Raw genomic sequence first — 57,374 nt, 5'->3', positions numbered from 1 at the left:
GCCGCTCGTCACGGCGACTCGCTGCTCGAAAGCATCGACGTATCCCAGGCGGAGCCTGCGCTCGCCTGACCCCAGCCCTCGGGCCGGTCGGGCTGAACCGTCAGCCGCTTGAGAATCTTCAAGGGACGCCTCGGCGTCCCTTCGTCGTTCCCCCCGCGTTCTTCCGGCTTTCCCTTACCGACTGATGTGCCCCTCCCCCTCACCGGTGAAACCGATCTTTGAGGAAAGCGGGAAAAAGCCGGGGCGGGTCCGCGGCGTCCCGCGCGCGGGACGATACCGGACGGGGCCCGGAAGGTAGAGTCCAACGGCGTGCACCTGAAGAGCCTGACCCTACGAGGCTTCAAGTCCTTCGCCTCCGCCACGACGCTCCGCTTCGAGCCGGGTATCACCTGCGTCGTCGGCCCCAACGGGTCGGGCAAGTCCAACGTCGTGGACGCACTCTCCTGGGTCATGGGCGAACAGGGCGCCAAGTCGCTGCGCGGCGGCAAGATGGAGGACGTCATCTTCGCCGGGACCACCGGCCGTCCCCCGCTCGGCCGCGCCGAGGTCTCCCTCACCATCGACAACGCCGATGGCGCGCTGCCCATCGACTACGCCGAAGTCACCATCACGCGGATCATGTTCCGCAACGGCGGCAGCGAGTACCAGCTCAACGGCGACACCTGCCGGCTGCTGGACATCCAGGAACTGCTGTCCGACTCCGGCATCGGCCGCGAGATGCACGTCATCGTCGGCCAGGGCCAGCTCGACGGCGTCCTGCACGCCGACCCGACCGGCCGCCGCGCCTTCATCGAGGAGGCCGCGGGCGTCCTCAAGCACCGCAGGCGCAAGGAGAAGGCGCTGCGGAAGCTGGACGCGATGCAGGCCAACCTCGCCCGCGTCCAGGACCTCACCGACGAGCTGCGGCGGCAGCTCAAGCCCCTCGGCCGCCAGGCCGCCGTCGCCCGCCGCGCCGCCGTCATCCAGGCCGACCTGCGCGATGCCCGCCTGCGGCTGCTCGCCGACGACCTGGTCACCCTGCGCGAGGCGCTGCGCGCCGAGGTCGCCGACGAGGCCGAGCTGAAGAAGCGCAAGGAGGCCACGGAGGCCGAGCTGCGCACCGCCCAGCAGCGCGAGGCCGTCCTCGAGGAACAGGTGCGGCAGCTCGCACCACGGCTGCGCGACGCCCAGCAGACCTGGTACGAGCTGTCCCAGCTCGCCGAGCGGGTGCGCGGCACGATCAGCCTGGCCGACGCCCGGGTCAAGAGCGCGACCACCGCCCCCGCCGAGGAGCGGCGCGGCCGCGACCCGGAGGACATGGAGCGCGAGGCGGCCCGCATCCGGGAACAGGAGGCCGAGCTGGAAGCCGCCCTGGAGGCGGCCGCCCGCGCACTGGACGACACCGTCGCGCACCGCGCGGAACTCGAACGGAGCCTGGCACAGGAGGAGCGCCGGCTGAAGGACGTGGCCCGCGCCATCGCCGACCGCCGCGAAGGGCTCGCCCGGCTGCAGGGCCAGGTCAACGCCGCCCGCGGCCGGGCCGCTTCGGCCCGCGCCGAGATCGAACGGCTGGCCGCCGCCCGCGACGAGGCCCAGGCCAGGGCCACCGCCGCGCAGGAGGAGTACGAACAGCTCAAGGCCGAGGTCGACGGACTCGACGCGGACGACGCGGAATTGGCAGAACGCCACGAGGCCGCCAAGCGGGAGCTGGCCGAGGCGGAGACGGCGCTGAGCGCCGCCCGCGAGGCCGCCACCGCCGCCGAACGCGACCGCGCCGCGACCGCCGCCCGCCACGACGCCCTGGCGCTCGGCCTGCGCCGCAAGGACGGCACCGGCGCGCTGATGGCCGCGGCCGACCGCCTCACCGGCCTCCTCGGCCCGGCCGCCGAACTGCTCACCGTCAGCCCCGGCTTCGAGGTTCCGGTCGCCGCGGCCCTGGGCGCCGCCGCCGACGCGCTCGCCGTCACCGACCCCGCGGCCGCCGCCGAGGCGATCCGCCTCCTGCGCACCGAAGACGCGGGCCGCGCCACCCTCCTCCCGACCCGCACCCTCGACGGCCCGGCACCCGCCGATTCCGGTGAGCGGACGCGGAACGCCGCCGCCGTGCCCGGCTCGCGGTCCCCGGCCGCCGCCACACCGGACGAGCCGGGCGTCGGGGACGAGCAGGCCACAGGGGACGGCGCGGCCGTGGTCCCGGCTACGCGGGCGCCCGCCGCCGACGCGGCCTCCGCCGCTGCCGGTGCGGCCACCGGGGTTCCCACGGCCGCGCACGCGGCGGGGGCGGAAGCGGACGGCGGCGCGGAACCCGGGCCGCACCCCGCCCCGGGGGCGGGCACCAGCGGCTCCGGCGCGGCAGGGGCGGCCGGTGCAGCCGGTGCGCAGCCCGCTCATGCCGTTGTGGTCGCCGCCGAGGGAGCGAGCCCGGGGGAGGCGTCCGTGCGGGTGCCGCTGCCTGCCGGGGGACCGCCGCGGGTGGCGGGGCTGGTGGACGGGCCCGCCGGGCTGGTGGGGGCCGTGCGGCGGCTGCTGGACGGGATGGTCGCGGTCGGGACGCTGGAGGAGGCCGAGGAATTCGTCCGGGCGCATCCCGAGTTGACCGCGGTGACCGCCGACGGCGATCTGCTCGGGGCGCACTTCGCGCAGGGCGGTTCCGCCGGGGCGCCCAGTCTGCTGGAGGTGCAGGCGTCGGTCGACGAGGCGGCGGCGGAGCTGGAGGAGCTGGCCGTACGGTGCGAGGAGCTGGCCGGGGCGCAGCGCGCGGCGAAGGAGCGGCGTGCCGAGTGCGCGGCGCTGGTGGACGAGCTGGCGGCCCGGCGCAGCGCGGCGGACCGGGAGAAGTCGCAGGTCGCGCAGTCCCTCGGCCGGTTGTCCGGGCAGGCGCGGGGCGCGGCGGGGGAGGCGGAGCGGTCGGCCGCGGCCGCCGCTCGGGCCGAGGAGGCGCTGGAGAAGGCGACCGAGGAGGCCGAGGAGCTGGCCGAGCGGCTGGCGGTGGCCGAGGAGCAGCCGGGGGAGGAGGAGCCGGACACCTCCGTACGGGACCGGCTCGCCGCGGACGGCGCCAACGCCCGGCAGACCGAGATGGAGGCGCGGCTCCAGGCCCGTACGCATGAGGAGCGCGTGAAGGGGCTCGCGGGGCGGGCCGACGCGCTCGACCGGGGCGCGCGCGCCGAGCGCGAGGCGCGGGCGCGCGCCGAACAGCGGCGCGCCCGGTTGCGCCACGAGGCGCGGGTGGCGTCGGCGGTGGCGGCCGGAACCCGGCAGTTGCTGGCGCATGTGGAGGTGTCGCTCGTACGGGCCGCCGAGGAGCGGGACGCGGCCGAGCGCGCCAAGGCCGAGCGCGAACGCGAGCTGGAGACCGCGCGCGGCCGGGGCCGTGACCTCAAGGGCGAGCTGGACAAGCTGACCGACTCGGTGCACCGGGGCGAGGTGCTGGGCGCCGAGAAGCGGATGCGGATCGAGCAGCTGGAGTCGAAGGCGCTGGAGGAGCTGGGCGTGGAGCCCGCCGGGCTGATCGCCGAGTACGGCCCCGACCAGCTCGTACCGCCGTCCCCGCCCGCCGAGGGCGAGGAGCTTCCGGAAGATCCGGAGCACCCGCGCAACCGGCCGGTGGCCTACGTCCGGGCGCAGCAGGAGAAGCGGCTGAAGGCCGCCGAGCGGGCGTACCAGCAGCTGGGCAAGGTCAATCCGCTGGCGCTGGAGGAGTTCGCGGCGCTGGAGGAGCGGCATCAGTTCCTGAGCGAGCAGCTGGAGGACCTGAAGAAGACGCGGGCGGATCTCCTCCAGGTGGTCAAGGAGGTCGACGAGCGGGTCGAGCAGGTGTTCACGGAGGCGTACCGGGACACCGCGCGCGAGTTCGAGGGGGTCTTCTCGCGGCTCTTCCCGGGCGGTGAGGGGCGGTTGGTGCTCACCGACCCGGACAACATGCTGACCACGGGCGTGGACGTGGAGGCGCGGCCGCCGGGCAAGAAGGTCAAGCGGCTGTCCCTGCTGTCCGGTGGGGAGCGTTCGCTGACGGCCGTGGCGCTGCTGGTGTCGATCTTCAAGGCGCGGCCGAGCCCGTTCTATGTGATGGACGAGGTCGAGGCGGCGCTGGACGACACCAATCTGCAGCGGCTGATCCGGATCATGGAGGAGCTGCAGGAGTCGTCCCAGCTGATCGTGATCACTCACCAGAAGCGGACGATGGAGGTCGCGGACGCGCTGTACGGCGTCTCGATGCAGGGCGACGGAGTGTCGAAGGTCATCAGTCAACGCCTGCGGTGACCGCTTCAATACTTGAAGTCAATGGCGCAAAGAGTGCAGCGTAACTTCTTGGTCACCACCTATTGACTTCGAAACTTGAAGGAATAGTCTCTGCAACGTCGCTTTTACCTTTAAGTGGTGGCCGATCCCCCACGGCTCCGCCTCCACCGGAAGGGTCTGCCCCCCACGTCCGGCAGCGTTGCCGGACGGGCCACAGGAGTTCACGTTGACCACCACCGCGCAGGCACAGGGGTCCGAAGGCCGTAAGGCCCGGCCGGACCATCTCGGCCATGTCATCTTCATCACCGCGGCCGCCGCGATGGGCGGCTTTCTCTTCGGCTACGACAGTTCGGTGATCAACGGAGCGGTCGAAGCCATCCGCGGCCGGTACGACATCGGGTCCGCGGCCCTCGCCCAGGTCGTCGCCATCGCGCTGATCGGCTCGGCGATCGGCGCGGCCACCGCCGGCCGGATAGCCGACCGGATCGGCCGGATCCGCGTCATGCAGATCGCCGCCCTGCTGTTCACCGTCAGCGCGGTCGGCTCGGCCCTGCCCTTCGCCCTGTGGGACCTGGCCATGTGGCGGGTGCTCGGCGGCATCGGCATCGGCATGGCGTCCGTGATCGGCCCGGCCTACATCGCCGAGGTCGCCCCGCCCGCCTACCGCGGCCGGCTCGCCTCCTTCCAGCAGGCCGCGATCGTCATCGGCATCGCCGTCTCCCAGCTCGTCAACTACGGCATCCTCAACCTCGCCGATGGCGACCAGCGCGGCACGATCGCCGGTCTCGAGGCCTGGCAGTGGATGCTCGGGGTGATGGTCATCCCCGCCGTCCTGTACGGGCTGCTCTCCTTCGCCATCCCCGAGTCCCCCCGCTTCCTGATCTCGGTCGGCCGGATCGACCGGGCCAAGGAGGTCCTGAAGGAGGTCGAGGGCAAGGCTGTCGACCTGGACGTCCGGGTCGACGAGATCGAGCAGGCGATGCGCAGCGAGCACAAGTCGACCTTCAAGGACCTGATGGGCGGCCGGTTCGGGCTGCTGCCGGTGGTCTGGATCGGCGTCGGACTTTCGGTCTTCCAGCAGCTCGTCGGCATCAACGTGGCCTTCTACTACTCCTCGACGCTGTGGCAGTCCGTCGGCGTCGACCCGAGCGGCTCGTTCTTCTACTCCTTCACCACGTCGATCATCAACATCCTCGGCACCGTGATCGCGATGATCTTCGTCGACAAGATCGGCCGTAAGCCGCTCGCCCTCATCGGCTCGATCGGCATGGCGATCTCGCTCGCGCTGGTGGCCTGGGCGTTCTCCGCGAACCTGGTGGACGGCAAGCTTCCGCACACCCAGGGCCTCGTGGCGCTGGTCGCGGCCCACGCCTTCGTGCTCTTCTTCGCGCTCTCCTGGGGCGTGGTCGTCTGGGTCCTGCTCGGTGAGATGTTCCCGAACAAGCTCCGCGCCGCCGCCCTCGGCGTCGCCGCCTCCGCCCAGTGGATCGCCAACTGGGCCATCACCGCCAGCTTCCCGAGCCTGTCGGACTGGAACCTGTCGGGCACCTACGTCATATACACGGCCTTCGCCGTGCTCTCGATCCCGTTCATCCTCAAGTGGGTGCCGGAGACCAAGGGCAAGGCGCTGGAGGAGATGGGCTAACCCCCCCGCCGCCCACTTCTCACCCCAAGAGAACTGCCCCGCCTCACTCCTTGAGGCGGGGCAGCACTCGTTCCGCGAACAGCCGCAAGCACCGCCGGCCCTCCTCGACCGGCATTCCGCCGCACAGCGGATGCAGCACCAGGCTCGCCTGCTCGCCGCCCTGCCGCGCGTACGCCACGCACTCCTCGGGCGTGACGATCCGGTAGACGCCCTCGCGGCGCAGCGCCCCGGCGTCCGCGGCGTGCGAGCGGACCGCCGAGCGCACCGTGCCCGACTGCCACGACGCGTAGGTGCGGGCCTCGTGCAGCAGATGCGTCCCGTACAGCGCCCAGGCCCGGTCCGGGTCCTCGGCGACGTGCAGCAGCGGGGTGACCGCGGGGGGCATCAGGCACCAGCCCTCGGTGCCGTACTCCATCCGCCGCGCGTGGTAGTACCCCTCCAGCTCCGGCAGATGGGCGCTCGGGAAGAACGGCAGGCCCAGCCGGGCAGCGCGGCGGGCCGCGGCCTTCGAGCTGCCGCCGACCAGCAGCAGCGGATGCGGCTGGGTGTACGGGCGCGGCGTGACCCGCACCGTACGGCCCCGGTACGCGAACGGCTCGCCCGTCCACGCCGCGAGCAGCGTCTCCAGCGCCTCGTCCTGCAGCGCGCCGCGCCCCTGCCAGTCCCTGCCGAGCGCCGCGTACTCCTCGGACCGGTAGCCGATCCCGGCCACCGTGACCAGCCGGCCGCCGCTCGCCAGATCGAGCACCGCGATGTCCTCGGCCAGCCGCAGCGGGTCGTACAGCGGTGTGATCAGCGCGGAGACGGTCACCGTGATCCGGCGGGTGGCACCGAGCACCGTGCCCGCGAAGACCAGCGGCGCGGGCAGCCAGCCGTTCGCCGCCCCGTGGTGCTCCTCGGTCTGGATGGTGGAGACGCCCATCTCGTCGGCGTAGGCGGCCATCTCGACGGCGGCGCGGTACCGCTCGGCCAGGGCACGCGGAGTGGCGGCGGGATCGACGAGGTTGAGGCGTACGACCGTGACGGCCATGGCGGGGGTCCCCCTTCGTCGCGGAACGGGCGGGAGCGGGCCACCGGACCGTATCTGACGCACCGTCAAATCGCTACCGCCAGGCACCGGGCGAAACGCGCCGGGCGGAGCCGGGACGGATGACTCATGCGCCTGGGACGCGGGGCGGGCGAAAGTCATCCTGGGCCCGGCGAGCCGGGCCCGACACCGCACCATCACCCGAGGAGGGGCGCATGATGATCAGCACGGGGGAGACGCTCATCACCACATCCGACATCGACGACCTGGTCGGCCGGGTCCGGCTGGGCGCGGGCGACACCCGGGAGCTGGAGGCCGCGAAGGAAGCGCTCTTCGCGGGCGGACTCACCCCCGCCGAGGCACAGCGCGTCCGCCAGCGGCTGATGGTCACCGCGCTGCGCCACGGCGGCGACCTCCTCGCCAAGGTGCTCGGCCGGCTCACCCCGCGCGAGACCGCCATGGTGCGCCGCTACGCCCACCGGCTCGCCAACTACCTGGACACGCTGGACATCTGGGCCGCCCAGCCCGTCATGCTCGCCCTGATGCGCTTCGGAATCCCCTACGACGAGGCCGAGTCGATCGCCGTCGCCGTCCTCTTCCAGGTGTGGTGAACCGGACCTGGTGAACCGGAAAGGATGAACGCGCCACCGGAACGCGGGTGCGGGCGGGTCACCGGTTCGGGTGGGGCATGGCGTCCCCGCTGTTCAGAGCCGTGATGCGGGGTAAGGCTCGGGCGAGTACCAGGAGGTTGAAGATGCGACTTTCCCGAATCCGCGCGACCACGGCGCTCGGCCTGCTCGCGGGGACCGTCATGTGGACCGCCAGCGCCTCCCCCGCCACCGCGTCCGGAGGCGGCTGGCGGGAGGAAGGACACTTCGACACCCAGGGCGCCTGCCGCAAGGCCGGGCAGACCGGGGTGGAGAAGAGCAAGTGGGACGAGTACAAATGCCGCCCCGGCCGCAGCGCCAACTACGTGACGCTGTGGGTCCGGGGCGGCGGCGCGCGGTTCGCCGGGCCGACCGCCGGCTGACATGCGGCACGCCCTTCCGAAAGACCGTGCCGTGCAGGCAGCGGGCGGGGTGTCGGCGCTGTTCGTCGTGGTGCTGGCCGGCTGGCTCGCCGGTCTGCTGCGGGTCAACGACCAGTGGCTCGCCCTGTCCTCCACCCGCCTGCGCGGCGCCGCGGTCCTGACCTCGGTCGCCGTGGGCGTCCCGGTGCTCGGCGTCGGCGTCCTGCTGCTCGCCGAGCGGTCCGCCCGGCGCTACGGCGGAGTGCTGCTGGTGGCGGGCGCCCTGTGGCTGCTGCCCTCGGCCGTCGCCGACCTGCTGGGGCCCGCCGGTCTCGGACCGGCCGGGGCCGCCGTGTCGCTGCTGCTCGCCGTGGCCGGCATGGTCTGCCGCCCGCTGACCGTCCTGCTGCTGCCCTTGTGGCTCTTCCCCCGCGGCGCCAGACGGCGCCGGCCCTGGTGGGCCATGAGCGCGGCCGCCTCCGCCTACTGGCTCGGATACGCCGCGCTGTGGCTCATCAGCGAGCCGCGGGTCGGCGCGGTCACCAACCCCGCCTTCCACACCGCGGGCGGCCAATGGGCCTTCGACCACCTCGACACCTACGCGGAGGCGGAACCCTGGGTGCTGCGCACCGTGGCCGTCGCCGTCACGACCGCCCTGTGCTGCCGCGCCGCCGTCACCACCGGCGCCGAGCGGCGCGACTGGGCCCTGCTGGCCGCCGCCTACCCGGCCTGCGTCTCCCTCCTGCTCTCGGAGTGGGGCGAGGGCATGCCCACCATCGCGGCCCGTACCCTCGGCAGCGCGGTCTGGGCAGCCGCCATCTGCCTGGGCGTCGCCCGCACCGGGATCTGGCGGCTCGACCGCTCCACCAGCCACCGGCTCGCCCGCGCCTTCGTCCTCACCTCGCTCGCGGCCGTCGTCGTCTGCGCCGCCGTCGCCGTGCAGGCCGGACTCCCCTCCGTGCGCAACGGGACCACCGTCACCGCCGTCGGCGGCGCCCTGCTGCTGGGCTGGGCCGTGCGGCCTGCCGCACGCTGGCTCACCCTCCGTGTCGAGCGCGCCTTCTACGGGCCCCGGGCCCGGCCGCACGAGGCCGTCAGCGCCCTGGCCGTACGCCTCCAGCAGGCCCCGCACCCGGGTGAGGTGCCCCAGCAGATCTGCCGCAGCGCCGTCGAGGACCTCGGCGTCTCCGGCGCGGCCGTCAGCGTCGACACCCGGGCCGGGCCCCGCCGGCTGGCCGCCGCCGGGGCACCGCTCACCGGCCGCGTCCAGACCTATCCGCTGCGCCACCACGGCCGCACCGTCGGCCGTCTCGAAGTCTCCCGGGACGGCTCCGGCACACCCGCCGAGCGCGACAGCGGGCTGCTGTCCCTCCTCGCCGACCAGGCCGCCCCCGCGCTCGCCGCGCTGCGGCTGGCCGAGGAGGCCCAGGCCGCCCGCGAGCGGCTGGTGCTCGCCCGCGAACAGGAGCGGCGCCGGCTGCGCCGGGAGATCCACGACGGTCTCGGACCCCAACTCGCCGCCGTGCGGCTGCGCCTGGACATCGCCCAGACCTCCTGCCCGCCCGGCCACCCGGCCCGCGTCCAGCTCTGCGAGGCCGCCGAAACGCTCGCCGAGGCCCTGGTCGAGGTGCGCCGCATCACCGCCGGGCTCGCCCCGGCCGCCCTCGCCGAGCGCGGTCTCGCCGGTGCGGTGCGGGACCTGGCGCGGCGGCTGGGCGTGGACGGGCTGCGGGTGAGCGTGGCCAGCCGGCCCGCCGTCCTGCCCCCGCTGTCGCCGGGCGTGGAGACCGCGGCGTACCGGATCGCGGCCGAGTCGCTCACCAACGCCGTACGACACGCCCGGGCGCGCCAGGTCCGGGTCGAACTGGCCACGGACCCCGACACCTTCGAAACCCTTGAAATCAAGATCACCGATGATGGCAGCGGACTGCCGGAGACCGCGGTGCGCGGCGTCGGGCTGGCCTCGGTCCGGGAGCGGGCCGAGGAGATCGGCGGCTCCTGCTCGGTCACCGGCTCCGCGACCGGCACCGTGGTGCACGCGGTACTGCCGCTCACCGGGCCGGGGGAGCCCGGGGAGCACGACGACCCGGAAGAGCACCTGGAACACACCGGATGCAGGTCCTGTACGACGCTCATCACCCAGGCCAAGCCCAGGGAGAGGACGCCCGCCCCGTGACCGCGCCGGTGCGCGCCGCGCAGTGGCGCGTCCTGCTCGTCGACGACCATCCTCTCTTCCGCGAGGGCCTGGCCGCGGCCCTCAACCTGGACGACGCCTTCACTGTCGTCGGACAGGCGGCCTGCGCGGACGAGGCGATCGCCGAGGCCGGGCGCGCCGCACCCGATCTGGTGGTCATGGATCTCGGACTGCCCGGCCGGTCCGGTCTGGAGGCCACCCGGCGGATCCTGTGCGCCCGCCCCGAGGCGCGGGTGATGGTCATGACGATGTCGGAGGACGACGACAGCCTGCTGGCCGCCGTGCGTGCCGGGGCCCGCGGCTATCTCCTCAAGGGCGCCGGCCGGGACGAGATCCTGCGCGCCCTGCACACCGTGGTGCGCGGCGGCGCCGTCTTCAGCCCGCGCATGGCGGAGCGGCTGGGGGCGCTGCTGGGCGCCTCCGGCGCGGCGTCGGCCAAGGAGGCGTTCCCGACCCTCACCGCGCGCGAACGCGAGGTGCTGGACCTGCTCGCGGGCGGGCTCGGCTATCGCCAGATCGCCCAGCGGCTGGTGGTCACGGACAAGACCGTGCGCAACCATGTGGGCTCGATCTTCGCCAAGCTCCAGGTGCACGACCGGGCCCAGGCGATCGTCCGGGCCCGCGAAGCCGGGCTCGGAGGCGAATGACTCGCTCCGCCGTGTGTCTGATACTGGGTGGGTTATGGAATTCGTCATCCTTGCTGTAGTCATCGCTGTGGTCGCGCTCGCCGCGATCAGCGGGCTTGTGATCAGCAGCCGCAAGAAGAAGCGGCTGCCCCCGGCACCGCCGAGCAGCCCGTCCGTCACCGCGCCGCCCGCCGAACCGCACGTCGGCGAGGAGGCCGAAACCCCGCGCGAGGAACCGCGCAGAACCATCGAAGAGGTGGACCTGCCCGGCGCCCAGGCGCCGGCCGCGCCCGCCGAGCCGGAGGCCCCGCCGGTCGAGGTTCCGGAGCCGACCGCCGGCCGGCTGGTCCGGCTGCGCGCCCGGCTGTCCCGGTCCCAGACGACCCTGGGCAAGGGATTGCTGACGCTGCTGTCCCGCGAGCACCTCGACGACGACACGTGGGAGGAGATCGAGGACACCCTGCTGACCGCCGACGTCGGCGTCGCACCGACCCAGGAGCTGGTCGAGCGGCTGCGCGAGCGGGTCAAGGTGCTCGGCACCCGCACCCCCGACGAGCTGCGGGGGCTGCTGCGCGAGGAGCTGCTGAACCTCGTCGGTACCGAGGCCGACCGCACCGTGCACACCGAGAGCGGGGTGGGGGCGAACGGCGAGGAGAAGCCGGGCGTCGTCATGGTCGTCGGGGTCAACGGCACCGGCAAGACCACCACCACCGGCAAGCTCGCCCGGGTCCTGGTGGCCGACGGCAAGTCGGTCGTGCTGGGCGCGGCGGACACCTTCCGGGCGGCCGCCGCCGATCAGCTGCAGACCTGGGGCGAGCGCGTCGGCGCCCGTACGGTCCGCGGCCCCGAGGGCGGCGACCCGGCGTCGGTCGGTTTCGACGCGGTGAAGGAGGGCATCGCCGAGTCCGCGGACGTCGTCCTCATCGACACCGCCGGGCGGCTGCACACCAAGACCGGTCTGATGGACGAGCTGGGCAAGGTCAAGCGGGTCGTGGAGAAGCACGGCACGGTGGACGAGGTGCTGCTCGTGCTCGACGCCACCACCGGCCAGAACGGTCTGGTGCAGGCGCGGGTCTTCCGCGAGGTGGTGGACATCACCGGCATCGTGCTCACCAAGCTGGACGGCACCGCCAAGGGCGGCATCGTGGTCGCGGTCCAGCGCGAGCTGGGCGTACCGGTCAAGCTGATCGGGCTGGGCGAGGGCGCGGACGATCTGGCGCCGTTCGAGCCGGAGGCGTTCGTCGACGCGCTGATCGGCGACTGACCTCGGGAACCCGCGGTCCCTCATCGCCGGACGGGCTTGAATCCATGGCGGATTCAAGCCCGTCCGGCGTTTCAAGCCCGTCCGGCATGCGGGCAGGGCGTGTCAGAGGGCCCCGGCGCGGTGGCTCGCGTAGGCGAGGGTGCCCAGCACCAGCCGGGCGTGCGGCGGCCTGCCCGCCGTGTCGAGGGTCGGCGGGCGCAGCCAGCGCACCGGCCCCAGGCCCCCGAGGTCGGAGGGCGGCGCGGTGATGTGGTCGCCCTTCCCCAGACAGCGCAGATCGAGGTCGGCGTCGTCCCATCCCATGCGGTAGAGCAGCTCGGGGAGTTCGGCCTCGGTCCCCGGCGCGACGAAGAACTGGGCGCGCCCGTGCGGGGTGACGGCCACCGGGCCGAGCGGCAGGCCCATCCGCTCCAGCCGCACCAGGGCGTGCCGCCCCGCGTACTCGGCCACCTCCAGGACGTCGAACGACCGGCCCACGGGCAGCAGGACGGCCGCGCCCGGGACCTCCTCCCATGCCGCCGCCGCCGCGTCCAGCGTGGCGCCCGCGGGCACGCCGGGCACGAAGCCGAGCGGATGGGCGCCGGGGGCGGGACAGTCGGCCGCACCGCAGGAGCATTCGTTTCTGCTGCCGCCCGTGCCGCGCGTGGCCCGGGCGCCCGGCACCACGTCCCAGCCCCACAGCCCGGTGTACTCCGCCACCGTGGTGGACTCGGACGCACGGCCCCGGCGCCGTGAGCCGGACCGCATCTCCCGGATGCCGCCGATCGTGAAGCCCATGCCCCCTCCAACGGGTCGCGCTCTCGATGGTTACGAGCCGGAGCGCACTCATGACACTCCGTCGCCGATGTGGTGCGGCGGGTGGTGTGTCGCGGTGTAACGGGTGGTGCGGAACGGCGCATGCGCCCCGCTGTGCACCTCTTCGCGTTCTTCCGGTCGCTCCGTGTCAAGTGAATCGTGTGAATCCGCGATGGGGTTCATTCGAAGGGGTGGCGAATGGTGGCGTTTTCCCGGTCCGCCTCGCGAAGGGCGTGATCGTAGGATTACTTTCGGTGCACGATCCCCGTTGCCGAGCACCCGCCCGGTCGCGGTCCGGTACTTGCCACTGGCAAGGGCCGGTTCCCGCGGCGGACGGTTGATGCGCCGCATGGCGGGGACAACTGACCGTGACAGAGGGCATTCTGGTGGCGGTCCGGAGAGATTCGTGGGATGGGGGCGTTCCGGTGGGCGACAGCGGCGGCGGTGCTGACAAGCGACCCAACGCGCAGCTGGGATCGTGGTTCGTGCGCAGCGGCTGGTCGAAGGGGGAGCTGGCGCGCCAAGTGAACCGCAGGGCACGTCAGTTAGGCGCCCATCACATCAGCACGGACACCTCGCGGGTGCGCCGCTGGCTGGACGGGGAGCAGCCGCGCGAGCCGATTCCGCAGATCCTCTCCGAGCTGTTCTCCGAGCGCTTCGGCTGTGTGGTCGGCATCGAGGACCTGGGGCTGCGCCCCGCCCACCGGTCACCGTCCGTATCCGGAGTGGACCTTCCCTGGGCCGGTCCCGAGACCGTCGCGCTGATCGGCGAGTTCTCCCGCAGCGATCTCATGCTCGCCCGGCGCGGCTTCCTCGGCACCTCCCTCGCCCTCTCCGCGGGCCCCGCCCTCATCGAGCCGATGCAGCGCTGGCTGGTCCCCTCGCCGAGCAAGGCGCCCGGCGGCGTGCGCGCCGCGGACAGCGGCCGCTCACGGCGCATCTCCCGGCTCTCCGAGCCGGAGCTGGAGCTGCTGGAGTCCACCATCACGATGTTCCGCGCCTGGGACGCCCAGTGCGGCGGCGGGCTGCGCCGCAAGGCGGTGGTCGGCCAGCTGCACGAGGTCACCGACCTGCTCCAGGAGTCGCACACCGAGGCGGTGTCCAGGCGGCTGTTCAAGGTCGCGGGCGAGCTGGCCGAGCTGGCCGGGTGGATGAGCTACGACGTCGGGCTCCAGCCCACCGCCCAGAAGTACTTCGTCCTCGCGCTGCACGCCGCCAAGGAATCCGGCGACCGGCCGCTCGGGTCGTACATCCTGTCCAGCATGAGCCGCCAGATGATCCACGTCGGGCGGCCCGACGACGCGCTGGAGCTGATCCACCTCGCGCAGTACGGCAGCCGGGAGAGCGCCACCCCACGCACCCAGGCCATGCTGTACGCGATGGAGGGCCGGGCATACGCCAACATGGGCCACCCCAGCAAGTGCCACCGCGCCGTCAAGATGGCCGAGGACACCTTCGCCGACTGCGCCGCGGGCGACGGCGACCCGGACTGGATCGGCTTCTTCTCCGAGGCCGAGCTGAACGCGGAGAACGCCCACTCCTACCGCGACCTCGCCTATGTCGCGGGCCGCAGCCCCACCTACGCGAAGCTCGCCGACCCGGTGATGCGCAACGCCGTGCGCCTCTTCGGCGAGGAGACCGCCGGGGGCGAGGGCGGGCACCAGCGTTCGTATGCGCTCAACCTGATCGGCATGGCCACCGTCCACCTCCTCCAGAAGCAGCCCGAGCAGTGCGTGGAGGTCGCCGAGCAGGCGCTGCCGCTCGCCCAGCGGATCCGCTCGGAGCGGGTGAACAACCGCCTCCGCAAGACCGTGGACACGGCGGTCCGCCACTTCGGGGACGTGCCCGAGGTCGCCGAGCTGAGCGACAAGCTCGTCGCCATGCTGCCCGACTCCCCCGAGGAGCCGGGCGCCCCCAGGGCCGTCTGAGACCGCCCGGCGGGGGTTGCCGCACGGTAACGGAGCGGAAGGACTCCGTACCGTCAATTCATCCGCGCGTAACACGCCCGCGCCCTTCGTCACTGCCGCGAAACATCGAGCGGCATCGACTGAAACGGCGCTGCGCCAATCTCGTGGCGAATACCGGCCCTTTTGTTTATTGCCCGCCCGGGCCGATTCGACAGCGAGGAGACGCCGATGCCAGTGGGCATCACGACGCTTGCCGCGGACAAGGTCACACCCGACGCCGCGCTCAGCGCGGCCAACACCGGGTTCATGCTGCTGTGCGCCGCGCTGGTTCTGATCATGACGCCGGGCCTTGCCTTCTTCTACGGCGGCATGGTCCGCGTCAAAAGCGTGCTGAACATGCTGATGATGAGCTTCATCAGCATCGGCATCGTCAGCGTCCTGTGGACGCTCTACGGCTTCAGCGTCGCCTTCGACAAGGGCAACGACCTGTTCGGCGGCTTCGACTGGCTGGGCATGCACAACATCGGGCTGACCGAGCTGTGGCCCGGCTACACCATCCCGGTCTATGTCTTCGCCCTGTTCCAGATGATGTTCGCGATCATCACCCCGGCGCTGATCAGCGGCGCCCTCGCGGACCGCGTCAAGTTCACCGCCTGGGCGCTGTTCATCGCCCTGTGGGCGACGGTCGTCTACTTCCCGGTCGCGCACTGGGTGTGGGCCGCCGACGGCTGGGCCTTCAAGCTCGGCGTGATCGACTTCGCCGGTGGTACCGCCGTCCACATCAACGCCGGAGCCGCCGCGCTCGGCGTGATCCTCGTCATCGGCAAGCGGGTCGGCTTCAAGAAGGACCCGATGCGGCCGCACAGCCTGCCGCTGGTCATGCTCGGCGCCGGTCTGCTGTGGTTCGGCTGGTTCGGCTTCAACGGCGGCTCCTGGCTCGGAGCCGACGGCGTCACCGCGGCCGCCTTCACCAACACCCAGGTCGCCACCGCCTCCGCGATGCTCGGCTGGCTCGCGTACGAGAAGATCCGGCACGGCTCCTTCACCACCCTGGGTGCCGCCTCCGGCGCCGTCTCCGGACTCGTCGCGATCACCCCCGCCTGCGGCGCGGTCAGCCCGCTCGGCGCGATCGCGATCGGCGTCATCGCCGGTGTCGTCTGCGCCATGGCGGTCGGCCTGAAGTACCGGTTCGGCTTCGACGACTCGCTCGACGTCGTCGGCGTCCACCTGGTCGGCGGCCTCCTCGGCTCCCTGCTCATCGGCCTCTTCGCCACCGGGCGGGTGCAGAGCGACGCCAAGGGCCTGTTCTACGGAGGCGGCCTCGACCAGCTCGGCAAGCAGGCCGCCGGTGCCTTCGCGGTCCTCGCCTACTCCCTGATCGTCTCCGCGATCCTGGCCAAGGTCGTCGACCTGGTGATGGGCTTCCGGGTGGACGAGGACGACGAGGTCGCCGGTATCGACCAGGTCGAGCACGCCGAGACGGCGTACGACTTCGCGGGGGCGGGCGGCGGCACCTCCCTCGGCAGCCTGCAGTCGGCGCACCCGGCCGGCCCGGCGAAGAAGAAGGACGCGACGAAGGACCCGAAGAAGGTGGACGCGTGAAGCTCATCACGGCGGTTGTGAAGCCGCACCGGCTCGACGAGATCAAGGAAGCCCTCCAGGCGTTCGGCGTGCAGGGCCTGACCGTCACCGAGGCCAGCGGCTACGGACGCCAGCGCGGCCACACCGAGGTCTACCGGGGCGCGGAGTACACCGTCGACCTGGTGCCCAAGGTCCGCGTCGAGGTGCTGGCCGAGGACGAGGACGCCGATGACCTCATCGACGTCGTGGTCAAGGCCGCCCGCACCGGAAAGATCGGCGACGGAAAGGTGTGGAGCGTCCCCGTCGAGACCGCGGTCCGCGTCCGCACCGGCGAACGGGGCCCGGACGCCCTGTGAGGACGAGCCCCGAAAAGGCGGCCGCCACCGGCCGCACGCCCAGCTGACAGGGAGCAGCCGAGTTGACGGACAGCGCCGAGCCAAGGACAGGGACCACCGACTCGGGCCCCGGCGGCTACGCGGCGGCCCGGCTGCGACTCCTCCAGGAGGAGTCGCGGTCCGGGCCACCGCGCCGCAGCGCGCTCGCCGGGCTCACCGATCAGTGGCTGGCCGCGCTGCTCGACGGCGGCGCCGAGGCCTCCGGCATCACCGGCGGCGTGGCGCTGGTGGCGGTCGGCGGATACGGACGCGGCGAGCTGTCCCCGCGCAGTGACCTCGACGTCGTCCTGCTGCACGACGGCTCCGCCGACTCCTCGGCCCTGGCCGCGCTCGCCGACCACGTCTGGTACCCGGTATGGGACATGGGGCTGGCCCTCGACCACTCCGTGCGCACCCCCGACGAGGCCCGCAAGACCGCCGCCGACGACCTGAAGGTCCAGCTCGGCCTGCTGGACGCCCGCCATCTCGCGGGAGACGACGCCCTCACCGCCGGGCTGCGCACCACCGTCCTCGCGGACTGGCGCGCCCAGGCCCCGGCGCGCCTGCCCGAACTGCGCGAGCTGTGCCAGGAGCGCGCCGAGCGCCACGGCGAGCTGCAGTTCCTGCTCGAACCCGACCTCAAGGAGGCCCGCGGCGGACTGCGCGACGCCACCGCGCTGCGCGCCATCGCCGCCTCCTGGCTCGCCGACGCGCCCCGCGAGGGTCTGGACGAGGCCCGCAGGCGGCTGCTGGACACGCGCGACGCGCTCCACCTGGCCACCGGCCGGGCCGCCGACCGGCTCTCCCTCCAGGAACAGGACCAGATCGCGACCGCGGTCGGCCTGCTGGACGCCGACGCCCTGCTGCGCCAGGTCTACGAGTCGGCCCGGACCATCGCGTACGCGAGCGATGTCACCTGGCGCGAGGTCGACCGGGTGCTGCGCGCCCGCTCGGCCGGCCGGCCGCGGCTGCGCGGACTGCTCGGGGGCCGCGGACGCGGCGGCTCCGGCTCCGCGCAGACCCCGGGGGAGCGCAGCCCGCTCGCCGAGGGCGTCGTCGAGCAGGACGGCGAGGTGGTGCTCGCCCGCGCCGCGCGCCCCGAGCGCGACCCCGTGCTCCCCCTGCGGGCCGCCGCGGCCGCCGCCCAGGCGGACCTGCCGCTGTCGCTGCACGCCGTACGGCGGCTGGCCGCCGCCGCGCGCCCGCTGCCGGTGCCCTGGCCGCCCGAGGCGCGGGAGGAACTGGTCACCCTCCTGGGCGCGGGCGAGTCCACCGTCGGCGTCTGGGAGGCGCTGGAGGCCGAGGGCCTGATCACGCGGCTGCTGCCGGACTGGGAGCGGGTGCGCTGCCGCCCGCAGCGCAACCCCGTGCACCGCTGGACCGTCGACCGCCATCTCGTCGAGACCGCCGTGCGCGCCAGCGCGCTCAGCCGCCGCGTCGGCCGCCCCGACCTGCTGCTGGTGGCCGCGCTGCTGCACGACATCGGCAAGGGCTGGCCCGGCGACCACTCGGTGGTGGGCGAGACGATCGTCCGGGACCTGGCCGCCCGGATCGGCTTCGACCGCGCCGATGTGTCCGTCCTCGCCACCCTCGTACGCCACCATCTGCTGCTCGTCGAGACCGCCACCCGCCGCGACCTGGACGACCCGGCCACCGTGCACGCGGTCGCCGAAGCGGTCCGCGGCCCCGGCACCCTGGAGCTGCTGCACGCCCTCACCGAGGCCGACGCGCTGGCCACCGGACCCGCGGCGTGGAGCGCCTGGCGCGGCGCGCTCGTCGCCGACCTGGTCAAGCGGGTCGCCGCCGTCCTCGCGGGGGAGCCCGCGCCGGACCCGGACGCCCCGCAGCAGATCACGGCCGAACAGGAACGGCTCGCCATCGAGGCCCGGCGCACCGGCGGCCCCGTACTGGCCCTGCACGCCCGCCCGGAGGCGCTGCCGCCGGGCGACGAGACGGCGGAACCGGAACCGATCGGTGTCGAGCTGCTGATCGCCGTCCCCGACCAGTCCGGCGTACTGGCCGCCGCCGCCGGGGTGCTGGCCCTGCACCGGCTCACGGTCCGGGCGGCCGACCTGCGCGCCGTGGACCTGCCGTCGGAACTGGACGGGGCGGACCGCGGCGTCCTGCTGCTGAGCTGGCGGGTGGCGGCCGAATACGGCTCGCTGCCCCAGGCCGCCCGGCTACGGAACGATCTGCTCCGGGCGCTGGACGGCTCCCTCGACATCGTCGCCCGGCTCGCCGAGCGCGAGGCCGCCTACCGCAAGTACCCGCGCCGCCGCGGCGTCCACGCCCCGCCGCCGCGCGTGACGGTCGCACCCGGCAGCTCGCAGCTCGCCACCGTGATCGAAGTCCGCGCCCAGGACGTCCCCGGCCTCCTCCACCGCATCGGCCGCGCCCTGGAGGCCGCCGGCGTCACGGTCCGCAGCGCCCACGTCAGCACGCTGGGCGCGAACGCGGTCGACGCGTTCTACGTCACGGACGCCGCCGCCGCGCCCCTGGCACCGATGCGCGCGGCGGAGGTGGCCCGAGAAGTGGAGCAGGCCCTCCGCTGACGGCCCGCCTCAGCGCCGCCCCCTGGGGTTTCGTTGGGGGTGCGGGCCGGTGGCCGGGTTGTGCCCACCCGTTCCTCCTCCAGCTACCGCTGGGGGTGCCCCTCTGCGGAACGATGGCCCACAACCAGGTCACATGCCCAGCCCCTTCGGGCGTACCGCCCAGCCTCTCCGGCACCTGAGCAGCCGCGCCCGGGGGCAGAGACACCCCACCCCAGCCTCTCGGGCGTTTGAGGTGCGGGGTTCGGGGGCGGGGATGCCTCACTCCCAGCCTCTCGGGCGTTTGAGGTGCGGGGTTCGGGGGCGGGGATGCCTCACTCCCAGCCTCTCGGGCGTTTGAGGTGCGGGGTTCGGGGGCGGAGATGCCCCAGCCCCAGCCCCTCCGGCGATTGAGGAGCGGGGTCCAGGGGCGGAGCCCCGGTGGGGGTGTGGGGGCGGAGCCCCCGCCGGGGGACGGGGCGGAGCCCCGGTTCGGGAAGGGGCGGGGTGGGGAAAGACACGCTCCGTCCGAGCGGCGCCCGCCCGGGGGCAGACCGTTACCGCGGCGTGCGGATACCCTTGGAGGCCGACCGCCGACCCGACATCCGACCGAAGGATTCGCGACCACCGTGTTCGATACCCTCTCCGATCGCCTCGCAGCGACTTTCAAGAACCTCCGGGGCAAGGGCCGCCTCAGCGAGGCGGACATCGACGCGACGGCACGCGAGATCCGGATCGCCTTGCTCGAGGCGGACGTCGCGCTGCCCGTCGTACGGGCGTTCATCAAGCAGGTCAAGGAGCGCAGCCTCGGCGCCGAGGTCTCCCAGGCGCTGAACCCCGCCCAGCAGGTCATCAAGATCGTCAACGAGGAGCTGATCGGCATCCTCGGCGGCGACGCCCGCCGCCTCCGCTTTGCCAAGCAGCCCCCGACGGTCATCATGCTCGCGGGTCTGCAGGGCGCCGGTAAGACGACGCTCGCGGGAAAGCTGGGCCGCTGGCTGAAGGGGCAGGGCCACGCGCCGCTGCTCGTCGCGTGTGACCTCCAGCGCCCCAACGCCGTCAACCAGCTCTCGGTGGTCGCCGAGCGCGCCGGCGTCGCGGTGTTCGCGCCGGAGCCGGGCAACGGCGTCGGCGACCCGGTGAAGGTGGCCCAGGACTCGGTCGAGTTCGCCAAGACCAAGCAGCACGACGTCGTGATCGTCGACACCGCCGGCCGCCTCGGCATCGACGAGGAGCTGATGCGTCAGGCGGCGGACATCCGCGACGCGGTCAGCCCGGACGAGGTCCTGTTCGTCGTCGACGCGATGATCGGCCAGGACGCGGTGAACACCGCCGAGGCGTTCCGCGACGGCGTCGGCTTCGACGGTGTGGTGCTCTCCAAGCTCGACGGCGACGCGCGCGGCGGTGCCGCGCTGTCCATCGCGCACGTCACCGGCCGTCAGATCATGTTCGCCTCCAACGGCGAGAAGCTGGACGACTTCGACGCGTTCCACCCGGACCGCATGGCGTCCCGCATCCTCGGCATGGGCGACATGCTCAGCCTCATCGAGAAGGCCGAGCAGACCTTCAGCCAGCAAGAGGCCGAGAAGATGGCGGCCAAGCTGGCGAAGGGCCCCAAGGAGTTCACGCTCGACGACTTCCTGGCGCAGATGGAGCAGGTCCGCAAGATGGGCTCCATCTCCAAGCTGCTCGGCATGCTGCCGGGCATGGGTCAGATGAAGGACCAGATCAACAATCTGGACGAGCGGGACGTGGACCGCACGGCCGCGATCATCAAGTCGATGACGCCGGGCGAGCGCCAGGACCCGCACATCATCAACGGCTCCCGCCGCGCCCGTATCGCCCGTGGTTCCGGCGTCGAGGTGAGCGCGGTGAAGAACCTGGTGGAGCGGTTCTTCGAGGCGCGCAAGATGATGTCGAAGATGGCCCAGGGCGGCGGCATGCCGGGGATGCCCGGGATGCCGGGCATGCCGGGTGCGGGTGGCAGCGCCAAGCGCAAGGGCAAGCAGCAGAAGAAGGTCAAGGGGAAGCAGCGCAGCGGCAATCCGATGAAGCGGAAGGCCGACGAGCAGGCCGCCGCGGCCCGCCGTGAGCAGGCGGGCCAGCAGGGCGGCGCGTTCGGCATGCCCGGCGGCGGTCAGGGCGGCCAGGACTTCGAACTCCCCGACGAGTTCAAGAAGTTCATGGGCTGAACCGCCCGCGGAACACCGAGTGCGCGGGCCCCTGCCACGGAAGGCAGGGGCCCGCGCACCCGTATGTTCAGACCCGGGCGATCAGATACCGCAGAACGTTCGGCATCCACACCGTCCCGTCCGCCCGCTGATACGGGTGCAGCGCCTCCGCTATCTCCTTGCGCACCTGCGTCGGGTCGGTCGCCCGCTCCGCCGCGTCGAACAGCCCCGTCGACAGCAGCCCGCGCACCGCGCTGTCCAGGTCGGCGTACCCGAACGGGCAGGCCACCCGCCCCGATCCGTCCGGCCGCAGCCCGGCCCGCTCGGCCAGGGTCTCCAGGTCGTCCCGGCCGGACGGCCGCCAGCGCCCCGGGGCGCACATCGGGTCGGCGAGCCGGGCCCCCACCCGCAGCACCGACGAGGTGGCGCACCGCTCCGGCGGGCCCCACCCGGCCAGCACCACCGCCCCGCCGCGCTCGGCGAGCGCGGCGGCCGCCGTGAGCGTGGACGCCGCCGCGGCCGGCCCGCCGGGGCTGCCCGTCGCCGGGGCGGGCAGCGGCTCGAAGGCGGTCACCACCGTGAAGCCGGACACCGGTGCCGACTCCGGGCCGCCGAGCCCCAGCCGCACCGGATCGGCCGGCCGCACCGGGTCGCCCAGCCGCTCCCGCGCCAGCGCGAGGCGCCCCTCGTCCGTGTCGACCCCGCAGACGGACGCGCCCCGCCCGGCCGCCATGAGAAGGGCGAGCCCCGCCCCGCAGCCCAGGCCCAGCAGCCGCGTTCCGGCGCCGACGTCCAGCCGTCCGTAGACGGCCTCGTACAGCGGCACCAGCATCCGCTCCTGGATCTCCGCCCAGTCGCGGGCGCGGGCATGGGGGTCCGCCGTGCTCGGCGTGGAGGGGTGCGGGCGGTGCCGCCGTACGAGCGTAGATGTCATCGAAAGGGCCCCAATCAGCGAAGAGCAGTGCCGTCGTCAGATCCGCCGTTGTGCGCCAGAGGGTGCCGTGTGGATGTTGCAGGGCTGTGCAGGGCTGTTCCACAGGGCACCCGCTCTGTCGCGTCCCACCCCCGTATGCCAGGGAACTCCGCATCCGTCCCCGCGTCCAGAGCTTTCACGGCCGTGCTTGCGTGCCCCCTCCGTGCGCCCCCGCGCGACTTCACATCCGCCCCGCTCCCGCGCCCGCCCCGGGGCGCCGCGACCGCCCCGGGCGATATTCGCCGCGGTGGGCCGCGCCGCCGCCGTACGATCGGCCGCATGGCCAAAGCCCCCGTTCTCACCCCGCGCGCGAAGGACTTCCCGCGCTGGTACCAGGATCTGATCAACAAGGCCGAGCTGGCCGAGAACGGTCCGGTGCGCGGCACCATGGTCATCCGACCGTACGGATACGGGCTGTGGGAGCGGATGCAGGGCGACCTGGACGCCCGGATCAAGGCGGTCGGCGTCCAGAACGCCTACTTCCCCCTCTTCATCCCGAAGTCGTACCTGACCCGGGAGGCCGAGCACGTCGAGGGCTTCGCGCCCGAACTCGCGGTCGTCACCCACGGCGGCGGCAAGGAGCTGGAGGAGCCGGTGGTGGTCCGGCCCACCTCCGAGACGATCGTCAACGAGTACTTCTCCAAGTGGGTGCAGAGCTACCGCGATCTGCCGCTGCTGATCAACCAGTGGGCCAATGTGGTGCGTTGGGAGCTGCGGCCCCGGCTGTTCCTGCGGACGACCGAATTCCTCTGGCAGGAGGGCCACACCGCCCACGCCACGTACGAGGACGCCCGGGAGTTCGCCGCCCGCATCCACCGCGACGTCTACGCAGACTTCATGGAGAACGTGCTCGCCATGGACGTCGTCCTGGGGCGCAAAACCGCCCGCGAGCGCTTCGCGGGCGCCGTCAACACCCTCACCCTCGAAGGGATGATGGGCGACGGCAAGGCGCTGCAGCTGGGCACCAGCCATGAGCTGGGCCAGAACTTCGCCCGCGCCTTCGGCACCCGCTATCTGTCCAGGGATGGCGAGCAGGAGCTGGTCTGGCAGACCTCCTGGGGCAGCACGACCCGCATGATCGGCGCGCTGGTGATGATGCACGGTGACGACGACGGGCTGCGGCTGCCGCCCCGGCTGGCCCCGGTCCAGGCCGTCGTCCTCGCGGTCAAGGGCGACCCCGCGGTGCTGGCCGCGGTCCGCGAGACGGGCGACCGGCTGGCGGCGGCGGGCGTACGGGTCCACGTCGACGACCGCACCGACCTCCCCTTCGGCCGCCGCGCCGTGGACTGGGAGCTGCGGGGCGTACCGGTGCGCGTCGAGATCGGCCCGCGCGACCTGGAGGCCGGCACCGCCACACTCGCCCGGCGGATCCCGGGCGGCAAGGAACCGGCGCGCACCGACCTGCTGGCCGATGTGGTGCCGAAGGCGCTGGAGGAGGACCAGGCGCTGCTGCTGCGCCAGGCGCGGGAGCGCCGCACGGCGCGCACGGTGGAGGCGCGGACCGTGGAGGAGGCCGCGGAGGCGGCGGCCGCGGGCGGCTGGGCGCGCGTGCGGTGGGCCGACCTGGGCCCGGAGGGCGAGGCCGTGCTCGCCGAGCGGGCGGTGTCCGTACGGTGTCTGGTCACCGAGGACGGGGCGGTGCCGGACGCCGATGACGCGCCAGGTAACGTCGCCTACGTGGCGCGCGCCTACTGAGCGGCGCGCCTGCCGAGTGGCGCGGGGCCTTACGAGCCGGTGCCAAGGACGGTGTCCGCGGGCCGGTGTCTACGGGCCGGGCCGTACGAGGCGGTACGTACCGCCTTGGTGCGCCGTGGGCGGCTCATCCATGCATGTGCGCACCCGCCCTCGTCGCGACGCATCAGCGCTGAACTGACTGGTACGTGCAAATTATTTGGGATGCCCCGGAATCGGAACACCGGGTGGCTCCCGCTCGTTAGCACGACGTGAGCACGACACCACCTGTACTCGCCGCAGAGCTGGCACAGGCGTGGGCCGATATTCAACGGCACCACCCCGAGCTGCCGGATCTAGCCGCGCCCGAATCGCTGATCGGAGAGTCGTCGTCCGCATGTGGCGCCGAGCTCTCTTTCGAACGGCTGCTGCACGAGGCAGTCCACGGCATCGCCGCCGCCCGCGGTGTCCGTGACACCTCGCGCGCCGGCCGCTACCACAACCGCCGGTTCCTGGCGATCGCCGAGGAGCTGGGTCTCGACCACTCCGAGGAGCCGCATCCCAGCAGCGGCTTCTCGCTGGTCACTCTCAGTCCCGAGGCGAGAAAGCGCTATCGGACCACGATCGAGCGGCTGCACCGCGCCCTCAAGGCACACACGGTCGCGACCGGGGCCGAAACCTCCCGAGCCTTCCGCGGCCCCGCGGCGCGGCACGGTTCGTCCGGGGGCGGGGTCCGGGTCAAGGCGGTGTGCGACTGCGGGCGCAACGTCCGCGTCGTTCCGTCGGTGCTGGCCCAGGCGCCCATCATGTGCGGCGGCTGCGGGAAGCCGTTCCGCATTCCGGACGCGGTGGCCGCGGTCGGCTGACCGGTCACGGTGTGGCAGAATGGTCCGCTGTACTCGACAGCCGACCAGGACCCCTCTCTCCTCCGGCTGACGCGTCCATCGGGCACTCGGGTACCGCAACCCCACGCGGCACGTCGCAGTGCTCAACCACGTCAAGACCAGGAGACACCACTTCCGTGGCAGTCAAGATCAAGCTGAAGCGTCTGGGCAAGATCCGTTCGCCTCACTACCGCATCGTCGTCGCCGACTCCCGTACCCGCCGTGACGGCCGGGCCATCGAGGAGATCGGCCTGTACCACCCGGTGCAGAACCCCTCGCGCATCGAGGTCGACTCGGAGCGTGTGCAGCACTGGCTGAAGGTCGGCGCCCAGCCGACCGAGCCGGTGCTCGCCATCCTGAAGGTCACCGGCGACTGGCAGAAGTTCAAGGGCCTGCCCGCCCCGGCTCCGATGAAGGTCGCCGAGCCGAAGGCCGACAAGCGCGCCCTGTTCGAGGCCGCGGCCAAGGACGCTGGTGACGAGCCGAAGGGTGAGGCCATCACCCCGAAGGCGAAGAAGTCCGAGAAGAAGTCGGACGAGGCGGCCGAGGCCGCTGAGTCCACCGCGTCGACCGAGGCCTGAGGATGCTCGAGGAAGCCCTCGAGCACCTGGTGAAGGGCATCGTCGACAACCCCGACGACGTGCAGGTCGCCTCGCGCAACCTGCGTCGCGGACGCGTGCTCGAGGTCCGGGTGCACCCCGATGACCTGGGCAAGGTGATCGGCCGTAACGGCCGCACCGCCCGCGCGCTGCGCACCGTCGTGGGCGCCATCGGCGGCCGTGGGATCCGCGTCGACCTCGTCGACGTGGATCAGGTCAGCTGAGAGGCGATCAACAGGAGCACCGGCACGGGCCGGGGAGGGCTTTGGGCCGTCCCCGGCCCGTGTGCGTGAAAGGGACATGCATCGTGCAGTTGGTTGTCGCGCGGATCGGCCGTGCCCATGGCATCAAGGGCGAGGTCACCGTCGAGGTGCGCACGGACGAGCCCGAGCTGCGGCTCGGCCCCGGCGCCGTGCTGGCCACCGAGCCCGCGTCGGTTGGCCCGCTGACCATCGAGACCGGCCGGGTGCACAGCGGCCGGCTGCTGCTGCGCTTCGAGGGAGTGCGGGACCGTACGGGCGCGGAGGCGCTGCGCAACGTCCTGCTCATCGCGGAGGTCGACCCCGAGGAGGTCCCCGAGGACCCCGAGGAGTTCTACGACCATCAGCTGATCGATCTCGACGTGGTCACCGTGGACGGTACGGCGGTCGGCCGGATCTCCGAGATCTCCCATCTGCCGTACCAGGACCTGCTGATCGTGAAGCGGCCCGACGGCGGCGAGGTGATGATCCCCTTCGTCTCCGAGATGGTGCCGGAGATCGACCTGGAGGAGCAGCGCGCGGTCATCGACCCACCGCCGGGACTGCTGGACGAGGACGAGGCGGAGATCGCCACCGGCCGTGAGGAGCCGTCGTCATGAGGCTCGACGTCGTCACGATCTTCCCGGAGTACCTCGAGCCGCTGAACGTCTCGCTGGTCGGCAAGGCGCGCGCCCGCGGCGTACTGGACGTCCGCGTGCACGACCTGCGCTCCTGGGCGCACGACCGGCACAACACGGTGGACGACACCCCGTACGGCGGCGGCCCGGGCATGGTCATGAAGCCCGAGCCCTGGGGCGAGGCGCTGGACGCGGTCATCGCGTCCGGCGAGGGCGAGGGGCTGCCCAAGCCGACGCTGGTGGTGCCCACCCCGAGCGGCCGCCCGTTCACCCAGGCCCTCGCGGTGGAGCTCTCCGAGCGCCCCTGGCTGGTCTTCGCCCCGGCGCGCTACGAGGGCATCGACCGGCGGGTGATCGAGGAGTACGGGGAGCGGCTGGAGATCCACGAGGTCTCCATCGGCGACTACGTCCTGGCGGGCGGCGAGGCCGCGGTCCTGGTGATCACCGAGGCCGTCGCCCGGCTGCTGCCCGGGGTGCTGGGCAACGCCGAGTCGCACAGGGACGACTCCTTCGCCCCGGGCGCGATGGCCGATCTGCTGGAAGGGCCCGTCTACACCAAGCCCCCCGAGTGGCGCGGCCGGGACATCCCGGAGGTGCTGGTCAGCGGCCACCACGGCAAGATCGCCCGGTGGCGCAGGGACGAGGCGTTCCGCCGCACCAGCGCCCACCGCCCCGACCTGATCGAGCGCTGCGACCCGGCGACGCTCGACAAGCACGACCGGGCGCTCCTGGCCGAGCTGGGCTGGGAGGAGCTGCCCGGGGCGGGCGAAACCGGGGGACGGGCCCGATTTGGGCGGCCGGACCGGGCCGTGGAAGAATAGGCCGCTGCCGTACGTCCGGGTGTGCGCCCCTGCCACAGGGGGACCGACGCTCGCCCGATGAGGGCGGCACTCCCATCAACATTCCGATATGCCGCTGATGACCTGTGGCATCAGCGAGGAAAGCAGACGATCATGTCTCACCTGCTCGACAACGTCGACTCCGCGTCGCTGCGCAGCGACATCCCGACCTTCCGCCCCGGCGACACGGTCAACGTCCACGTCCGCGTCATCGAGGGCAACCGCTCGCGTGTCCAGCAGTTCAAGGGTGTCGTCATCCGCCGCCAGGGTTCCGGCGTGCGTGAGACCTTCACCGTCCGCAAGGTGAGCTTCAGCGTCGGCGTCGAGCGCACCTTCCCGGTGCACACCCCGATCGTCGAGAAGATCGAGGTCGTCACCCGCGGTGACGTGCGCCGTGCGAAGCTCTACTACCTGCGTGACCTCCGCGGCAAGGCCGCGAAGATCAAGGAGAAGCGCACCAGCTGAGTTTTGCTCGACACTTGAGCTCCCGTCGGATGTCCCGGCCGGGCCGGATAGGCTCTGGCCCGATGGACATCGATGGACGGCTCGCGGAGCGCGATCGCTCCTCCTGTTCCGACCCGGAGCACGAGGAGCGATCGCGCTCTTCGCATGCCCCGGAGGAGCCCTCCGCGGAGCAGCCGCCCGCCGGGCGCCCGAGGGCGTGGCCGGCCGGCGACCGGCCGTGGCGGCGGGCCGGGCTCCTCGCGGCCGCCTCCATGGCGCTGGTCCTGCTGGTGAGCGGGTTCGTGGTGCAGCCGTTCCAGATTCCCAGCGGCTCCATGGAGAACACCCTGCGCCCCGGGGACCGGGTGCTGGTGAACAAGCTCGCCTACCGTTTCGGGGACGATCCGCGCCGCGGCGACGTTGTCGTCTTCGACGGCACCGGCTCCTTCCTCCAGGAGGAGCCGTCCGGGAACCCGGTGACCGGTGTGCTGCGCGAGGCGGCCGCGGCGGTCGGCCTCGCCGAGCCCGCCGAGACCGACTACATCAAGCGCGTGGTGGGCGTCGGCGGTGACCGGGTCACCTGCTGCGACAAGCGGGGGAGGATCGAGGTGAACGGCCGGCCCGTGAACGAGGACTATCTGTACCCCGGGGACAGCCCCTCGCGGGTGCCGTTCGACACCGTCGTGCCCGAAGGGCGGCTGTGGGTGATGGGCGACCACCGCAGCGCCTCCCGGGACTCCCGCGACCACCTCGGCGAGCCGGGCGGCGGCACCGTCCCCGTGGACCAGGTGATCGGGCGGGCCGACTGGATCGGCTGGCCGTTCGGCCGGTGGTCCGCCATCCGGGGCCAGGGAGCCTTCGCACATGTCCCCGGGCCGGGCGGGACGGGGGGCACGGTCCCGGGCGGTGCGCATGGGTAACCGCGGACGCCCCCGTTCCGGCGCCCGCCGGCCGGGTCTCGGCCCCGCCTCCGCCCCCGCCGCACCGCCGCGCGAGCCGGGACAGCGGCGGCTCGCCACCCGTGCGGAGCGGCGCCGGGTGCAGCAGCGGATCAAGCGCAGAAGACGCCGGTCCGCCGTGCGGGAGATACCGATCCTGATCGGTGTGGCACTGGTGATCGCGCTGGTCCTCAAGACCTTCCTGGTGCAGGCGTTCGTGATCCCGTCCGGCTCGATGGAGCAGACGATCAAGATCGGCGACCGGGTGCTGGTCGACAAGTTCACCCCGTGGTTCGGCTCCAAGCCGACGCGCGGGGACGTGGTGGTGTTCAAGGACCCCGGCGGCTGGCTGGAGGATGAGCGGAAGCCGCCCGAGGACGATCCGCCGGTCATCAAGCAGGGCAAGGAGTTCCTGACCTTCATCGGCCTGCTGCCCTCGTCGGACGAGCAGGACCTGATCAAGCGGGTGGTCGCGGTCGGCGGGGACACGGTGGCATGCTGTGACACGAACGGCAGGGTCACGGTCAACGGGACGCCGCTGAACGAGTCGTATCTCTACCCGGGCAATCCGCCTTCGCAGCGCAAGTTCAAGGTGACCGTCCCCGCGGGGCGGATGTTCATGATGGGTGACCACCGGTCCAATTCGGCGGACTCCCGGGTGCACCTCGACGAGGCGTACCAGGGCACCGTCGCGGACGCGAGCGTGGTGGGCCGCGCCGTGGTGATCGCGTGGCCGTTCGGCCATATGCGGCAGCTGGACGAGCCCGGAACGTATGCGTCCGTGCGGGACGCGCCGAGTGGGGCGACACAGGCGAGCGGTGCGCCGCATAGGCTGTCCCCCATGGATCAGCAAGGAATGATCCAGCTCCCGACCCCTGCGGAACTCCCGCTCGTTATGGGAGTGGTGGGCCTGCGCCGTTCGTGGAGCAGGCGGCAGCGGCGTGAGGAGTGAATGTGGGGGACTTGGCGGTCGGCGCGCGATCCGGTCACGAAGAGCCCGAAAGGCGGCCCGGTACGAGGGGAGAGGGGACCGCGGACCAGGCACCGGAAGCGCCCGGGGCGGCCCCGGAAGCGGGAGGCGCTCCCACGGCCGGACCGGCTGAGGCGCCGCCCTCCGGCCCTCCCGGACCACCCCGGCCGGGGCCCGGGACCGGGCCCGGCGCGGAGCGGGAGACCGGCTCCGAGGAGGACGGCACGGAGCCCGGGACCGGGCGGCGGCCCGCGAAGGGGCGGAAGGTGCGCTCCTTCTGGAAGGAGCTGCCGATCCTGATCTTCATCGCGCTGGTGCTGGCGCTGCTGATCAAGACCTTCCTGGTGCAGGCCTTCTCGATCCCGTCCGACTCGATGCAGAACACGCTGCAGCGGGGCGACCGGGTGCTGGTGGACAAGCTCACCCCCTGGTTCGGCTCGAAGCCGGAGCGCGGCGAGGTGGTCGTCTTCCACGATCCGGGCGGCTGGCTCGGCGAGACCCAGACCCAGGACTCGGGCCCGATCGCCGAGGGCATCCAGGAGGCGCTCAGCAAGGTCGGCCTGATGCCGTCCGCCGATGAGAAGGACCTGATCAAGCGGGTCATCGCGGTCGGCGGGGACACGGTCTCGTGCAAGCGCGGCGGCAAGGTGATGGTCAACGGCAAGGCGCTGGACGAGCCGTACATCTTCCCCGGGAACACGCCCTGTGACGAGAAGCCGTTCGGCCCGGTCAAGGTGCCCAAGGACCGGATCTGGGTGATGGGCGACCACCGCCAGGACTCGCTGGACTCCCGCTACCACCAGAACCTGCACAACGGCACCGTCTCGGTGGACGACGTCGTCGGGCGCGCGATCGTGGTGGCCTGGCCGGTCAACCGCTGGTCCACCCTGTCGATTCCGGACACCTTCGACCAGCCGGGGCTGAGCGCGGCGGCGTCCCTGGCCCCCTCGGCGCTCGGGCTCGCGGGCGCGGTGCCGCTCGTGCTGTGGCGTCGTCGCAGGCTGACGGCGAAGGTGCGGGGGACGGCTGACTGACGCCCCGTACCGCGGGTAAGGTGCGATCTCGTGCCACAGGGCATGCGGAACATGACCTTCTATGTCTGCGGGACACGGTGGGAGCACTGGAATGAGCGATGCCCGAGGGGCGGGGGGCAGCAGGCTGGGCGCCGTGCTGTCCGGGCTGGCGGTGGCCGTCGGCAGTGTGCTGTTCCTGGGCGGCTTCGCCTGGGGCGCGGTGCTCTACAAGCCGTACAGCGTCCCGACCGATTCGATGTCGCCGACCATCGGCAAGGGCCACCGGGTGCTCGCGGAGCGCATCGACGGGGGCGAGGTGCGCCGCGGCGATGTGGTCGTCTTCCAGGACGAGGTCTGGGGCGCCCTGCCGATGGTGAAGCGGGTCATCGGGGTCGGCGGCGACAAGGTCGTCTGCTGCGACAAGCAGAACCGCATCACCGTGGACGGCAAGACACTCGAAGAACCGTATCTTCAGGCCAAGGAACCGGCTTCGATGACCCGGTTCACCACCACCGTGCCCAAGGGGAGCCTGTTCCTCATGGGCGACCACCGCAGCGACTCCCTCGACTCCCGGACGCACCTCACCGACAGCAGCCGGGGAGCCGTCCCCACGGGCGCCGTGACGGCCCGGGTGGACGCCACCGCCTGGCCGCTGGGGTCCTTCGGCATGATGGGACGCCCGGAGGTGTTCAAGGAACTGCCGGGCGGCGTCTCGCAGCCCGGCCCGCTCCGGCTCGTATCGGTCTCGGTCCTGACCGGCGCCGTGCTCATCCTGGGAGGTGCGGCCTACGGGCCGGTCGCGCGCCGGATGGGAGGCGGCACCGCCCGGCGGGACGAGACGCGGGAGAAGGTGGCGGCCAGTGGCTGACGGGGCCGAAGAGACCGGCGCGGATGCGACGCCGCTGCGGAAGGTCGCCCGGGTGGTCCTGCTCGACCCGCGGGACCGGATCCTTCTGCTGCACGGCTTCGAACCGGACAACCCCTCGCTGACCTGGTGGTTCACCCCGGGCGGCGGGCTGGAGGGCGACGAGAGCCGCGAGCAGGCCGCCCTGCGCGAGCTGGCGGAGGAGACCGGGATCACCGAGGTCCGGCTGGGCCCGCTGCTGTGGCGGCGCACCTGCTCCTTCCCGTTCTTCGGCCGTCGCTGGGACCAGGACGAGTGGTATTACCTGGCCCGTACGGAGCAGACCACGACGCGCCCGGAGGGGCTGACGGAGCTGGAGCGGCGCAGCGTGGCGGGGCTGCGCTGGTGGACCGTGGAGGAGCTGGCCGGGGCGGCCGAGCCGGTGTACCCGACCCGGCTCGTGGAACTGTTGCGTACGCTGCTCGACGAGGGACCGCCCAGTACACCGGTGATCCTGGAGACTGAGCGCGTCTGACGCACAATGGGGGGACGCACGGCTGAAGGGGAACATGCCATGAGCGCCGAGGACCTCGAGAAGTACGAGACCGAGATGGAGCTGAAGCTCTACCGGGAGTACCGCGATGTCGTCGGTCTGTTCAAATATGTGATCGAGACCGAGCGCCGCTTCTATCTCACCAACGACTACGAGATGCAGGTGCACTCCGTCCAGGGTGAGGTCTTCTTCGAGGTGTCGATGGCGGACGCCTGGGTCTGGGACATGTACCGACCGGCGCGGTTCGTCAAGCAGGTACGCGTACTCACGTTCAAGGACGTGAATATCGAGGAGCTGAACAAGAGCGACCTCGATCTTCCGGGAGGCTGACCTGCCGGTCTTCCGGGGCTGACTCACTCTTCCGGGTGGCCGGATTGTCCACCGGCGCCGGGTCGTCCACAGAAATCCACCAAGATCCCTGAATTCGGGGCGGGCGCGTCACAGTCGGTGCCGGAGGTGGTGCCGAATGAACGCCCGGGGAGCACTGGGCCGCTACGGCGAGGATCTGGCGGCGCGCCGGCTGGTCGAGGCCGGGATGGCCGTCCTGGAGCGCAACTGGCGGTGCCGGGACGGTGAGATCGACATTGTCGCGCTGGACGCCGGGGCACTGGTCGTCTGCGAGGTCAAGACGCGCCGCGCGGAGGGTTACGAACCGCCGACGGCGGCGGTCAGGCCCGGCAAGACCGACCGGCTGCGACGGCTCGCCGAGCGCTGGCTGGAGCGGCACGGCGGGCCGCCGCCGGGAGGTGTGCGGATCGACCTGGTGGGCGTGGTGCTGCCGCGGCGGGGCGCGCCCGTGGTCGAGCATCTGCGGGGGGTGGCCTGAATGGGATTCGCCCGCACCTGCTCGGTCGCGCTGGTCGGGGTCGAGGGCGTGGTGGTCGAGGTCCAGGCCGATCTGGAGCCCGGCGTGGCCGCCTTCACCCTGGTCGGCCTGCCCGACAAATCCCTGGTCGAAAGCCGGGACCGGGTCCGCGCCGCCGTGGTCAACTCCGACGCCGCCTGGCCGCAGAAGAAGCTCACGGTCGGGCTCAGCCCGGCGTCCGTCCCCAAGGGCGGCAGCGGCTTCGACCTGGCCGTGGCCTGCGCCGTGCTCGGCGCCGCCGAGCGCATCGATCCACGGGAGATCGCCGATCTGATGATGATCGGGGAGCTGGGCCTGGACGGCCGGGTCCGGCCCGTGCGCGGGGTGCTGCCCGCCGTGCTCGCGGCCGCCGAGGCCGGATACCGGCAGGTCGTCGTCCCCGAGCAGACCGCGGCCGAGGCATCCCTGGTTCCCGGCGTCTCGGTGCTCGGCGTGCGGAGCCTGCGCCAGCTGATCGCGGTCCTCACCGACGAACCGGTGCCCGAGGAGGACGAGCCGCTGGAAGCCGGGCGGCCCGATCCGATGCTGGCGGGGCTCACCATGCCCGGCGCGGGCATGGGCACCGGCGTGGCCGCGCTCCCCGGTGCCGGGGTGGGGCGGCCCGATCTGGCCGAGGTCGCCGGGCAGCGGGCCGCGCGCACCGCGCTGGAGGTCGCCGCCGCCGGGGGCCACCATCTGTTCCTCATCGGGCCGCCGGGCGCCGGGAAGACCATGCTCGCCGAGCGGCTGCCCGGGCTGCTGCCGCCGCTCACCCAGCAGGAGGCGCTGGAGGTCACCGCCGTGCACTCGGTGGCCGGGGTGCTGCCGCCGGGCCAGCCCCTGGTGGAGACGCCCCCGTACTGCGCACCGCACCACTCGGCGACCATGGCCGCCCTGGTCGGCGGTGGCAACGGGCTGCCGCGGCCGGGCGCGGTCTCCCTCGCCCACCGGGGGCTGCTCTTTTTGGACGAGGCGCCCGAGTTCAGCGGCCGGGCCCTGGACGCCCTGCGCCAGCCCCTGGAATCCGGCCATGTGGTGGTCGCCCGTTCCGCGGGCATGATGCGCATGCCCGCCCGCTTCCTCCTCATGCTGGCCGCCAACCCCTGCCCCTGCGGGCGCCACGGGCTGCTGGGGGACGGCTGCGAATGCTCGCCCTCGACGGTCCGCCGCTACCAGTCGCGGCTCTCCGGCCCGCTGCTGGACCGCGTCGACCTGCGTGTCCACGTCGAGGCGGTGAGCCGGGCCGAGCTGACCCGGGCGGGCGGCCCGGCGGAGAGCACGGCCGCGGTCGCGGCCCGGGTGCGTGAGGCGAGGGAGCGGGCCTCCGCGCGCCTCGCGGACACCCCCTGGCGGCTGAACAGCGAGGTGCCGGGCCATGAGCTGCGCACCCGCTGGCAGGCCTGTCCCGGGGCGCTCCGGGAGGCCGAGCGGGACATGGAGCGCGGGCTGCTCACCGCCCGCGGCCTGGACCGGGTGCTGCGGGTCGCCTGGACCGTCGCCGACCTCGCCGGGCACGACCGGCCACTGGCGCCGGACATCGCCCGGGCACTTCAGCTGCGTACCGGGGTGACCCGCGGGGTGCCCGTCGGCGCGGGGGAGTACTGATGGCCGCCTGCCCGGCGGGAGTCCCCGCCACGGCGCCCGGAATGCCGCCCGTCAGGGACTCCGGGCCGGGCGTGGACGGCGAGGAGCGGCTCGCCCGCGCGGCCCTCACCCGGCTCGTGGAGCCCGGCGACGAGGCGGTGGGGCGCTGGCTGCGGCGGCTGGGGCCGGTGGCCTTGTGGCGGGCGCTCACCGGTGAGGCCCCGCCGCCGCGCGGGGCGAGCCCGCAGCGGCTGGCCGGATGCGCGCTGCGGGCCGCCGGGCTCGACCCCGCGGCCGACCTCGACCTGATCGCGGCCCGTGGGGGGCGGTTCGTCTGCCCCGGGGACATGGAATGGCCCGGTCAGCTCGACGATCTCGGGGACGCCCGCCCGGTCGGGTTATGGGTGCGGGGCCCCGCGTCGCTGCGCATGTGGGCGCTGCGCTCGGTCGCGGTCGTCGGGGCGCGCGCCTGCAGCGACTACGGCGCGCATGTCGCGGCGACGATGGGTGCCGGGCTCACCGAGCGGGGCTGGGTGGTGGTCTCCGGCGCGGCCCAAGGGGTGGACGGCGCGGCGCACCGTGGGGCGCTCGCCGCGGGCGGGGCCACCGTCGCCGTGCTCGCCTCCGGGGTGGACACCCCCTATCCGCGGGGGCACGCCGAGTTGATCGAGCGCATCGCGGAACAGGGTCTGGTACTGGCCGAGTTGCCGCCCGGAGCGCATCCCACCCGCGGCCGCTTCGTGCTGCGCAACCGGGTCATCGCCGCACTCACCCGCGGCACGGTCGTCATCGAGGCCGAATACCGCAGCGGATCGCTGGTCACCGCGCGCCGGGCACAACAGCTCGGCCGGTCCACCATGGGAGTGCCCGGCCCGGTCACCAGCGGGCTTTCCGCGGGGGTCCACGAACTGCTGCGCGGCGAGGCCGTGCTGGTCACCGACCCCGACGAAGTCGTCGAGCTGATCGGCGGCATCGGGGACCTCGCCCCTGTCCGGGAAGGGCCCCTCGTCGAGCGGGACCTGCTCCATCCCGTGACGGCACGGGTGCTGGAAGCGTTGTCGGCACAGGGCGGCAACGACGGACGCGAGGTGGCCAGGGATTCCGGGACGAGCTGTGAAGAGGCCGTGAGCCGCCTCTATGAACTGCTCGCCCTGGGTTTCGTCGAACGCCATGGCGACCGCTGGCAGTTGGCGCCGCCCGCACGCCGGAGTGACGGCACACGGCGAGGCGATCCCCCAAATCGGGGCAATCGGGTGAAAGGGTTGAGGCGATGACCGTATCCGCGCACCGTCGAGCCACTGCCCTTCGCATACCGCGACGTCGCAGTCACGCTACGCTCACAAGGTTTCCGGTGGAAGCGTACGTCCTCACCCATGTCATGGCAGAACGGCTCAAGGCGACGAATGCCCCAGCACATCTCCGGGTCTGACCGCGCGGCGCCGCCCGCTGCCCGCGGCGCGGTGCGCCCCGCGGCACCGTCCTCGCTGGACGAGCTGTGGCGGTCGTACAAAGCCACGGGCGACGGGCGGCTGCGGGAGCAGCTGATCCTGCACTACTCGCCCCTGGTGAAATACGTCGCCGGGCGGGTCAGTGTCGGGCTGCCCTCCAACGTCGAGCAGGCCGACTTCGTCTCGTCCGGTGTCTTCGGACTCATCGACGCCATCGAGAAGTTCGACCCCGAGCGCGCCATCAAGTTCGAGACCTATGCCATCACCCGCATCCGCGGTGCGATGATCGACGAACTGAGGGCGCTGGACTGGATCCCGCGTTCGGTGCGCCAGAAGGCCAGGGCGGTCGAGCGGGCGTACGCCACGCTGGAGGCGGCGCTGCGGCGCACCCCCACCGAGGTCGAGGTCGCCGCCGAGATGGACATCAGCGTCGACGAACTGCACGGGGTCTTCAGCCAGTTGTCGCTCGCCAACGTGGTCGCCCTGGAAGAGCTGCTGCACGTGGGCGGCGAGGGCGGCGACCGGCTCAGCCTCATGGACACCCTGGAGGACACCGCCGCGGACAACCCGGTCGAGGTGGCCGAGGACCGGGAGCTGCGCAGGCTGCTCGCCCGGGCCATCAACACCCTTCCGGAGCGGGAGAAGACCGTGGTCACGCTCTACTACTACGAGGGGCTCACCCTGGCCGAGATCGGCCAGGTCCTCGGGGTCACCGAGAGCCGGGTCAGCCAGATCCACACCAAGTCCGTGCTCCAGCTGCGCGCCAAACTCGCCGACGTCGGACGCTGAATCGTCCCGCCGGGATCAACCGCCACGGTGACGTCGCCGTGACGTCTCCGTAGAGTGGTGACGTGCCCAGGATTCGAGCGGCCTCAGTGGCCGAGCACCGGACGATGCAGCGCGGCGCCCTGCTGGAGGCCGCCCGCTCCTTGCTGTCCGAGGGCGGTACGGAGGCGCTGACCTTCCCCGCACTCGCCGAGCGCACGGGCCTCGCCCGCTCGTCCGTCTATGAGTACTTCCGCTCCCGCGCGGCCGTGGTCGAGGAGCTGTGCGCCGTCGACTTCCCGGTCTGGGCCGCCGAGGTGGAGGCCGCCATGGAGGAGGCCGGTACGCCCGAGGCGAAGGTCGAGGCCTATGTGCGCCGCCAGCTCGCTCTCGTCGGCGACCGCCGCCACCGTGCCGTGGTGGCGATCTCGGCCGGCGAGCTGGACGCGGGTGCGCGCGAGAAGATCCGCGCCGCCCACGGCGGGCTGATCTGCATGGTGGTCGAGGCCCTCGGCGCGCTCGGCCATCAGCAGCCCCGGCTCGCCGCGGTGCTGCTGCAGGGCGTCGTGGACGCCGCGGTCCGCCGCATCGAGCTGGGAGCCGCCGAGGACCCCGAGCACATCACGGAGGCGGCGGTCGCCATGGCCCTGGGCGGCGTGCGGGGCTGATCCCGCGCCCGCCCCGCCGCGCCGGACCATCCATCCGGTGGTGGCCCCGGCGACCCCGGTGGCCACCCGGGCGCGCCCCCGAACCGGCTGTGGGCGCGGCGCATCCGGCGCGCCACGCCGACCCGGCCGCGGAGGCGGCGCCCGGCCCAGGCGGCCGCGGCCGCCAGGGCCAGGGGCGCCGCCAGGTCCGGCGTGCCGGTGGAGGACGCGGTGGCCGCCAGGCGGGGCCGCACCCCGGCCCTCGGGAGCGACGCCGCCGCAGACCCCTGGGCGGCGGGCGGAACGCCGAAGACCGGCAACAGCCGGGACGGCCCGCCCCGCAGCATCGACGGCGGCAGCAGCGACAGCGGATCCAGATAGCGGTCCCCGCGCCGCAGCCCCCAGTGCAGACAACCGGCCGGGCAGTGGAACGGCCCCGCCTCCATCACCCCGACCACCTGCCCCGCCGCCACCCGCGCGCCCCTGGTCACGGTGGCCCGCACCGGTTCGTAGGAGGTCCGCAGCGGGGGCTCGCCGGTCCCGGACAGCTCGATGGTGAGCACCCGGCGCCCCGCGACCGGCCCCGCGAAGCTCACCCGCCCCGCGGCCGCCGCCCGCACCCGCTGACCCGCCTCCGCCGCCAGATCGACCCCGCGATGACCCGCCGCCCACGGCGCGGGCGGCGGCCGCCACGCCCTCAGCACCGAGGGCCGTGGCGCCCCCTCCGGTCCGGCCACCGGCCATGACCGGCCGTCCGGACCCGGCGCCGCCACCGCGGCCGGGACCAGGACCGGAAACATCAGAAAGCACAGGGCAAGAGCCCACACCGCACCAAGCCGTCGCATGTCATCCACGGTGACGCCAACCGGCGCATCCGGTGGATCATGGACGCGAACTGGGGACTACCCACGGGTTGTGGATATCGCCGTCACCCGGCGCCGCACGGGTCCCGTACACTTCTTATGGCGATCCGGGTCACCGGATCGACTTCGCACGCCCCGCCGCCCGCGCCCCGAGCACGTATCGGCAGCACGGCGGCCGCGCCCCTCGGTCCTCGGACGAGCCCCTGACAGGGCCCTCGTTCGTGGCAGGCGCGCCGGGGCGTCAGGAGCGGCGGCCGCCCGGCCGCCGTGGAACCGAGTACCTCAAGGAGTACGGCCATGGCCGTCGTCACGATGCGGGAGCTGCTGGAGAGCGGCGTCCACTTCGGGCACCAGACCCGCCGCTGGAACCCGAAGATGAAGCGCTTCATCTTCACCGAGCGCAACGGCATCTACATCATCGACCTGCTCCAGTCGCTGTCGTACATCGACCGCGCCTACGAGTTCGTCAAGGAGACCGTCGCCCACGGCGGCTCCATCATGTTCGTCGGCACGAAGAAGCAGGCGCAGGAGGCGATCGCCGAGCAGGCGACCCGCGTCGGTATGCCGTTTGTCAACCAGCGCTGGCTGGGCGGCATGCTGACCAACTTCTCGACTGTCTACAAGCGCCTGCAGCGCCTGAAGGAGCTCGAGCAGATCGACTTCGAGGATGTGGCCGCCTCCGGCCTCACCAAGAAGGAGCTCCTGGTCCTCTCCCGCGAGAAGGCCAAGCTGGAGAAGACCCTCGGTGGTATCCGCGAGATGCAGAAGGTGCCGAGCGCCGTCTGGATCGTGGACACCAAGAAGGAGCACATCGCCGTCGGTGAGGCGCGCAAGCTCCGCATCCCGGTGGTCGCGATCCTCGACACCAACTGTGACCCCGACGAGGTCGACTACAAGATCCCGGGCAACGACGACGCGATCCGCTCCGTCACGCTGCTCACCCGGGTGATCGCCGACGCCGTCGCCGAGGGCCTCATCGCCCGCTCCGGCGTCGCCACCGGCGACGAGAAGGCCGACAAGGGTGCGGGCGAGCCGCTGGCCGAGTGGGAGCGCGACCTGCTCGAGGGCGAGAAGAAGGCCGACGAGTCCGAGGCCAAGCCGGCCGAGGCCGCCGCCGAGGAGCCGGCCGAGAAGCCGGCCGAGGACGCTGCCGAGAAGCCCGCCGAGGACGCCAAGCCCGCCGAGGCCCCGGTCGCGGACGCCGAGCAGGCCTGACCACTCAGACGGTGTACAACGGCGGGGGACGGTGCGATGGCGCCGCCCCCGTCGTTCACCCGTAGAGCTTTCGACTTTCGAGAAGAGATTCACAGATCATGGCGAACTTCACCGCCGCTGACGTCAAGAAGCTCCGCGAGCTCACCGGCGCCGGCATGATGGACTGCAAGAAGGCGCTGGACGAGGCCGAGGGCAGCGTCGACAAGGCCGTCGAGATCCTCCGCGTCAAGGGCCAGAAGGGCGTGGCCAAGCGCGAGAGCCGCAGCGCCGAGAACGGTGCCGTCGTCTCCCTCATCGCCGACGACAACTCCTCCGGTGTGCTGGTCGAGCTGAAGTGCGAGACCGACTTCGTGGCCAAGGGCGACAAGTTCGTCGCCGTCGCCGACGCCATCGCCGCCCACGTCGCCAAGACCGTTCCGGCCGACCTGGAGGCCCTGCTCGCCTCCGAGATCGAGGCCGGCAAGACCGTCCAGGCGTTCGTGGACGAGGCCAACGCGACCCTCGGCGAGAAGATCGTCCTCGACCGTTTCGCGCAGTTCTCCGGCGGCTACGTCGCCGCGTACATGCACCGCACCAGCCCGGACCTGCCGCCGCAGGTCGGCGTCCTGGTCGAGCTGGACAAGGAGAACGCCGAGGTCGCCAAGGACGTCGCGCAGCACGTCGCGGCCTTCGCGCCGAAGTTCCTGAGCCGTGACGAGATCCCGGCCGAGACGGTCGAGAACGAGCGTCGCGTCGCCGAGGCCACCGCTCGCGAGGAGGGCAAGCCCGAGGGTGCCCTGCCGAAGATCATCGAAGGTCGCGTCACCGGCTTCTTCAAGGAGAACGTCCTGGTGGACCAGGCGTTCGCCAAGGACAACAAGAAGAGCGTCCAGAAGGTCCTGGACGAGGCCGGCGTCTCCCTGACCCGCTTCGCCCGTTTCCGCGTCGGCGTCTGAGCCGAGCAGCGAAACACCGGCGACACCGATAGGGTCGTAGGCAGCCAACCGTCAACCGGTCGGCCGCAGATGTGACGAGGAGGCCATTGCCGCAGAGGTCGTACCAGGACCCGGCAGTGGCCTTCTTCGTATGTGCACGAGGAGATCTCCAATGAATCACGGCGCGGACGCCAAACAGGCCGCCGACAAGAACGCGGACGGTCCAGTACGACACGGCCGTTTCCTGCTGAAGCTGTCCGGCGAGGCGTTCGCCGGGGGCGGGGGACTCGGGGTCGACCCCGATGTCGTGCACGCCATCGCCCGCGAGGTCGCCGCCGTGGTGCGGGACGGCGCCGAGATCGCCATCGTGATCGGTGGCGGCAACTTCTTCCGCGGGGCGGAGCTGCAGCAGCGCGGCATGGACCGGGCGCGCTCGGACTACATGGGCATGCTCGGCACCGTCATGAACTGCCTCGCCCTCCAGGACTTCCTGGAGAAGGAGGGCATCGACTCCCGTGTCCAGACCGCCATCACCATGGGCCAGGTCGCGGAGCCGTACATTCCGCTGCGCGCGGTGCGCCACCTGGAGAAGGGGCGCGTGGTGATCTTCGGCGCGGGCATGGGCATGCCGTACTTCTCCACGGACACCACCGCCGCCCAGCGTGCCCTGGAGATCGACGCCGAGGCGCTGCTCATGGGTAAGAACGGGGTGGACGGGGTCTACGACTCCGACCCCAAGCGGAACCCGGACGCGGTCAAGTTCGACGCTCTGGAGTACGGCGAGGTGATCACCCGGGACCTCAAGGTCGCCGACGCCACCGCGATCACCCTCTGCCGGGACAACAAGCTGCCGATCCTGGTTTTCGAGCTGACCGCCGAAGGAAATATCGCGCGCGCGGTGAAGGGTGAGAAGATCGGCACGCTCGTGAGTGACCAGGACTCACGGGCCTGACGGCTCGTTCGGGGGATGGACAACGGCCTGCCGGTCGGACACCGTGCAGGAGAAGACGCACGCAGGGGCGAGGCTCTGCTTACGGATAACACCAGGAGCAAGTGGTGATCGAAGAAATCCTCCTCGAGGCCGAGGAGAAGATGGAGAAGGCCGTTGTGGTCGCCAAGGAGGACTTCGCGGCGATCCGCACCGGGCGTGCGCACCCGGCGATGTTCAACAAGATCGTGGCGGACTACTACGGTGCGCTGACGCCGATCAACCAGCTCGCGTCGTTCTCGGTGCCCGAGCCGCGCATGGCCGTGATCACCCCGTTCGACAAGAGCGCGCTGCGCAACATCGAGCAGGCGATCCGCGACTCGGACCTGGGTGTCAACCCCAGCAACGACGGCAACATCATCCGAGTGGTGTTCCCCGAGCTGACCGAGCAGCGCCGCAAGGAGTTCATCAAGGTCGCCAAGGGCAAGGGCGAGGACGCGAAGATCTCGATCCGCAGCATCCGGCGCAAGGCCAAGGAGTCGATCGACAAGCTGATCAAGGACGGCGAGGTCGGCGAGGACGAGGGCCGGCGTGCGGAGAAGGAGCTCGACGACCTCACCGCGAAGTACGTCGCGCAGGTGGATGAGCTGCTCAAGCACAAGGAAGCCGAGCTGCTCGAGGTCTGATGAACGACTCTTCCTGGGGGGCCCCACCACGCGCCGGACTCTGGGGACCGACTGATCAGGGCACCTCCCCCGGCTACGGCTGGGAGGTGCCCCCTTCTTCGGCGGGTCCCGCGCACGAGGTGGCCGAAGCGGCGCAGACTCGCCCCATGCCCACCGTGCCGCACGCAGGCGGCGACCCCGGCGACGCCGCCGGCCGTGACCGGGGGGCCGCCCGGCCGGGCGGCCCCTTGTTCCGCGATGAGCAGGAGCCGCGGCCCGGACCCCGGCAGCCCCCCGGGCAGCCGCCGGCACCCCCCGCTTCCGGCCCCGAGTCCGCGGGCAGCGCGCCCGGCGGTGGCGGCGATCAGGGTGCGAAGAAGAAGAGCGCGGGCCGCGATCTGCGGGCCGCGATAGGCGTGGGCGTCGGGCTGGGCGTGATCATCATCGCCTCGCTCTTCATCTACAAGCCGGTGTTCATCGGCGTGATAGCGGTCGCCGTGGTCGTCGGGCTGTGGGAGCTGACCTCCCGGCTGGCCGAGCGGAAGGACATCCGGGTCCCCCTGGTGCCGCTCGCCGTCGGCGGCGTCGCCATGGTCGTCGCGGGCTATGTGCGCGGGGCGCAGGGCGCATGGGTGGCGGTGTCGCTCACGGCGCTCGCCGTGCTCGTGTGGCGGATGACCGAGCCACCCGACAACTACCTCAGAGATGTCACCGCGGGCGTCTTCGCCGCCTTCTACGTGCCGTTCCTCGCCACCTTCGTGGCGCTCATACTGGCCGCGCCCGACGGCGCGCAGCGGGTGCTGACCTTCCTGCTGCTGACGGTGGTCAGCGACACCGGCGCGTACGCGGTCGGCTGGCGTTTCGGCAAGCATCCGCTCGCGCCTCGCATCAGCCCCGGCAAGACCCGCGAGGGGCTGCTGGGCGCGGTGGCGTTCGCGATGGTCGTGGGGGCGCTGTGCATGCAGTACCTCATCGAGGGCGGCGTGTGGTGGCAGGGGCTGCTGCTCGGCCTGGCCGTCGCGGTCAGCGCGACCCTGGGGGACCTCGGCGAGTCCATGATCAAGCGTGACCTCGGCATCAAGGACATGGGCAAGCTGCTGCCCGGCCACGGCGGGATCATGGACCGGCTCGACTCGCTGCTGCCCACCGCCCCCGTGGTGTGGCTGCTGCTGGTGATCTTCGTGGGCGGCGGCTGACCCCCGTACGGCATCGCTGCCGCTCAAGGCCCCGCACCGCCCGTGGCGCGGGGCCTTCCGCATGTCTGCGACACTGGTACGGCCATGCCTAAGCCCGGAGAACTCACTTTCGCCGTGCCGCGTGGGGCCAAGAAGCCCCCGCGGCACCTCGCCGACCTCACGCCCGCCGAGCGCCGCGAGGCCGTCGCCGCCCTCGGGGAGAAGCCCTTCCGGGCCGGTCAGGTGTCGCGTCACTACTTCGCCCGCTACACCGACGACCCCGCCCAGTGGACCGACGTACCGGCCGCCGCGCGCGAGAAGCTCGCGGCCGAGCTGCTGCCGGACCTCATGAGCGTGGTGCGGCACATCAGCTGCGACGACGACACCACCCGCAAGACCCTGTGGCGGCTCTTCGACGGCACGCTCGTCGAGTCCGTGCTGATGCGCTACCCGGACCGGGTCACCATGTGCATCAGCTCCCAGGCGGGCTGCGGCATGAACTGCCCGTTCTGCGCCACCGGCCAGGCGGGTCTGGACCGCAATCTGTCCACCGCCGAGATCGTGCACCAGATCGTCGACGGCATGCGCGCGCTGCGCGATGGCGAGATCCCGGGAGGCCCGGCCCGGCTGTCCAACATCGTCTTCATGGGCATGGGCGAGCCGCTGGCCAACTACAACCGGGTCATCGGCGCCATCCGGCGGCTCACCGACCCCGAGCCGGACGGCCTGGGCCTGTCCCAGCGCGGGATCACCGTCTCGACCGTGGGGCTGGTCCCGGCGATGCTGCGGTTCGCCGACGAGGGCTTCAAATGCCGGCTCGCGGTGTCCCTGCACGCGCCCGACGACGAGCTGCGCGACACCCTCGTCCCGGTCAACACCCGCTGGAAGGTGCGCGAGGTCCTGGACGCGGCGTGGGAGTACGCGGAGAAGTCGGGCCGCCGGATCTCCATCGAGTACGCCCTGATCAAGGACATCAACGACCAGGCGTGGCGCGCCGATCTGCTCGGCAGGCTGCTCAAGGGCCATCGGGTGCACGTCAACCTCATCCCGCTCAACCCGACGCCCGGCTCCAAGTGGACGGCGTCCCGGCCCGAGGACGAGAAGGCGTTCGTGGCGGCCCTGGAGGCGCACGGGGTGCCGGTGACCGTCCGGGACACCCGGGGGCAGGAGATCGACGGGGCGTGCGGCCAGCTGGCGGCCACGGAGCGCTGACCACCGGCTGATACGGTGCCTTCGCACCACCGTCGTACAACCATCCAGCGACGACGCACAAATGAACATTCCGACAGGGGAGCGCGACAGCGCTGAGAGTGCGGCCCGGCCGCAGACCCTCCAACCTGATCCGGGTCATACCGGCGTAGGGAGTCAGCCCAGCATGAACAGCCATCTTCGGCGTGCCGTCACCGCCGCCCTCGTGGCCTCCCTCGGCGCCGGCGTCCTCGCGGGCTGCGGTGGGGGCGCGGCGGACGGCAAGGACTCCAAGATCGTCACCCTGGTCTCGCACGACTCGTTCGCGGCGTCCAAGGCGGTCCTCAAGGAGTTCACGCGCAAGACCGGCTACAAGGTGCGGGTGCAGGCCGGTGGTGACGCGGGGGCCGCTGTCAACCAGGCGATCCTGTCCAAGGGCCATCCGCAGGGCGATGTGTTCTTCGGCGTGGACAACACCCTCCTCTCCCGCGCGCTGGACAACGACCTGTTCACGCCGTACGAGGCGAAGGGGCTGGACAAGGTCCCCGCGGCCTTCCAGCCCGACCGGGCGAAGCACCGCGTCACACCGGTCGACTACGGCGACATCTGCGTCAACTACGACCGCGCCTACTTCGAGCGCGAGAAGCTCGCGCCGCCCAGGACGTTCGCCGACCTGACCAAGCCCGCGTACAAGAACCTGCTGGTCACCGAGAACGCCGCCACCTCGTCCCCCGGCCTCGCCTTCCTGCTCGGCACCGCCGCCCGCTACGGCGACCACGGCTGGCGGGACTACTGGAAGAAGCTGCGGGCCAACGGCGTCGAGGTGGTCGACGGCTGGGAGCAGGCGTACTACGACCGCTTCTCCGGCTCGGCGGGCGGCGCCAAGGGGGACAAGCCGCTCGTCGTCTCGTACGCCTCCAGCCCGCCCGCCGAGGTGGCGGACGCGAAGTCGAAGCCCGTCAAGGCCCCGACCGGGGTGGCGGACGGCACCTGCTTCCGGCAGACGGAGTTCGCCGGGCTGCTGAAGGGCGGGGGCAACACCAAGGGCGGCAAGGCGCTGCTGGACTTCCTGCTGACCAAGCGCTTCCAGGAGGACGTACCGCTGAACATGTACGTCAATCCGGTGCGCGAGGACGCCAAGCTGCCGGAGGTCTTCACCCGGTACGGGGTCAAGGTCGCCGACTCGGCCACCCTGCCGCCGCGGAAGATCGCCGAGAACCGTGAGCCGTGGGTCAAGGCATGGTCCTCGCTCGTTCTGTAAAGCCCGCGGCCGGCCGCGGCGGGCCGCGCGGCGCCGCCCTGCGGCTCGCCCTGATGGCCGTGCCGCTCGCCTTCTTCGCCGTCTTCTTCGCGTATCCGGTGGCCGCGATCGTCACCCGCGGGCTGCGCGTCGACGGCCGGTGGCGGCTCGGGCGGATACCCGAGGTGCTGGGCGACCCGTCCGTCCTGCACACCCTGTGGTTCACCGGCTGGCAGGCGGCCGCCTCGACCGGGCTGACGCTGGCGGTCGCGCTGCCCGGGGCGTACGTCTTCGCCCGCTTCGCCTTCCCCGGCAAGGGGCTGCTGCGCGCCGTGGTGACCGTGCCGTTCGTGCTGCCGACCGTGGTCGCCGGATCGGCGTTCCTGGGGCTGCTCGGGCGCGGCGGGCTGCTGGACGAGCTGTGGGGGATACGGCTCGACACCAGCGTCTGGGCGATCCTGCTGGCCCATGTCTTCTTCAACTACGCGGTGGTGGTCCGCACCGTCGGCGGGCTGTGGGCGCAGCTCGACCCGCGTCAGGAGGAGGCCGCCCGGGTGCTCGGCGCGAGCCGCCTCGCCGCCTGGCGCCGGGTCACCCTGCCCGCGCTGGGCCCCGCGGTGGCCGCCGCCGCGCTGATGGTCTTCCTGTTCACGTTCACCTCCTTCGGCGTGATCCAGATCCTGGGCGGCCCGCGCTACGCCACCCTGGAGGTGGCCATCTACCGGGAGACCGCGCAGCTGCTCGACCTGCCGACGGCTGCGGTGCTGACACTCGTCCAGTTCGCGTCGGTCGCGGCCGTCCTCGCCCTGCACGCCTGGACCGTACGCCGCCGGGAGGGCGCCCTGCGGCTCGTCGACGCCGCCCGGACCGCGCGCCGCCCGCAGGGCCCGGCGCAGTGGGGGCTGCTCGCGGGGGTGCTGGCCGTCGTCGCGCTGCTGATCGTGCTGCCGCTCGTGGTGCTGGTGGAACGCTCGCTCCACGGGGCGGACGGCTACGGATTCACGTACTACCGGGCGCTCGCATCCGCGGCCGACAGCGGCGGCACCTTCTTCGTGGCCCCCGTGGACGCCATCGGCAACTCTCTCCAGTACGCGGCCGTCGCCACCGTTTTCGCCCTCCTCGTGGGCGGACTGGCCGCCGCCGCGCTGACCCGGAGGGCGGGGCGCTTGGTGCGCGGGTTCGACGCGTTGCTGATGCTGCCGCTGGGCACCTCCGCCGTCACGGTGGGCTTCGGGTTCCTCATCGCGCTCGACGAACCCCCGCTGGACCTGCGCTCCTCCTGGCTCATCGTGCCGCTCGCCCAGGCCCTGGTGGGCGTGCCTTTCGTCGTGCGCACCCTGCTGCCCGTGCTGCGGGCCGTGGACCACCGGCTGCGGGAGGCCGCCGCCGTGCTCGGCGCGTCCCCGCTGCGCGCCTGGCGGGAGGTGGACCTTCCGCTGGTGGGGCGGGCGCTGGCGGTCGCGGCGGGTTTCGCGTTCGCCGTATCGCTCGGCGAGTTCGGGGCCACGGTGTTCATCGCCCGCCCCGACCTCCCCACCCTCCCGGTGGCCGTCGCGCGCTTCCTGGGCCGGGCGGGACAGCTCAACTACGGGCAGGCGATGGCGCTGAGCACGATCCTGATGCTGGTGTGCGCCTGCTCCCTGCTGGCCCTTGAGCGCATCCGCACCGACCGCTCGGGGGAGTTCTGAATGGGGGAATCCTGATGACGCCGCCGCTGCTGCGCCTGGACGAGGTGACGGTCCGCTACGGCCGCCACGACGCGCTCGACGCCGTCGACCTGGAGGTCGCCGAGCACGAGACGGTCTGTGTGCTGGGCCCCAGCGGCAGCGGCAAGTCCACGATGCTGCGCGTGGTGGCCGGACTTCAGCGCGCCGCTTCCGGCCGGGTGTGGCTCGGGGGCCGCGACCAGAGCGGCATACCCACCCACCGGCGCGGGGTGGGGCTGATGTTCCAGGACCATCAGCTCTTCCCGCAGCGCGACGTGGGCGGCAACGTCGCCTTCGGGCTGCGGATGCGGGGGGCCGGGCGCGCGGAGGCGGACCGCCGGGTCGCCGAACTGCTCGACCTGGTCGGGCTGCCCGGCGCGCAGCGGCGGCCGGTCGACTCGCTGTCCGGCGGTGAGCAGCAGCGCGTCGCCCTCGCCCGCGCGCTGGCGCCCCGGCCGCGGCTGCTGATGCTGGACGAGCCGCTGGGCCAGCTCGACCGCGGGCTGCGGGAGCGGCTGGTGGTGGAGCTGCGGCAGTTGTTCGCCCGGCTGGGCACCACGGTCCTCGCCGTCACCCACGACCAGGGCGAGGCGTTCGCGCTCGCCGACCGGGTCGTGGTCATGGAGGACGGGAGGATCGCGCAGTCCGGCACCCCGCTGGAGGTGTGGCGGCACCCCGCGAACGAGTTCGTCGCCCGCTTCCTGGGCTTCGACAACGTGGTCGAGGCGACCGTGCACGGCGAGAACGCCGACACCGTGTGGGGCAAGCTGCCCGTGCCGCCCGGTTCCCGGCCGGGTCCGGTCCGGCTGCTCGTCCGCCCGGCCGGGGTACGGCTCACGGCCCCCGAGGACGGCCTGCCCTGCGCGGTCGCGGCCCGCACCTTCCGCGGCGACCATGTGGCGCTCATCCTCCAGCCGTCCCAGGGACCCCGCCTGGAGGCGTCCTGCGCGCTGCGGGACGCCCCGGAGGCGGGGGAGCGGGTCGGGGTGGCCTTCGACGCCGAGGACGTGGTGGTGCTCGGTTCGTCCCGGTTCGGCTCGTCCCGGCTCGGTTCGACGTAGAAAAGTTCAGCCCGTCGGCCAGGCGCTCAGCCCGTCAGGGAGGCGAGCGCGTCCGGGGCCTCGTCCACCGAGCCCACCAGTGCGATGCGGGCCTTCATCGACCGCCCCTCAGCGAGCGCTTCGAGCAGCGGCCAGGCGGGCAGGCGGCGCGTCCAGTGGTCGCGGTCCACGAGCACCATCGGGGTCGGCTCACCGCGCGACTCGTAGTAGTTCGGCGTGGCGTTGTCGAAGATCTCCTGAAGGGTTCCGGCGGCGCCGGGCAGGAAGACGACGCCCGCGTTCGAGCGGGCCAGCAGCCCGTCCTCGCGGGTCGCGTTGGCGAAGTACTTGGCGATGTGCGAGGCGAAGGCGTTCGGCGGCTCGTGCCCGTAGAACCAGGTCGGTATCCCGACCGACGCGCCGCCGTCCGGCCACCGCTCCCGCACCGTGAACGCGGCCCCGGCCCAGGCGCCCACCGACGGGCGGAACGAGGGTTCCCGGGCGAGGAGTTCCAGCGCCTCCTTCAGCGCCGCGTCCGGAAGCGGCGCCGTGTAAGCGCCCAGGTTGGCGGCCTCCATCGCGCCCGGGCCGCCGCCCGTCGCGACCGTCAGCCCGGACCGTGCCAGCGCCTGCCCGAGCCGGGCGGCGCCCGCGTACCCCTCGGAGCCGCGCTCCAGCGCGTGCCCGCCCATCACGCCCACCACCCGGGCGCCGGTGAGCAGTTCGTCCAGGGCGTCGGAGACCGCGTCGTCGTGGATCGAGCGCAGCATCGAGGAGAAGATGTCGCCGTCCGCCTTGGTCCGCTGGAACCAGGCGTACGCGCGCGCGTCCGGCGTGCCCGCGTATCCGTCCACCCCGTCGTCCAGGCCCTCGAACAGCTCGGCCGCGGTGTAGAGGGTGCCGCGGTACGGGTCGAACGGCAGGTCCGGCACGGGCGGGAAGACCAGCGCGCCCCGCGCCCGCACCCGCGCCGCTGCCTCCGGCTCCATCGGACAGCCGAGGAAGACCGCCCGGTCGGTGTCGGTGGACAGCAGCGCGGACGTACGGGCCGTCAGGTCGACGGACTGGACCCGGTATCCGGCCAGGGTGCCGCGGGCGACGACCTGGTCGAACTCCTCCAGGGACTCTATTTCGACGTCGGGTGCGGTGGGCGCGGGGGTGTCTGCGTCATCGGTCTGCACGGCGTCATGCTAATCACATCGAACGCCGGTGCGGTCAGCGATGGGTGAACGGCATCGTCGTCAACTGGGCCACGCCCCACACCACCGGCGCCAGCAGGAGCAGCAGGGCCACACCGCGCGTCACGGCCGCGCCCCGCAGCAGACGGGCCGACGCGCCGAGGCGCAGCAGCGCGGCCGTGGTGCGCCTGCGCGCGCTCCGCGCCTCCAGCGCCGCGTTGAGCACCGCGGTGAACGCGCACATCAGGACCAGGGCCACGCCCAGGTCGGTGAGCGGGCCGAAGGAGTGGGCGCCGGGGCGGCCGTGAGCCGCCTCGTGCAGCCGCAGCGCTCCGTACAGCCCGGAGGCGACCGCGCACAGCACCCCCACCGGACGCCCGATCAGCCCCGCCTCCTGCTGCAGCATCCGCCCCGCCAGCAGCCGCAGCGGGCCCGGCCGGCCCGCGGCCAGCAGCCGGCCGCAGCCGTGCACGAGCCCGGGCCCGGCCAGGATCAGCCCGGCCACCGTCAGCGCCCAGCCGCCCACCACCTCGGGCGCGCTGCCGCCGAACCGCCCGGACAGCGACACCAGGGCGCCGGAGGACGGATGCGCGCCGCGCCCCGCGTACGCCCCCAGCGCGAGCCCCGCCGTGGTCAGCGCCACGCCCCACGGCAGGGCGGACGCCGCGCGGTGCGGAGGCGGGGTGAGCCGTCCGGTCGCCACGGTGGGGAGGGCGGGCCGTACCGTACGGGCCTCCGCCCCGGCCCCCGGCTGCCGGGGCCACAGCCCCGCCGCGCTCGCCGCGCCCGCCACCACCGGTACGACGGCCACCAGCGTGACCGCCCCGACCAGCGGCAGCGGCCGATCCCCGCCGAGTGCGCGCCCTGCGGCGCCGCTGCCCGCCCACAGCAGCCACGAGCCGCCCACATCGCCGCGCAGATGCAGGAAGGCCAGCAGCGCCAGCGCGCTCCCGGCCGCGCAGGCCGTCGCCGTCACGGTGCCCGCCAGCAGCGCCAGCCGGGCCGGGCCGAGCCCGGCCGCGGCGAACCCGGCGCCCGGCCGGGTGCTGGGGTCGGCACGGGCGACCGACATGGCCAGCTGCACGGTCGCGGCCAGCGGGACGACGCACCACAGCAGCCGCGCGAGCGCCCCGTCGGGGTCGGCCGGGTGGCTCGCCGCGAACCCCAGGGCGGACAGCAGCAGAAAGCTCGCGCCCGCCGCCGCGACGGCCACCAGCGACCGTCGCAACAGGACCAGCGGGTGGGAGCCGCGGGCTAGGCGGAGGCTGAGCACGCCGCGATGCCCTCCGCGTCGGGGGACGCCGCCGAGTCCACCAGGCGGCCGTCCAGCAGGGTCACGGTGCGGTCGGCGAGCGTGGCCACCTCCGGGTCCTGGGTGGCCAGTACGACGGTGAGGCCGTGCGTACGGGCCGCCGAGGTGAGCGCCCGCAGCACCTGGGCGCGGTCGGCGCGGTGCAGCGGCGCGGTGGGCTCGTCCGCGAACAGCACACTCGGCGTCGGGGCCAGCGCCCGCGCGATCGCGACCCGCTGACGCTGCGACTGCAACAGCGCGCCGGGGCGCGACCCCGCGCACTCGGCGACGTCGAGCCGCTCCAGCCACTCGCACGCCGCGCTCTTCGCGGCGCGCCGCCCGGTGCCGCGCAGCATCAGCGGCAGCGCGGCGTTCTCCCACCCGGTCAGCTCCGGCACGAGCTGCGGCTCGGTGTCGATCCAGCCGAAGTGGTCGCGCCACAGCCGCTCGCGGCTCAGCGGGGCGAGGGAGTGCACGGCGGTGTCCTTGAACCAGACCTCGCCGTGCTCCGGGACGAACTGGCCCGACAGGCACTTGAGGAGCGTGGTCTTCCCGCAGCCACGGGGACCGGTCACCGCCAGGATCTCGCCCTCGCGGGCACCGAGGGAGACACCGGCGAGGGCGGGCGAGCCGTCATGGGCGTACGACAGGGTGCGTGCCCGGAGCACGTCGTCGTCCGGCGGAGCCACCATCCAGAGCACCTCGCCTTACCTGCGATCGACTCGTTCCCCCGACGGGGTGAACGAGACCGGAGCCAATGGGTCACTGGCACGGTAAGGACTCCGGCCGGGACCAGCGCCTGAGGCTCGGCCGGGTGCGGGCCCAGTTCCTCCGATCAGCCCTGGTGCGGTGGCCGATCGGGTTCTTCGAGGTGGGTGGGCGCGAACATGCGCAGACGGGCGGGGAGCACGACCACCGAGGGGCCCGGTGCGGCCAGCGCCGCCGCCAGATCGGTGCGCAGCCGGTCGGGTGCCGTCCGTACGGCCGGTACGCCGAAGGACCCGGCGAGCGCGACGAAGTCCGGGCGGGCCAGCTCGGTGGCCGTCGCCTCGCCGAAGGCGTCCGTCATGTACTCGCGCAGGATCCCGTAGCCGCCGTCGTCCACGATCAGCCAGGTCACCGGCAGGTCGTACTGGCGGGCGGTGGCGAGTTCGGCGATCGAGTACATGGCCCCGCCGTCGCCCGACACGGCCAGTACGGGCCGCCGCCGCGTACGGTCCGCGGCGGCGGCCCCCAGCGCGGCGGGCAGCCCGTAGCCGAGGCCGCCCGCGCCCTGTGCGGAGTGCATCGCGCCCGCCCGCGGGTCGAACGCGGACCAGGCCCAGTACGCGAGGATCGTCATGTCCCAGAAGCTGGCCGCGTCATCGGGCAGGGCCTCCCGTACGGCGCTCAGGACCTGCTGCTCCAGGTCCAGGTCCTGCGCCGCGATCCGCCGCCGTACGCGGGCCAGCAGCGCGGCCGCGGTGGCGGCACCGGCCGACTCCGGGCGGGGGGTGACCTCGCTGGTGAGGGCGGTCAGGGCGGGCTTCGCGTCGGCGTGGATGCCGAGCGCCGGGTGGTTGGACTCCAGCTTGCCGAGGTCGGCCTCGATCTGGATGACCTGACCGCGGGGGCGGAACGTGTGGTAGTTGGACGACAGTTCGCCGAGCCCCGAGCCGGCCACGAGCAGGACGTCCGCGTCCTCCAGAAGGTCGGTCGTGTGCCGGTCCTCCAGCCAGGACCGGAGGGAGAGGGGATGGTCCCAGGGGAACGCGCCCTTCCCGCCGAACGTGGTGGCCACGGGGGCGTCCAGGTGCTCGGCCAGCGCGCGCAGTTCCTCACACGCCCCCGCGCGCACGACCCCGCCTCCGGCGAGGATCACGGGGCGCTCGGCCGTGCTCAGGAGCTGTGCGGCCCGTTCCATGAGTTCCGGCCGGGGCGGCAGCGGGCGCGGTGTGGCCGTCAGAGTGGTGACCTGCGGTACGGAGGTGGGGGCCAGCAGGACGTCCTGCGGTATCTCCAGCCACACCGGGCCCGCCGGTGCCTCCAGGGCGGACGCCCAGGCGGCGGCGAGGGCGGACGGGATCTGCGAGGCCGTGCGGACGGTGTGGACGGACTTGACGATGTCGCGGAACGACGCCTTCTGGTCGACCAGTTCATGCAGATATCCCTTGCGGCCGCCGCCGAGCCCCGGGGTGGGCACCTGGCTGCCGATCCCCAGCACCGGCGCGGACGCCGCGGCCGACTCCTGCAGCGCCGCCAGCGTCATGAGCGCGCCGGGGCCGGTGGACACCAGCAGCGGGGCGACGGTGCCGGTGACGCGGGCGAAGGCATCGGCCGCGAACCCCGCGTTGTTCTCCACGCGCAGCCCTACGTAGTCGAGGCCGGAGCGGCGCAGGGCGTCGAAGGCGCCGAGCGCGTGCTGCCCGGGGAGCCCGAAGACGGTGGTCGCGCCGAGCGCGGTGAGGGATTCGACGACGAGATCGCCGCCGTGGCGCTCGCCCTGTGCGGTGCGCATGGGTGCCCTTTCCTGATGGTGCGGGTGGCGGGTGTGGCCGCGGGGTGCAAGACACCCCTAGGCGTGGGCCGGGGTGGGCTCGGGGGCCGGGTCGCCGGCCAGGCGGCGGTGCCAGGCGTCCAGGACCGCGGCGTCCGTCGGCTTGGTGGCCAGGCTCACCGCCACGTACGCCACGAGCGAGGCCAGAAGGCCGATGTAGATGGGCTCGCTGGCGAGGATGCCCTTCCAGACCATGAGCCCGATCACCGTCAGACCGCCAACGGCCACCGAGGCCAGCGCCCCCGCACCCGTGCCGCGCTTCCACAGCAGACCGCCCAGGATCGGCATCAACAGCCCGCCGACCAGCACGTTGTAGGCGACGGTCAGCGCCTCGACGACGTTGTTCAGCGCGATCGAGACACCGACCACGGTCAGGCCCATGACGAGGATGAACAGACGGTTGCCCGCGACCTCGTCGTGCGAGGCGGCGGCGGGGCGGCCCCGGAGGCGGGCCCAGATGTCGTTGTTCGCGACCGTGGCACAGGCGATGAGCGCGCCGGAGGAGGTCGACATCACCGCCGACAGGGCCGCGGCCAGGACGAGCCCCTTGACGCCGATGGGAAGCGCGTCCTTGACGATCGTCGCGAACGCGTCGTCGGGGGAGCCGAGGTTCGGGTAGAGGACCTTCGCCGCCGTACCGATGACCGCGCCGGCGACCGCGTACGCCAGACAGTACGTACCGGCCGCGGTGCCGCCGAGGCGGGCCACCTTGTCGTCGCGGGCGGTGAAGACGCGCTGCCAGATGTCCTGGCCGATGAGCATGCCGAAGGAGTAGATGAGCACATAGGTGAAGACCGTCTGCGCGCCGATGCCCATGGGGGAGAAGTAGCCGGCCGGCAGTTCGGCCTTCATCGCCGCGAAGCCGCCCGCCTTGACGACGGCGATCGGCAGCAGGAGGAGCAGCACACCGACGGTCTTCACGACGAACTGCACCATGTCGGTGAGCGTGATCGACCACATGCCGCCGAGCGTGGAGTAGCAGATCACGATGGCCCCGCCGAGCACGATCGCCACCACCCGGTCGAGACCGAAGATCACGTCGAAGATCGTGGCGTACGCGATGGTCGAGGTGACCGCGAGCATGAGGGTGTACGCCCACATGACGATGCCCGAGATCAGCCCGGAGGATCCGCCGTAGCGCAGGTCCAGCATCTGGCTGACCGTGTACACCTTGAGGCGGGCGATGCGCGCCGAGAAGAAGACGGACAGCGCGAGCAGGCCGAAGCCGATGGTGAGGACCATCCAGGCGCCCGAGAGCCCGTACTGGTAGCCGAGGCCGACGCCGCCGATGGTGGAGGCGCCGCCGAGGACGATCGCGGCCATCGTCCCGGAGTACATGGCCGGGCCCAGACGGCGGCCCGCGACCAGGAAGTCGCTGGTGGAGGTGGCGCGGCGCATGCCCCACCAGCCGAGCGCGAGCATGCCCGCGAGATAGACGACGATCACCGTGTAGTCGACAGCGGTCATGGTGGGGCTCCTCACGGTGGGACGGTGACCGCGACCCTAGGGTGTCGCCGAGGAGGCCGGGAAGTGTACGTTTCCTCCACTCGTGGATCCCGGGATGGAGGAAACGGCCATGCCGCAGACCGTGCCCGTACCCCTCGCCGTCCTGCTGGACCACCCCGGCCTCGGGCTGCGGCAGATCGCCGGGCCGCGCGGCGAGGCGCCGGTGTACCTGGTGCACACGAGCGAGATGGAGGATCCGGTTCCGTATCTGCTCGGCGGTGAACTGCTGCTCAGCGCCGGGGTGCACGGCCCGGAGGCGACGGACGCGTACTGGGACCGCTATGTGGCCCGCACGGTCGAGGCGGGTGCCACGGCGCTGGGGTTCGGCATCGCGCCGGTGCACCAGGAGGTGCCGCGGGCGCTGGCCGAGGCGTGCGACCGGCACGGGCTGCCGCTGGTGGAGGTGCCACGCGAGACGACGTTCACGGCCGTGGCGAGCGCCGTGTGGGACGCGATGGCCGAGCGCCGCCACCAGGAGCTGCGGCGGATCACCGAGGTGCAGCAGTCGCTCGCGGCGGCTGCCGCGCGGCCCCATCCGGTGCCCGCCGTGCTGCGCCAACTCGCGCGCCATCTGGGCGGCTGGGCGGTGCTGTACGGGCCGGACGGCGCGGAGCTGGCGGCGGCGGGCCCCCGGCCGTCCCAGCAGGCGCGCACCGCGCTCGCCTCGCTGGCCGCCCGGCTGCGGGCGGGCCCGGCCTCGGCCGCTGGCACGGCGGACGGGGCTTCCTTGAGCGCCTACGGCCTCGGCGGGCCGGAACGGCCGCTCGCCCTCGGGGTGTGCGCGCCCCGGCGCGATGCGGCGGAGAGCGCGGTCGTGGGGGTGGCCATGGTGCTGCTCGCCCTGCTGACGGGACGGCGCACGGCCGACGCCGGGGCCGAACGCACCGCGCTGGTACGGCTGATGCTGGGCGCCGAACCGGCCGATGTCGCCGCGCTGCTGAGCGGCGCGGATATGTGGACCGTGGTGCGCGGGCGCCGCCGCGGCCGGAGCGGCGACGACGGGCTGCTGGCCGCGGCGGCGCTCGCCGCCGGGCTCGGTACGCCGCTGGTCGACCTGGACGGGGACGACCTGTGCGCTCTGGTCCCCGGCGACGCGGAGGTACGGGCCCAGCCCGGCTGGACACTCGGCGCCGGGGCGCCGGTGCCCGCCTCCGGGCTGGCACACGCCGGCGCCGACGCGGCCCGCGCACTGCGCCGGGCGGTCGCGGAGCGGCTGCCCGTCGTACGGCACGCTCCACAGCCGGGCGGGGTCGCCTCGCTGGTCGACCCGGCCGAGGCCGAGGCCCTGGGCCGCGCCCGGCTCGCGCCCCTGGAGGACGCCCCGGCGCTGCGCGAGACGCTGCGGATGTGGCTGTCGCTGCACGGCAGCTGGGACCGTACGGCGGTGGCACTGGACATCCACCGCAATACGGTCCGCCAGCGCATCGCCCGCACAGCCGCCCTGCTGGAGGCGGACCTGGGCGACGCGGACGTACGGATGGAGCTGTGGTTCGCCCTCAAGTGGTAGTGAGCCCCGCCGAGCAGCAGCCCGGCGCCCCGGCCTGCCCGCACCCTTCCGCACGCGACGCCACGCCCACCGCCCGGCGCGCGCCCGGGCTCAGGGACGACGCCCGCGAGCGATAGCCCCTGTTCCGGGGGCGCGGGGCGGCGCCCGCGCCTGGAGCGCCCCGGCCACGGGGGCCGGCAGCGGACCCCCGCGCCGGCGGGCCCTGCCGGATCCCGGACGCGAGGCGCCGCCCGATCCCGGGCTTGGGGCGTGGCGCCCCCGGCCCGGTCAGAGCTTTGCCCACGCCTCCGTCAGCACACCCCTGAGCACCTGCTCGATCTCGTCGAACAGCGCCTGGTCCGCGATCAGCGGCGGGGCCAGCTGGACGACGGGGTCGCCGCGGTCGTCGGCCCGGCAGTAGAGCCCGTTGTCGTACAGCGCCTTGGAGAGGAAGCCGTACAGGACGCGCTCGGTCTCCTCGGCGTCGAAGGACTCCTTCGTGCCCTTGTCCTTCACCAGCTCGATGCCGTAGAAGAAGCCGTTCCCCCGCACGTCGCCGACGATCGGCAGATCGTGCAGCCGCTCCAGGGTCGAGCGGAACGCGGCCTCGGTGTCCAGCACGTGCTGGTTCAGCCCCTCGCGCTCGAAGATGTCGAGGTTGGTGAGGGCCACCGCGGCCGAGACGGGGTGGCCGCCGAAGGTGTAGCCGTGCAGGAACGTGTTGCCGTCCCGGTAGAACGGCTCGGCGAGCCGGTCGGAGACGAGGCACGCGCCGATCGGGGAGTAGCCGGAGGTCATGCCCTTCGCACAGGTGATCATGTCCGGGACGTAGCCGAACTTGTCGCACGCGAACATCGTGCCCAGCCGCCCGAACGCGCAGATGACCTCGTCCGAGACGAGCAGGACGTCGTACTGGTCGCAGATCTCGCGCACCCGCCGGAAGTACCCGGGCGGCGGCGGGAAGCAGCCGCCCGCGTTCTGCACCGGCTCCAGGAAGACCGCGGCGACGGTGTCCGGGCCCTCGAAGAGGATCTGCTGTTCGATCTGGTCGGCGCACCAGCGGCCGAACGCCTCGGGGTCGTCGCCGTAAATCGGCGCCCGGTAGATGTTGGTGTTGGGCACCTTGTGCGCGCCGGGGACCAGCGGCTCGAAGGGGGCCTTGAGCCCGGGCAGACCGGTGATCGACAGGGCGCCCTGGGGGGTGCCGT

General features: G+C 72.8%; 49 protein-coding genes, 2 pseudogenes and 1 riboswitch (2 of these 52 cut by a window edge). Of the genes and pseudogenes, 41 read left to right on the top strand and 10 right to left on the bottom strand.

All coding sequences use genetic code 11. The features are described 5' to 3' along the window. From ACFZCY_RS27370 to ACFZCY_RS27360, 3 genes are all read left to right on the top strand, one after another. Positions 1-69, top strand: partial view of a hypothetical protein gene (locus tag ACFZCY_RS27370; RefSeq protein WP_055547295.1) — the end only. 138 nt of this gene lie to the left of the window's left edge; 69 of the gene's 207 nt are visible here — the last part of the coding sequence; the start codon falls outside the window, past its left edge; it ends in the stop codon at positions 67-69. 240 nt (positions 70-309) lie between these two features. Then, a complete protein-coding gene (locus ACFZCY_RS27365; protein ID WP_391178677.1) occupies positions 310-4,242 on the top strand; it encodes an AAA family ATPase in 3,933 nt (1,310 codons plus the stop codon). A 205-nt stretch (positions 4,243-4,447) separates the two neighbouring features. Next, the gene (locus tag ACFZCY_RS27360; protein WP_391178674.1) at positions 4,448-5,866 is read left to right on the top strand and encodes a sugar porter family MFS transporter; all 1,419 of its coding nucleotides are present in this window, start codon (positions 4,448-4,450) and stop codon (positions 5,864-5,866) included. Between the two features lie 43 nt (positions 5,867-5,909). Here ACFZCY_RS27360 and ACFZCY_RS27355 read toward each other — a convergent pair whose 3' ends face one another. After that, on the bottom strand, positions 5,910-6,896 hold the full coding sequence (locus tag ACFZCY_RS27355) for an LLM class flavin-dependent oxidoreductase (RefSeq protein ID WP_391178671.1): 987 nt from the start codon (positions 6,894-6,896) through the stop codon (positions 5,910-5,912). A 212-nt stretch (positions 6,897-7,108) separates the two neighbouring features. On the opposite strand from ACFZCY_RS27355, the gene ACFZCY_RS27350 reads away from it, so the two are divergent. The 5 genes from ACFZCY_RS27350 to ftsY all read left to right on the top strand — a co-directional run bounded on the left by ACFZCY_RS27350 (position 7,109) and on the right by ftsY (position 11,986). Beyond that, positions 7,109-7,504, top strand: a complete 396-nt coding sequence (locus tag ACFZCY_RS27350; RefSeq protein ID WP_391178669.1) for a hypothetical protein — start codon at positions 7,109-7,111, stop codon at positions 7,502-7,504. Between the two features lie 143 nt (positions 7,505-7,647). Then, positions 7,648-7,923: a hypothetical protein gene (locus tag ACFZCY_RS27345; protein WP_055557927.1), complete on the top strand. Its 276-nt coding sequence runs from the start codon at positions 7,648-7,650 to the stop codon at positions 7,921-7,923. Positions 7,924-7,954: 31 nt separating this feature from the next. Next, positions 7,955-10,078 (top strand): ATP-binding protein, encoded by a 2,124-nt coding sequence (locus ACFZCY_RS27340; protein ID WP_391178665.1) that lies wholly within the window; start codon positions 7,955-7,957, stop codon positions 10,076-10,078. Further along, complete coding sequence (locus tag ACFZCY_RS27335; protein WP_391178661.1) at positions 10,075-10,743, top strand: response regulator; 669 nt, start codon at positions 10,075-10,077, stop codon at positions 10,741-10,743. Before ACFZCY_RS27340 ends, ACFZCY_RS27335 begins: the two co-directional genes overlap by 4 nt. Before the next feature lie 34 nt (positions 10,744-10,777). Next, a complete protein-coding gene (gene ftsY, locus ACFZCY_RS27330; protein WP_391178658.1) occupies positions 10,778-11,986 on the top strand; it encodes a signal recognition particle-docking protein FtsY in 1,209 nt (402 codons plus the stop codon). Positions 11,987-12,088: 102 nt separating this feature from the next. On the opposite strand, the gene ACFZCY_RS27325 is transcribed toward ftsY, so the two are convergent. Beyond that, positions 12,089-12,763 carry a bifunctional DNA primase/polymerase gene (locus tag ACFZCY_RS27325; protein WP_391178655.1) on the bottom strand — a complete coding sequence of 225 codons (675 nt, stop codon included), beginning with the start codon at positions 12,761-12,763 and terminating at the stop codon, positions 12,089-12,091. A 443-nt stretch (positions 12,764-13,206) separates the two neighbouring features. Here ACFZCY_RS27325 and ACFZCY_RS27320 point away from each other — a divergent pair, with 443 nt between their 5' ends. From ACFZCY_RS27320 to ffh, 5 genes are all read left to right on the top strand, one after another. After that, positions 13,207-14,709 carry a hypothetical protein gene (locus ACFZCY_RS27320; RefSeq protein ID WP_391178652.1) on the top strand — a complete coding sequence of 501 codons (1,503 nt, stop codon included), beginning with the start codon at positions 13,207-13,209 and terminating at the stop codon, positions 14,707-14,709. Positions 14,710-14,916: 207 nt separating this feature from the next. Further along, the gene (locus ACFZCY_RS27315; protein ID WP_391178649.1) at positions 14,917-16,290 is read left to right on the top strand and encodes an ammonium transporter; all 1,374 of its coding nucleotides are present in this window, start codon (positions 14,917-14,919) and stop codon (positions 16,288-16,290) included. Next, positions 16,287-16,625, top strand: a complete 339-nt coding sequence (locus ACFZCY_RS27310; RefSeq protein WP_055557932.1) for a P-II family nitrogen regulator — start codon at positions 16,287-16,289, stop codon at positions 16,623-16,625. The genes ACFZCY_RS27315 and ACFZCY_RS27310 overlap by 4 nt, the downstream gene beginning before the upstream one ends. Before the next feature lie 62 nt (positions 16,626-16,687). Further along, on the top strand, positions 16,688-19,195 hold the full coding sequence (locus ACFZCY_RS27305; RefSeq protein WP_391178646.1) for a [protein-PII] uridylyltransferase: 2,508 nt from the start codon (positions 16,688-16,690) through the stop codon (positions 19,193-19,195). A gap of 605 nt (positions 19,196-19,800) precedes the next feature. Next, positions 19,801-21,363 carry a signal recognition particle protein gene (gene ffh, locus ACFZCY_RS27300; protein WP_391178643.1) on the top strand — a complete coding sequence of 521 codons (1,563 nt, stop codon included), beginning with the start codon at positions 19,801-19,803 and terminating at the stop codon, positions 21,361-21,363. Between the two features lie 67 nt (positions 21,364-21,430). On the opposite strand, the gene ACFZCY_RS27295 is transcribed toward ffh, so the two are convergent. Further along, a complete protein-coding gene (locus ACFZCY_RS27295; RefSeq protein ID WP_391178641.1) occupies positions 21,431-22,276 on the bottom strand; it encodes a methyltransferase domain-containing protein in 846 nt (281 codons plus the stop codon). 318 nt (positions 22,277-22,594) lie between these two features. Between ACFZCY_RS27295 and proS the strand changes: the two genes are divergently transcribed. From proS to ACFZCY_RS27205, 18 genes and pseudogenes are all read left to right on the top strand, one after another. Next, on the top strand, positions 22,595-24,010 hold the full coding sequence (gene proS / locus ACFZCY_RS27290) for a proline--tRNA ligase (protein WP_391178639.1): 1,416 nt from the start codon (positions 22,595-22,597) through the stop codon (positions 24,008-24,010). A 248-nt stretch (positions 24,011-24,258) separates the two neighbouring features. After that, a complete protein-coding gene (locus ACFZCY_RS27285; protein WP_361485958.1) occupies positions 24,259-24,852 on the top strand; it encodes a hypothetical protein in 594 nt (197 codons plus the stop codon). A 155-nt stretch (positions 24,853-25,007) separates the two neighbouring features. Next, positions 25,008-25,451 (top strand): 30S ribosomal protein S16, encoded by a 444-nt coding sequence (gene rpsP, locus ACFZCY_RS27280; protein WP_361485955.1) that lies wholly within the window; start codon positions 25,008-25,010, stop codon positions 25,449-25,451. A 2-nt stretch (positions 25,452-25,453) separates the two neighbouring features. Further along, complete coding sequence (locus ACFZCY_RS27275; RefSeq protein ID WP_003958958.1) at positions 25,454-25,693, top strand: RNA-binding protein; 240 nt, start codon at positions 25,454-25,456, stop codon at positions 25,691-25,693. An 83-nt stretch (positions 25,694-25,776) separates the two neighbouring features. Continuing rightward, positions 25,777-26,328, top strand: coding sequence for a ribosome maturation factor RimM (gene rimM / locus ACFZCY_RS27270; protein ID WP_391178635.1), 552 nt, complete (start codon positions 25,777-25,779; stop codon positions 26,326-26,328). Next, on the top strand, positions 26,325-27,167 hold the full coding sequence (trmD, locus tag ACFZCY_RS27265) for a tRNA (guanosine(37)-N1)-methyltransferase TrmD (RefSeq protein ID WP_391178632.1): 843 nt from the start codon (positions 26,325-26,327) through the stop codon (positions 27,165-27,167). The genes rimM and trmD overlap by 4 nt, the downstream gene beginning before the upstream one ends. A gap of 132 nt (positions 27,168-27,299) precedes the next feature. Beyond that, on the top strand, positions 27,300-27,650 hold the full coding sequence (gene rplS, locus ACFZCY_RS27260; RefSeq protein ID WP_123106328.1) for a 50S ribosomal protein L19: 351 nt from the start codon (positions 27,300-27,302) through the stop codon (positions 27,648-27,650). Between the two features lie 62 nt (positions 27,651-27,712). Then, a complete protein-coding gene (gene lepB, locus ACFZCY_RS27255; RefSeq protein ID WP_391178627.1) occupies positions 27,713-28,549 on the top strand; it encodes a signal peptidase I in 837 nt (278 codons plus the stop codon). After that, a pseudogene (lepB, locus tag ACFZCY_RS27250) lies at positions 28,542-29,649 on the top strand (signal peptidase I); the annotation flags it as partial. The gene lepB (ACFZCY_RS27255) and the pseudogene lepB (ACFZCY_RS27250), both read left to right, overlap by 8 nt. After that, positions 29,531-30,571, top strand: a complete 1,041-nt coding sequence (gene lepB, locus ACFZCY_RS27245; RefSeq protein WP_391179284.1) for a signal peptidase I — start codon at positions 29,531-29,533, stop codon at positions 30,569-30,571. The pseudogene lepB (ACFZCY_RS27250) and the gene lepB (ACFZCY_RS27245), both read left to right, overlap by 119 nt. Positions 30,572-30,662: 91 nt before the next feature. Then, positions 30,663-31,418 carry a signal peptidase I gene (gene lepB, locus ACFZCY_RS27240; RefSeq protein WP_391178625.1) on the top strand — a complete coding sequence of 252 codons (756 nt, stop codon included), beginning with the start codon at positions 30,663-30,665 and terminating at the stop codon, positions 31,416-31,418. After that, positions 31,411-31,929 carry an NUDIX domain-containing protein gene (locus tag ACFZCY_RS27235; protein WP_391178622.1) on the top strand — a complete coding sequence of 173 codons (519 nt, stop codon included), beginning with the start codon at positions 31,411-31,413 and terminating at the stop codon, positions 31,927-31,929. The genes lepB (ACFZCY_RS27240) and ACFZCY_RS27235 overlap by 8 nt, the downstream gene beginning before the upstream one ends. Before the next feature lie 39 nt (positions 31,930-31,968). After that, entirely contained in the window at positions 31,969-32,277 is a 309-nt protein-coding gene (locus ACFZCY_RS27230) for a DUF2469 domain-containing protein (RefSeq protein WP_009714730.1), read from the top strand. Positions 32,278-32,413: 136 nt separating this feature from the next. Continuing rightward, positions 32,414-32,773 carry a YraN family protein gene (locus tag ACFZCY_RS27225; protein WP_391178619.1) on the top strand — a complete coding sequence of 120 codons (360 nt, stop codon included), beginning with the start codon at positions 32,414-32,416 and terminating at the stop codon, positions 32,771-32,773. Then, complete coding sequence (locus tag ACFZCY_RS27220) at positions 32,774-34,396, top strand: ATP-binding protein (RefSeq protein ID WP_391178616.1); 1,623 nt, start codon at positions 32,774-32,776, stop codon at positions 34,394-34,396. Next, a complete protein-coding gene (dprA, locus tag ACFZCY_RS27215) occupies positions 34,396-35,649 on the top strand; it encodes a DNA-processing protein DprA (protein WP_391178614.1) in 1,254 nt (417 codons plus the stop codon). The genes ACFZCY_RS27220 and dprA overlap by 1 nt, the downstream gene beginning before the upstream one ends. Positions 35,650-35,778: 129 nt before the next feature. Then, positions 35,779-36,612, top strand: coding sequence for an RNA polymerase sigma factor WhiG (gene whiG / locus ACFZCY_RS27210; RefSeq protein ID WP_009714726.1), 834 nt, complete (start codon positions 35,779-35,781; stop codon positions 36,610-36,612). A gap of 104 nt (positions 36,613-36,716) precedes the next feature. After that, entirely contained in the window at positions 36,717-37,256 is a 540-nt protein-coding gene (locus tag ACFZCY_RS27205) for a TetR family transcriptional regulator (protein WP_391179281.1), read from the top strand. A 407-nt stretch (positions 37,257-37,663) separates the two neighbouring features. Here the strand turns inward: ACFZCY_RS27205 and ACFZCY_RS27200 are convergent. After that, positions 37,664-38,035: pseudogene (locus ACFZCY_RS27200) on the bottom strand (peptidoglycan DD-metalloendopeptidase family protein); the annotation flags it as partial. A 360-nt stretch (positions 38,036-38,395) separates the two neighbouring features. On the opposite strand from ACFZCY_RS27200, the gene rpsB reads away from it, so the two are divergent. The 9 genes from rpsB to ACFZCY_RS27155 all read left to right on the top strand — a co-directional run bounded on the left by rpsB (position 38,396) and on the right by ACFZCY_RS27155 (position 48,190). Beyond that, a complete protein-coding gene (gene rpsB, locus ACFZCY_RS27195; protein ID WP_391178610.1) occupies positions 38,396-39,313 on the top strand; it encodes a 30S ribosomal protein S2 in 918 nt (305 codons plus the stop codon). 98 nt (positions 39,314-39,411) lie between these two features. After that, positions 39,412-40,248: a translation elongation factor Ts gene (gene tsf / locus ACFZCY_RS27190; RefSeq protein ID WP_391178608.1), complete on the top strand. Its 837-nt coding sequence runs from the start codon at positions 39,412-39,414 to the stop codon at positions 40,246-40,248. A 151-nt stretch (positions 40,249-40,399) separates the two neighbouring features. Continuing rightward, entirely contained in the window at positions 40,400-41,179 is a 780-nt protein-coding gene (pyrH, locus tag ACFZCY_RS27185) for a UMP kinase (RefSeq protein WP_055557951.1), read from the top strand. A gap of 104 nt (positions 41,180-41,283) precedes the next feature. Continuing rightward, positions 41,284-41,841 (top strand): ribosome recycling factor, encoded by a 558-nt coding sequence (frr, locus tag ACFZCY_RS27180; protein WP_009714720.1) that lies wholly within the window; start codon positions 41,284-41,286, stop codon positions 41,839-41,841. Further along, positions 41,841-43,016 carry a phosphatidate cytidylyltransferase gene (locus tag ACFZCY_RS27175; RefSeq protein ID WP_391178604.1) on the top strand — a complete coding sequence of 392 codons (1,176 nt, stop codon included), beginning with the start codon at positions 41,841-41,843 and terminating at the stop codon, positions 43,014-43,016. The genes frr and ACFZCY_RS27175 overlap by 1 nt, the downstream gene beginning before the upstream one ends. 84 nt (positions 43,017-43,100) lie before the next feature. Further along, entirely contained in the window at positions 43,101-44,207 is a 1,107-nt protein-coding gene (rlmN, locus tag ACFZCY_RS27170) for a 23S rRNA (adenine(2503)-C(2))-methyltransferase RlmN (RefSeq protein ID WP_055556773.1), read from the top strand. 65 nt (positions 44,208-44,272) lie between these two features. After that, positions 44,273-44,376: riboswitch (TPP riboswitch) on the top strand. Next, complete coding sequence (locus ACFZCY_RS27165; RefSeq protein WP_391178601.1) at positions 44,371-45,444, top strand: thiamine ABC transporter substrate-binding protein; 1,074 nt, start codon at positions 44,371-44,373, stop codon at positions 45,442-45,444. It overlaps the preceding riboswitch by 6 nt. Before the next feature lie 53 nt (positions 45,445-45,497). Then, the gene (locus ACFZCY_RS27160) at positions 45,498-47,111 is read left to right on the top strand and encodes an ABC transporter permease subunit (RefSeq protein WP_391179278.1); all 1,614 of its coding nucleotides are present in this window, start codon (positions 45,498-45,500) and stop codon (positions 47,109-47,111) included. 14 nt (positions 47,112-47,125) lie between these two features. Next, the gene (locus tag ACFZCY_RS27155; protein WP_391178598.1) at positions 47,126-48,190 is read left to right on the top strand and encodes an ATP-binding cassette domain-containing protein; all 1,065 of its coding nucleotides are present in this window, start codon (positions 47,126-47,128) and stop codon (positions 48,188-48,190) included. A 26-nt stretch (positions 48,191-48,216) separates the two neighbouring features. Here ACFZCY_RS27155 and ACFZCY_RS27150 read toward each other — a convergent pair whose 3' ends face one another. The 5 genes from ACFZCY_RS27150 to ACFZCY_RS27130 form a co-directional block, all read right to left on the bottom strand. Further along, positions 48,217-49,350 carry an LOG family protein gene (locus ACFZCY_RS27150; protein WP_391178594.1) on the bottom strand — a complete coding sequence of 378 codons (1,134 nt, stop codon included), beginning with the start codon at positions 49,348-49,350 and terminating at the stop codon, positions 48,217-48,219. Between the two features lie 34 nt (positions 49,351-49,384). Then, the gene (locus tag ACFZCY_RS27145; RefSeq protein WP_391178591.1) at positions 49,385-50,620 is read right to left on the bottom strand and encodes a hypothetical protein; all 1,236 of its coding nucleotides are present in this window, start codon (positions 50,618-50,620) and stop codon (positions 49,385-49,387) included. After that, positions 50,602-51,330: an ATP-binding cassette domain-containing protein gene (locus ACFZCY_RS27140; protein ID WP_391178588.1), complete on the bottom strand. Its 729-nt coding sequence runs from the start codon at positions 51,328-51,330 to the stop codon at positions 50,602-50,604. Before ACFZCY_RS27140 ends, ACFZCY_RS27145 begins: the two co-directional genes overlap by 19 nt. A gap of 143 nt (positions 51,331-51,473) precedes the next feature. Continuing rightward, entirely contained in the window at positions 51,474-53,135 is a 1,662-nt protein-coding gene (locus tag ACFZCY_RS27135) for a thiamine pyrophosphate-dependent enzyme (protein WP_391178586.1), read from the bottom strand. Positions 53,136-53,192: 57 nt separating this feature from the next. After that, positions 53,193-54,641 carry a sodium:solute symporter gene (locus ACFZCY_RS27130; protein ID WP_391178584.1) on the bottom strand — a complete coding sequence of 483 codons (1,449 nt, stop codon included), beginning with the start codon at positions 54,639-54,641 and terminating at the stop codon, positions 53,193-53,195. A 109-nt stretch (positions 54,642-54,750) separates the two neighbouring features. Here ACFZCY_RS27130 and ACFZCY_RS27125 point away from each other — a divergent pair, with 109 nt between their 5' ends. Further along, positions 54,751-56,187, top strand: a complete 1,437-nt coding sequence (locus ACFZCY_RS27125; RefSeq protein ID WP_391178579.1) for a PucR family transcriptional regulator ligand-binding domain-containing protein — start codon at positions 54,751-54,753, stop codon at positions 56,185-56,187. Between the two features lie 267 nt (positions 56,188-56,454). Here ACFZCY_RS27125 and ACFZCY_RS27120 read toward each other — a convergent pair whose 3' ends face one another. Next, positions 56,455-57,374 carry the 3' portion of an aspartate aminotransferase family protein gene (locus ACFZCY_RS27120; protein ID WP_391178576.1) on the bottom strand. 442 nt of this gene lie beyond the right edge of the window, so 920 of the gene's 1,362 nt are visible here — the last part of the coding sequence; its start codon lies beyond the right edge, outside the window; it ends in the stop codon at positions 56,455-56,457.

It is taken from the genome of Streptomyces sp. NPDC007983, assembly GCF_042958345.1.
Taxonomy (GTDB): Bacteria; Actinomycetota; Actinomycetes; order Streptomycetales; family Streptomycetaceae; genus Streptomyces.
The sequence above is the reverse complement of the archived record's forward strand: the minus strand, read 5'-3'. Positions and strand labels throughout refer to the sequence as shown.

Excerpts from the sequence above, each read along its gene's own strand:
- ACFZCY_RS27355 (WP_391178671.1), bottom strand. The coding sequence starts at position 6,896 with ATGGCCGTCACGGTCGTACGCCTCAACCTCGTCGATCCCGCCGCCACT.
- ACFZCY_RS27350 (WP_391178669.1), top strand. The coding sequence starts at position 7,109 with ATGATGATCAGCACGGGGGAGACGCTCATCACCACATCCGACATCGAC.
- ACFZCY_RS27345 (WP_055557927.1), top strand. The coding sequence starts at position 7,648 with ATGCGACTTTCCCGAATCCGCGCGACCACGGCGCTCGGCCTGCTCGCG.
- ftsY (WP_391178658.1), top strand. The coding sequence starts at position 10,778 with ATGGAATTCGTCATCCTTGCTGTAGTCATCGCTGTGGTCGCGCTCGCC.
- ACFZCY_RS27325 (WP_391178655.1), bottom strand. The coding sequence starts at position 12,763 with ATGGGCTTCACGATCGGCGGCATCCGGGAGATGCGGTCCGGCTCACGG.
- ACFZCY_RS27315 (WP_391178649.1), top strand. The coding sequence starts at position 14,917 with ATGCCAGTGGGCATCACGACGCTTGCCGCGGACAAGGTCACACCCGAC.
- ACFZCY_RS27295 (WP_391178641.1), bottom strand. The coding sequence starts at position 22,276 with ATGACATCTACGCTCGTACGGCGGCACCGCCCGCACCCCTCCACGCCG.
- proS (WP_391178639.1), top strand. The coding sequence starts at position 22,595 with ATGGCCAAAGCCCCCGTTCTCACCCCGCGCGCGAAGGACTTCCCGCGC.
- ACFZCY_RS27275 (WP_003958958.1), top strand. The coding sequence starts at position 25,454 with ATGCTCGAGGAAGCCCTCGAGCACCTGGTGAAGGGCATCGTCGACAAC.
- trmD (WP_391178632.1), top strand. The coding sequence starts at position 26,325 with ATGAGGCTCGACGTCGTCACGATCTTCCCGGAGTACCTCGAGCCGCTG.
- rplS (WP_123106328.1), top strand. The coding sequence starts at position 27,300 with ATGTCTCACCTGCTCGACAACGTCGACTCCGCGTCGCTGCGCAGCGAC.
- lepB (WP_391178627.1), top strand. The coding sequence starts at position 27,713 with ATGGACATCGATGGACGGCTCGCGGAGCGCGATCGCTCCTCCTGTTCC.
- lepB (WP_391178625.1), top strand. The coding sequence starts at position 30,663 with ATGAGCGATGCCCGAGGGGCGGGGGGCAGCAGGCTGGGCGCCGTGCTG.
- ACFZCY_RS27230 (WP_009714730.1), top strand. The coding sequence starts at position 31,969 with ATGAGCGCCGAGGACCTCGAGAAGTACGAGACCGAGATGGAGCTGAAG.
- ACFZCY_RS27225 (WP_391178619.1), top strand. The coding sequence starts at position 32,414 with ATGAACGCCCGGGGAGCACTGGGCCGCTACGGCGAGGATCTGGCGGCG.
- ACFZCY_RS27220 (WP_391178616.1), top strand. The coding sequence starts at position 32,774 with ATGGGATTCGCCCGCACCTGCTCGGTCGCGCTGGTCGGGGTCGAGGGC.
- dprA (WP_391178614.1), top strand. The coding sequence starts at position 34,396 with ATGGCCGCCTGCCCGGCGGGAGTCCCCGCCACGGCGCCCGGAATGCCG.
- whiG (WP_009714726.1), top strand. The coding sequence starts at position 35,779 with ATGCCCCAGCACATCTCCGGGTCTGACCGCGCGGCGCCGCCCGCTGCC.
- ACFZCY_RS27205 (WP_391179281.1), top strand. The coding sequence starts at position 36,717 with ATGCAGCGCGGCGCCCTGCTGGAGGCCGCCCGCTCCTTGCTGTCCGAG.
- rpsB (WP_391178610.1), top strand. The coding sequence starts at position 38,396 with ATGGCCGTCGTCACGATGCGGGAGCTGCTGGAGAGCGGCGTCCACTTC.
- tsf (WP_391178608.1), top strand. The coding sequence starts at position 39,412 with ATGGCGAACTTCACCGCCGCTGACGTCAAGAAGCTCCGCGAGCTCACC.
- pyrH (WP_055557951.1), top strand. The coding sequence starts at position 40,400 with ATGAATCACGGCGCGGACGCCAAACAGGCCGCCGACAAGAACGCGGAC.
- ACFZCY_RS27175 (WP_391178604.1), top strand. The coding sequence starts at position 41,841 with ATGAACGACTCTTCCTGGGGGGCCCCACCACGCGCCGGACTCTGGGGA.
- rlmN (WP_055556773.1), top strand. The coding sequence starts at position 43,101 with ATGCCTAAGCCCGGAGAACTCACTTTCGCCGTGCCGCGTGGGGCCAAG.
- ACFZCY_RS27165 (WP_391178601.1), top strand. The coding sequence starts at position 44,371 with ATGAACAGCCATCTTCGGCGTGCCGTCACCGCCGCCCTCGTGGCCTCC.
- ACFZCY_RS27160 (WP_391179278.1), top strand. The coding sequence starts at position 45,498 with ATGGCCGTGCCGCTCGCCTTCTTCGCCGTCTTCTTCGCGTATCCGGTG.
- ACFZCY_RS27155 (WP_391178598.1), top strand. The coding sequence starts at position 47,126 with ATGACGCCGCCGCTGCTGCGCCTGGACGAGGTGACGGTCCGCTACGGC.
- ACFZCY_RS27140 (WP_391178588.1), bottom strand. The coding sequence starts at position 51,330 with ATGGTGGCTCCGCCGGACGACGACGTGCTCCGGGCACGCACCCTGTCG.
- ACFZCY_RS27135 (WP_391178586.1), bottom strand. The coding sequence starts at position 53,135 with ATGCGCACCGCACAGGGCGAGCGCCACGGCGGCGATCTCGTCGTCGAA.
- ACFZCY_RS27130 (WP_391178584.1), bottom strand. The coding sequence starts at position 54,641 with ATGACCGCTGTCGACTACACGGTGATCGTCGTCTATCTCGCGGGCATG.
- ACFZCY_RS27125 (WP_391178579.1), top strand. The coding sequence starts at position 54,751 with ATGCCGCAGACCGTGCCCGTACCCCTCGCCGTCCTGCTGGACCACCCC.